Raw genomic sequence first — 57,671 nt, forward strand, 5'->3', positions numbered from 1 at the left:
ACGATGTTTGCTTTGCAGAATATGGACGACAAGGATCTGGAGCTCGCAGGGCTTCGCTTGAAGCCGTACCCGGCTGAATACAAGGTGGCGAAATTCGACCTGAGCCTGGACGTGGCGGAAGGCGTGGAAGGGATGGCGTGCAGTCTGGAATACGCCACCGCGTTATACCGACCGGAATCGATAGAAAGAATGGCGAAGCATTTCGGGCGGCTGCTTGAAGCCGTTGCGCACGAGCCAGAGGCGCGGCTGGCTTCGCTCGGCATGCTCACGGAGGAGGAAGAGGAGCAGATTCGGCATGTGTTCAACGATACGGAGGCAGGGCGTTCGCAGCAGAACACGGTGCCAGAACTGTTCGAGGAGCAGGGGGAGCGCACGCCGGATCGGATTGCGGTCGTGCATGAGGACAAGCAGCTGACGTACCGGGAGCTGAACGAACGGGCGAACCGGCTGGCGCGTACGCTGCGGGCCGAGGGCGTGAAGCCCGAACAGCTGGTCGGCATCATGGCCGATCGCTCGCTGGAGATGATCGTGGGCATTATGGCCATCTTGAAATCCGGCGGCGCCTATGTGCCGATTGACCCGCAATATCCGGAGGATCGGATTCACTATATGCTGGACAATTCGAACGCGCAAGTGCTGCTGGCCCAGCGTCATCTGCAAGCGCGGGCCGCATTCTCCGGCAGAAGGATCATGCTGGATGAAGAAGCGTTCTACGGCGCAGACGGTTCCAATCTGGAACGGGTGAATCAGCCGGAGCATCTGAGCTATGTCATCTATACCTCCGGAACGACGGGCAAGCCGAAAGGGGTCATGATCGAGCACAGACAGATGGCAGTCTTGTCGGCCGCGTGGGAGCGCGAATACGGCTTGCAGGAAGAGAGCATGCGCTGGATGCAATGGGCGAGCTTTTCATTCGACGTCTTCTCGGGAGACCTGATCCGCGCGCTGCTGCATGGGGGAGAACTTATTCTATGTCCGGAGGATGCAAGGGCGAACCCGGCTGAAATCTATGAGCTCATTCGCAAGCATCGGATTCAGATGTTCGATGTCACTCCGTCGCTCGTCATTCCGCTGATGGAATATGTATACGAGAACAAGCTGGACATCAGCAGCATGAAGCTGGCAGTCGTGGGGGCGGATCATTGCCCGAAGGAAGAATTCCAGAAGCTGCTGGAACGATTCGGTTCGCAAATGAGGATCGTCAACAGCTATGGGGTAACGGAGACGACCATCGATTCCTGCTACTTCGAGCAGGCGAGCACGGAAGGGCTGCGAACGGTGCCAATCGGCAAACCTCTGCCGGGTGTGACGATGTACATTCTGGATGATCAGCATTCTTTACTGCCGGTCGGGATAACGGGCGAGCTCTATATCGGCGGACCTTGCGTAGGCCGGGGGTATTGGAAGCGGCCGGACTTGACGGCCGGAGAAATTCGTCGACAATCCATTCGCTCCGGGCGAGCGAATGTACCGGACAGGCGACTTGGCCCGGTGGCTGCCGGACGGCAACGTCGAATATTTGGGGCGGATCGACCATCAAGTGAAAATCCGGGGCTACCGGATCGAGATCGGCGAGGTGGAGACCCAACTACTCAGAACGCCGTTCATCCGTGAAGCGGTTGTCGTCGCGCGGGAAGACGTTAGCGGACAGAAGTCATTGTGCGCGTACTTCGTCGCCGAACGCGAGCTGACGGTGAGCGAGCTGCGGAGAGCATTGGCCGCAGAACTTCCGGGGTATATGATCCCATCGTATTTCGTCCAAATGGAGCGGCTTCCGTTGACGCCGAACGGCAAAATCGACCGCAAAGCGCTGCCGGCTCCAGAAGGAAGCGCACATACTGGAGCAGAGTTCGTAGCTCCGCGCACGTCGCTGGAAGCGCAGCTGGCCCGAATCTGGCAAGAGGTGCTGGGTCTGCCGGACGTTAGCGTGAAGGATAATTTCTTCGATTTGGGCGGGCACTCCTTGCGCGCGACGACCTTGGCAAGCAAGGTGTTCAAGGAAATGCACATCAATCTGCCGCTGCGGGATGTGTTCAGGTACCCGACGATTGAGGAGCTGGCCGAACTGATAGCCGGGATGAAAAAGCAGGAATATGCCGTGATCCCGTTGGCTGAGGAAAGAGACGTCTACCCGTTGTCTTCGGCCCAGAAACGCCTGTATATCGTGAGCCAATTGGAAGGGGCCGAGCTGAGCTACAACATGCCGGGAGTCATCACCCTCGAAGGACCGCTGGATCGCACTAGATTCGACGGGGCTTTCCAGCAGCTGATTGCGCGGCACGAGGCGCTGCGCACCGGCTTCGAGATGGTGAACGGAGAACCGGTCCAGCGGATACATCGGGATGTGCGCTTGACAGTGGAGTACGTGCAGGCAGACGAAGAAGAAGCAGAGAAGCTCGTACAGCGCTTTGTCCGCAGCTTCGATCTGAAGCTGCGGCCTCTATTGCGGGTAGGACTTATCGCAATAGAGCGGGAGCGGCATATTCTGATGTTCGATATGCATCATATCATTTCAGATGGCGTTACGATGGGGATATTGGTGGATGAGTTCGCTAGGCTCTATGCGGGCGAGGATTTGCCGCCGCTCCGCATTCAGTATAAGGATTATGCGGTATGGCAGCAATCCGAAGATCGCAGCGTGGAGTTGCGGCGTCAGGAAGCGTATTGGCTGGAGCGATTACAAGGAGAATTGCCGGTACTAGAGCTGCCGACTGATTATGTGCGCCCCGCTGTTCAAAAATTTGATGGAGACGTCGCATTATTCACGATCGATCCGCATCTGAGCGAACAATTGCGCCGACTGGCGTCAGACACAGGTTCCACCTTGTACATGGTGCTGCTGGCAGCCTACACTACGCTGCTGCATAAGTATACGGGACAGGAAGACATCATCGTGGGGACACCGATTGCGGGCAGAAGCCATAGCGATCTCGAGCCGCTCATCGGGATGTTCGTCAACACATTGGCGGTTCGCAATTATCCCGCAAGCGAGAAGGCATTTCTGTCGTACCTGGCGGAAGTGAAAGAAACAACCTTGGGCGCCTTCGAGCACCAGGACTATCCATTCGAGGATCTGGTAGAAAAGGTGCGCGTATCGCGGGACTTAAGCCGGAATCCACTGTTCGACACGATGTTCAGTCTCGAGAATGCAGAGCAGGGGGGCATCGAAATCGAAGGCCTCCAATTAAAATCATATCCGAATGAACATATGACGGCCAAATTCGACCTGACTTTCCATGCGGAAGAAGGAGAAGAAGGCATCCTATGCGGCTTGGTGTATGCAACCGCTTTGTACAAGCGCGATACGGTGGAGCGGATGATGCTGCATTTCAAGCAGTTGCTTGCAGCAATTGCACATGACCCCCGCGCGCAACTTTCAACATTGAACATGATGACCGCTCAAGAAAGAGAAGAGATTATCGGGGTGTTCAATGACACGGGGACGAAATATCCGCGCGAGAAGACGATTCAGCATCTATTCGAGGAGCAGGTTGAACGGACTCCTGACGCAGCGGCTATTGTGTACGGAGACGAGCGAATGACGTACCGCGAATTGAACGGGCGGGCGAACCGATTGGCAAGGACATTACGAACCAAGGGAGTGCAAGCAGATCGCTTGGTAGGTCTTATGGCTGAACGTTCTCTGGAAATGATAGTTGGAATTCTGGCGATTCTAAAAGCCGGGGGAGCATACGTGCCGATCGACCCGGAATATCCGGAAGAGCGCGTCCGCTACATGCTGGAGGACTCCGGGACCCAAATCATACTGACGCAACATGAACTGCAGTCGAGAATCCCGGTGCAAGCCTCGTTCGTCCTGTTGGATGACGAACACTCTTACAGTGCGGACGATTCGAATCTGGAACAGAATAACGGTCCTGCCGATTTGGCCTACGTCATTTATACGTCGGGGACGACAGGCAAGCCAAAAGGGAATTTGGCGACGCATCGCAACATCGTGCGGGTCGTGCAAGGCACGAGCTACATTGATTTTAGCGAACGGGACAACGTGCTGCAGTTATCCAATTATGCTTTCGACGGATCGACCTTTGATATGTACGGTGCTTTGTTAAATGGAGCCAAGCTGGTCCTCATCCCGCAGGAGACGCTGTTGGAGGTAGGGAAGTTGGCAGGCTTGATCGAACGCGAGCGCATTTCGGTGATGTTCATCACAACGGCGTACTTCAACATCCTCATTGACATGAAAGCAGACTGCTTGCGCCATATCCGCACCATACTGTTCGGCGGGGAGCGCGTGTCCATCTCTCACGTCCGCAAAGCGCTCTATCAGCTAGGACCGGGCAAAATCAAGCATGTGTACGGGCCAACGGAGAGCACGGTATTTGCCACATGCCACGATGTGAATGAAGTGGCAGAGGATGCCGTGACCGTTCCGATCGGACGCCCGATCAGCAACACGACCATTTATATCGTCAATGCTCAGAACGATCTGCAGCCGATCGGAGTGGCTGGGGAGCTGTGCATAGCAGGAGACGGACTGGCCCGAGGCTACTTGAACCGTCCCGAATTGACGGCAGCGAAGTTCGTCGACAATCCATTCGCGCCGAGGGAGCGGATGTACCGGACGGGCGACCTGGCAAGATGGCTGCCGGATGGGACCATCGAGTACGTGGGGCGGATTGACGATCAGGTGAAAATACGCGGCTACCGGATTGAGCTTGGCGAGGTAGAAACACATCTATTGAGAGTGGAGCCCATTCAGGAGGCGACCGTGATCGCCCGGGAATCCGACAGCGGTGAGAAGCGCTTATGCGCCTACTACGTGGCGGATCGACCGCTGCCGGCCAACGAGCTGAGAGGCATCCTAGCGCAAGATCTTCCAGGGTACATGATTCCGCTGCACTTCGTTCAACTGGATCGGATGCCGCTGACACCTAACGGTAAGGTAGACCGCAAGGCGCTGCCTGCGCCTGAGGATCACTTGATGACAGGGACGGAATATGTGGCCCCGCGCACGACGCAGGAAGCTCAGTTGGCGCAGATCTGGCAGGAGGTGCTGGGCATCGAGAAAATCGGCGTGCAGGACAATTTCTTTGAGCTGGGCGGACACTCGATTAGCTTGATGCAGCTGATACACCGAATCTACATCGAATTGGGCGCGGAAATCGCTCTCCATAGCGTGTTTCAGCGACCGACAGTGGAAGCGATGGCCTATGAGATCGTAAAAGTCGAGTACGAGGAGAAAAGCAGCAGCCAGTTCACGAAATTAAATGAAAATGGTCTTGTAAACGTATTTTGCTTGCCTCCCGGCTTCGGGTATGGGTTAAGTTACTTGGAACTGGCGAAGCAAATGGAAAACAGCTGCATCCTATACGGAATTGATTTCATTGATGATGCCGAATCTTACGAGGACATGCTGGACCGGTATGTGGACGCGGTCGTTGCCATTCAGTCTCAGTCTCCTTATGTGCTGCTCGGATATTCGCTGGGAGGCAATCTGACGTTCGAAATTGCCAAAGCAATGGAAAAGAGAGGGTACCGCGTATCGGATATTATTATGCTCGACTCCACGCGGAAGCTGGCCGCTCAGACGGTGGACGAGTTCGAAAGCGATATCGATCAAATGCTTGAAGCGGTGGGTGAACAGGAGATGCAGCTGCTGAGCAATCCTCTGATTCGCGAACGGGTCAAGCATAAGATGCGCGCGTACTGGACGTATGGATCTCAGCTCGTGAATACGGGCGCGGTTGAGGCGAATATTTATGCATTGATTGCGGAGGATTCCGATGCAGTCAGACCGGATAATGTTACTTCTGCATTATGGGATGGGGCAACCCGGCAAGCCTATTGCGAGCATCGACTCATTGGTGTCCATGAGGATGTGCTGCTTCCTGGATTCATAGAGCATAACGTGAAAGTGATTCACGCGGTCGTCCATCAAATCATCGAGCAAACGCGCGGCGTCCACGAGGTGTTATCGCGATAGCAGCGATGTTGCTTGTACAACGTAACCTATAATACATGTCATCCTCATATACCGCCTGCACACATGCGCATGTTGATGATGCAGGCGGTTCGTAGGGGAGTTCCGTCACGACTATGGTTTAAAGGGGAGACAAATGAGTGGCACTGCGAAAACGAAAAGATGTGTTGACCCTATGGAAATCAGCCCGCTGGTTATCGTCATTCGTGAAACCCCATATGGGCTGGATGATCGTCGGAATCATCTCTGCTGTTGCGGCCGCGATTATTGAGATATGGACCGGCAGCTTAATCGAACAATTAACGACCAATGCCGGCAACGGGGACGGGCAGTTGGTCGCCCGCATTGTATATACCGTATTTATCGTCATTGCAATTGGAGTTCCCGCGAAATATTTCATGGTGTACGGCATCGAAAAAAGCAGCGCTCAAGCCATGAGGGACCTTCGCAACCAGATGATGAAGCACATCGGCAAATTGCCTGTTCATTATTTGGAAAAGAAACACTCGGGCGATATGGTGTCAAGGGTGACTAATGACCTCCAGATCATCAATCAATTTATGATTCGCGATGTGGCGGAATGGTTTTATCATCCCCTGCTTTTTATTGGCTGCTTTGGCTACTTGCTGTGGATCCGATGGGAGCTTGTGCTGCTCAGCTTGTTGCTTGTTCCCGTTTCCTTGTTCGTCTCGCAATGGGTAGGCAAGCAACTGCAGCGCCTCACGGAAGAAGCACAGGAAAACATGGGCCAGATGAATGTCATTTTACAGGATACATTGAGTGGCATGCCGCTGGTCAAAAGCTATTTGCTGCAGGGAATCCTGTTCCGATCGTATCAATCCCTGCTTCTGCTGACGCTGAAAAAGAGGTTGGCCGTAAATAAACGCGAGGCGATAGTCACTCCCGTGCTGTTCACGCTCATGATCAGTCCGATCGTGTTCGCTATTCTATACGGAAGTTATTTGATATCGAAAGGATTGTTCAGCACGGGAGAGCTGATTGCCTTTCTCTACTTGCTGAATTTGTGTTTGGAGCCATTGCAGAACATCCCGACGCTCATTACGAATACGTTTGAGATGACCGGAGCTTTAAAACGAGCGGCCCAAATCATGAATCAACCCATCGAGAATGAAGAGGGACATTGCATTGTGAGAACTGCTCAGCCTCCCATCGCGTTTCACAACGTCAATTTCGCATACGAGAATAGCGGTTCCCCTCTGCTGCGCAATTTGAGCTTCACGGTAGCGGAAGGGCAGACTGTAGCGTTGGTGGGAGCCAGCGGCGGGGGGAAGAGCACCGTGATAAAGCTGCTCTGCGGATTTTATCCACTGCAGGCTGATGGCGGGAAGATCGATGTATTTGGCCAATCGATCCGCGACTGCAATCCGAAGGAGCTGCGTTCCCATTTGTCGGTCGTTACCCAAGATTCCTATTTGTTCAGCGGGACGATTGCAGATAATATTGCTTACGGGCGGGAGAATGCCTCGATGGATGAAGTGATCGAATCTGCAAAATCAGCCAACGCGCACTCCTTTATTATGGAGCTGCCGGAAGGATATCAGACTGACGTGGGGGAACGGGGAGCGCTGCTATCCGGCGGGCAGCGTCAGCGTATCACCATTGCGCGCGCACTGCTCAAGGATGCCCCCATCCTGCTGTTGGACGAGCCCACTTCCGCATTGGACGCGGAGTCTGAATCACTGGTTCAGGAAGCGTTGAACGTTCTTATGAAGGAGAGAACGACCATCGTCATTGCGCATCGGCTGTCTACCATTCAGAATGCGGATGAGATCTGGGTCATGGAGGACGGGCGGATCGAAGAGGCAGGGAATCATGCTAAGCTGCTGGAGAAAAGGGGCTCTTATGCCCGGCTGTACCATCAGGAATTCGAAACGGATCGAATGGGAAGCAAGGAGGTGGCCTATACGTGAAAACCGCCGGGATGTTAGCTTATGTGAAGGAAATCAAGTATATGATGGACTTTATGAGCACACGACGCAAAGTTGAGTATTATGTTGGCATGATTGCAGGCGGGCTCGTTAACACCTTGTTTATCCTGTCATTCACCTTGGTTGTCCAGAGTTTAGTAGATTTTGCAGGGTCAAGAGATACTTCCCTTATGTTTCAGGCGCTATATATTTTGGGAGGCTCTATCTTGCTGTTGAACCTGACTTCACCCGGATTCACTTATTTGTTTCGTCGCAGCGTGGAACTGACGATCGTCGACATCAGGGAACGTCTCTATCATAAGCTGTGCAAGCTTCGGGCCGATCATTTGGAGCGGACGCATAATGGAGATTTCCTATCACGGATAAATAACGATGTATCCACCCTGGAAGTGACGTATTGCGGAATCTTTTTTGCTCTGCTGCTGGATATCATGATTAGCATTGGATCCATCATTATGATGTTTATCATTCATTGGCAGTTTGCTTGCGCTTCCCTTTTGATTTTGCTCGTTTCCTTTTATATAAGCACGCGTTTTGTGCGCTCCGTTCGCGCGATGTATGATCAATCTCTTCATTCTATAGCCAAGCTGACAGAGAAATTTTCAGACTTTATCGCGGGCATCCAGCTTGTGAAATTGTTCCACATTAGTCCGGTATATGCTCAGTATGGAGCCATGAACGAGAAGCTGACGCAGCTTTCCCGCCGCATCGCCCACAAAAAAGGCGTACTGGCAGCCGTCAATCATTTTGTAAGCTACATTACATTTTGCGGAATCATTGTCATTGGCAGCTTGCTGTATAGCTATGGCATCATTGGCATGGGGGCCGTTGCAGCCCTGGCCGTCTTGCAAATTCATTTGACGCATTCCTTCATGAACATTGGAACAACCATGTCTTTGATTCAAAATTCGTTGGCGGGAGCGCAGCGGATTCAAGAAATGCTGGAGGAGCAGGAGGAGCCGCAACGGATCGGCTCTGTGGCAAGCGACCGTGATTCGGAGGCAATGGTGGAATTTGATTGCGTTGAGTTTGCCTATCAATCCGACAGCCCGGTGCTGTGCAATTTGTCCCTGCAAGTGCTCCCCGGGCAAGTGGCGGCTGTTGTGGGTGCAAGCGGCAGCGGCAAAAGCACCTTGATTAAATTGTTGCTGGGCTTCTATCCCGTTGACAGCGGCGAGATCTTAATCCAAGGCAAGTCGTTCGGACATTATACCTTGGAAGAGATTCGTCAACGGATTGCTTATGTGCCGCAAGAAGCTTTCTTGTTCAGCGGAACGATTGAAGACAACATCCGTTATGGCAATCCGCAAGCTTCACAGGAGGAAGTGATTGCCGCGGCTCAGGCTGCTTATGCCCACAATTTTATTCAGGAATTGCCCGAGCAATACCAGACGCAAGTGGGTGAGCGCGGAGCGTCTTTGTCCGGCGGACAGCGTCAGCGGATTGCGATTGCCCGGGCATTGCTCAAAAATGCTCCGATATTGCTGCTCGATGAGGCAACATCGGCCTTGGATGCCGAATCAGAGTACTGGGTACAGCAAGCCTTGAATCAATTGATGAAAGGCCGCACGACCATTCTGATTGCCCACCGCTTGAGCACCGTTGAGAATGCCGATGTGATATTTGTCATCCAACAAGGATCAGTTGTGGAACAAGGCACCCATCAGAGCTTGCTTGCATGCAGATCCTACTATGCAGGTATGTATGGACAGTCTGGCCTGGCTCTTGCCGAACAAGCTTGACAGAAACTTGACAATGCGGATCATTTTTATATACGATCCCAGCCATCCATGGAAATACTTCAGGCCAAGTGGACGTATGGTTTCACACTCTGGGGAGCTCATCATGAGCTCCCTATTATTTTTGTGATTTGTGCTGACACCTCGACAAGTAAGAGAGGAACTATGCCGTATATCCAGATATTAAAGACTTGGATCTTTTTTATTGAAAAAATGGGGGTGGTGAACCGGTTCTATTTTTAGGGGATTAGATGCTATCTAGCGTTAAATCCACCATCTATGTTTAAAATGGAACCTGTGGTAAAAGATGCTTCATCCGAACACAACCAGATGATACCGTTGGCGATTTCTTGAGGATGCCCCATACGCATCATCGGATGCATACGATTAATCATATCTTCATCAAAGGTGCCGTGGTCAATGGATTTCGCGATGATATCCGTCTTAATGGCCCCTGGGGCTACCGCATTCACTCGAATATTATTGGTTGCGTATTCAAGAGCTGCAGTCTTAGTCAGACCGACGACTGCGTGTTTGGTTGCCGTATAGGGACCTGTGTAAGGCATACCATGCAGACCTGCAATAGAAGCCAGATTGACAATGGCCCCTCCTTGGTCTTGCTGTAACATTTGTTGAATTCCATATTTCATGCCATAGAAAACACCCATCACATTCGTCTGCAGCATCTGCTGAAAGTTATTTCCGTCTGCCTGGGCAAGCTGCACAGTTTCTAAGCTGATCCCGGCATTATTGACTAGAATATTCAATTGCCCGTACTGAGAAACCGTTGTCTCTATTAATTTCTGAACTTCTTCTTCCTTGTTGACATCGCAAAGGACAAACAAAGCATCTCCACCCTGAGCAACGATTTCCTCCATGACTTCATTCCCTGATTCAGCCCGACGACCGCTGATGACGACCTGCGCGCCCTTACGTGCCAGTGTCATAGCTGTCGCTTTCCCGATTCCTCCTGTTGCGCCTGTAATTAATGCTACTTTGTTTTTTATCGTGTCTGTCATGCTCTGTTTTCCCCTCTCAATATAATGAACAACTGTTGAATAATCAATTTATGTCTATTATTATAGATTCATGCATGACATATTCAATCGTCAAATCATTTACTTTTGTTCATTAGGGAACAATACGATGGAAATGTGTTTGTTACTTTTTCTAGGAAGTGTGGTGACCTCGCCATGTCCAAAGTAGATCGAAGAATCCTTAAAACTCGGGAAGCGGTTACGAGCGCATTTATTGAACTGATGTCAGAAAAAAAATTCGAGGACATTACGATCCAAAATATTTCGGACCGGGCGAATATGAACCGAGGAACGATCTATCTTCATTATGTCGATAAATATGATTTATTGGATAAATGTATCGAAGCTCAGCTTGAAGAACTCTTAGAAGTATGTTCAGCGTCAGATCAGGAGCAAGGAAGCATTGAGCTGATGGATTCTTTTCTGCCTGTGTTTCAATACTTCGAAAGGAATTATTTATTCTACTCGACTATGTTAGTGAATCAGGGAACTTCATATTTTCATGAACGATTCCTTCATGTTATCCTCCAAGGGCTGCATGAGGAAGTGAATATAGACGGTGCAATAAACAAGGGGTTAAACAAAGATATCGTCATTCCATTTGTTGGTTCAGCTTTCGTAGGTTTGGTGGAATGGTGGATTAAGGAAGGAATGCCTTTTCCGCCGCAACTAATGGCTGAGCATGTGAAGATTTTGCTAGGAAGGCATCTGTTATGAACATCCGAGTGGGGGCACATCAACATCCCAACATTTCATAGTGTTTGTTTCCTTTGCGCTTTACTGTAATAAGCAAAGAGTTTTCATTGAACTGTAAAACAACTGACGACAAGGAGCAGACGGAGTGAAAACGATGACGCGAAGCGAACTTGCCAAGCGCACCGGATTGAAAGCCGAAACAATCCGTTATTATGAGAACAAAGGAGTATTGCCGGTGCCCATTCGGGCTGCTAACGGGTACCGCACGTATACGGAAGATTATTTGGTGAAAATCAAGTTAATTAAGGATGCGAAATCACTCGGATATTCCTTGAAGGAAATTAAAGAAACCTTGCAAGTTTTAAGCTCGGAAATGGAAATAGACGCGCTCAAGGAAGTCGTTGGCAACAAAATACGCCAGCTGGAAGCAAGGATCGAATCACTGCAAAAAATGAAAAACCTGCTGGGCGGACTTCTGGAGACAGCAGAGGACGATATCGAAAATTATTTGAAATCTTTTCTTCCGCTGAAGTAAATAGGAGCTTGACCTTGTTCCATACAGAAAAGAGACAGTTGGACATACTCTCTAAAGAGTAGACTCACTCTGTCTCTTTGTCGTTCTTTCAACTATTCGGACTCAAGCTTCTCTTTCACTTTTGCAGGCAGATCGTCCTTCTGCACTTCTTCCCAGGAGGTTACGCCCTTCTTGCTAGAGTAGTACACACGCAAATATGCTTCTTTACGCAAGTTTTTTTGCGCCGTAAATTCCATTGTTTTTTCGGTTCCTTCTTCGTCAAAGGCAGGCAGAGAATATTTATAGGTTGTAAATGGATTGTCTTTATCGTCTGTAGTCTCTTCTTTTTGTCCATCCATTGTAATCTGAACATAATAAATATCTTTCCCCATGCGTTGAAAGTTGCAGCCGGCTAAAATGGATGCAAATACGACTAAAATAACTAGCATTGCGATACTTCGTTTCATGTCATCACCTTTTTGTGTTGTATTGTTTGATTCCATTATAGTGGGTTGTTGCTCAAGACAACATTCAATTAGGTGATAGAACTCTTACATCATTGTAAGGGTTCCGTGCAGTCATCTGTGACAACTATAAGTAGTTTGTTATATAATGGGTGTAAATAAACTGATTGGAGCGTGATTGGTATGCGGCAATGCAACATAACACGAGAGGAGCTTACTATGAACGGAGAAAAGAGGATTTTAATTCATGAAAACAATGAATATAGGAATTGTTGCGCACGTAGACGCAGGAAAGACGAGCCTGACTGAACGTTTACTCTATGTAACGAATGTCATAGATGAAGTTGGCCGAGTTGATAAAGGGAATACCCAAACCGATTCGATGGAGCTGGAGAGAAGAAGAGGGATCACGATCAAGGCGTCAGTCGTTTCGTTTTTCGTGAACGATTTGAAGGTCAATCTTATTGATACGCCTGGACATGCGGACTTCATCGCGGAAGTAGAGCGTTCCTTCAGCGTCCTTGATGGAGCGGTTCTGGTCATATCGGCTGTGGAAGGGATTCAAGCCCAGACCAAAATTTTAATGTCGGTGTTAATGAAGCTGCAAATTCCTGCGATACTGTTCGTGAACAAGATAGACCGGAGCGGTGCGCAATCCGACGGGATCATGAAGAGCATTCAAGAAAAACTGACAGTGAACGTGATCCCTTTATACAGAGCTGAAAACATCGGCACGAAGCAGGCGTTCATTGTTGAACACTGCTTTAACAACGATACGGATCCAGATTTTATGGAGCGATGCATCGAGCTGGCTGCTTGGAATGATGAAGCTTTGCTTGAGTCTTGCGTGAACGGGGAGCAAGTATCGGAAGAGCAAGTAAAACTAGCCTTGATGCGGCAAATTAGGGATGCGAAGCTTTATCCGGTCTTTTTCGGATCTGCCATGACGGGAATTGGCGTGTCCGAACTGTTGGCGGGGGTGGCAGAGCTGTTTCCGGTGAATGAAGCCAGAGAAGCTGCGCCCTTATCCGGGGTCGTCTTTAAAATGGAGAAGGAACCATCGGGAGAAAAGATCGCCTACGTCAGAATTTTTTCAGGAAGAATGAGCGCAAGAGAATATGTGAATATAAGCCGGAAAAACAAGGATGGCACGATCGAAACGCACGCAGACAAAATCAAAAAGCTGTACCTATTCAGTGAAGGGAAGTCCATTCCGTCACAAACCGTGGAAGCCGGCGATTTTTGCAAAGTATGGGGATTGAAAAATATTAAAATCGGGGATGTTGTGGGTGAGCGGTCTGACAAAATCAAAGATATCCATTTCGCCTCCCCGCAGCTGGAAACCCGCATCGAAGCCATGCAGAATGAACAAGAGCATCGATTATTTCAAGCTCTTGTAGAATTGTCAGAAGAAGATCCGTTAATCGAAGTGTTGAAAGACGACTTCCATCATGAGATCTATATCCGCCTGTTCGGGGAAGTGCAAAAAGAAGTGATTGAGACGACCCTTAAGGAAAAATATCGGGTGGACGTCTCGTTTTCAGAGACAAGAATCGTCTGTATCGAAAAGCCAAAAGGAACGGGACAGGCTGCAGAAGTGATGGGAGCGGCAGAAAATCCTTTTTATGCTACAGTAGGCTTCCAAGTGGAGCCCGGCGTAACTGGTAGCGGAGTGACCTATAGACTAGGCGTGGAACTTGGTTCGCTGCCCTTGGCGTTCCACAAAGCCATCGAAGATACCGTATGTGCAACGCTTGCACAAGGTTTATACGGGTGGGAGGTCACTGATATTGTCGTTACGCTGACACACTCGGGCTACTGCAGTCCGGTAACGGTAGCCGGAGACTTCAGGAAGTTAACGCCGCTTGTGTTAATGGAGGCACTGTCCCAAGCAGGCACTGACGTATATGAACCGATCAACGAGTTCGAACTGAGTGTTCCCGAACATGCGATCAGCAAGGCGATGCATAAATTGTCAGGTCTAAAGGCCATATTCAGGGAACCGCTCCATCATAAGGATACCTTTCTGTTGACAGGGACGCTTCCAGTGGCTGTGACGGAGGATTTCAAGCGAAGTCTTCATTCGTTCACGGAAGGCGAAGGCTTTTTTATGGCGAACCCGTACGGATTTGAAAAAATAGAGGGCGAATATCCAACGAGAAAGCGGGCGGACTACAATCCGTTGAACCGAAAAGAGTATATGCTCCATATCCTGCGTGCTTATTGATTATGAACCGGGCCCTGAGACAGGTATCTGTCCCAGGGCCCTTTGTTATGCGAAAAAGGGCGGAGATTACACCAAGAATAAATCAAATAAACGAAAAGCGAATGAAAATCCGTATAAAAATATCCAGTTGGACAGGGAACCGGAGGAAGGGTTGCCCAATCTAATCAGGGAATAGGCAATTGCCACAAGGAGGAAGAATCAAATGAAAACGTACAAAACGATGATTGCATCCACTGTTATTGCCGGACTGCTGCTGTCCGCTTTCCCGCTGCTTCCCGGACATGCGCCTGCATATGCGGCCAGTCAAGCAGAGATTGAAAAAGAAATGAAAGAGATGGAGGAGCGGTTCCAGCAGGCCTTCAAGAAGCTGGATTCGAAAATTATCGAGCAAGCGACTCAGGCGCTGCAGAAGTTCGACCCGGGACAAGAAGTGAAATTAGTCAGCATAACGGGAGAAAGTGGTGTTGGTGCAGATAAAGGCGAGTGGACGCTGACTTCCGGGCAAGGGCATCATGTAAAGGTTGACAAGCAAACTGGAGAAATTAAAGGTATGTCAGCAAACAGAACATATAAGTTCGAGGAGTCGGATAAAGCTTTACAGGCAGATATCCAAGAAAAGTGGGCGCTTCTGGAACTGAAGGGTGAATTCACGCCCCCTAACTTTATTTCTTACACGAAAGATGATCGGGGACTTGAAACGTTTAGCTTTTCCGGCGGAGAAACGGAGGACGACGATTACTATGGTAACATCGATCTAAAGACAAAAAAGGTCAGTTCTATGGGGAAACTGACAACGTCCGATCAAGTCGACCAAAAAATTGTCAAAGCGGCGGAAGAAGCGATGAAGAAGCTGCCGGGCGCATCCAAGCTGCGCAAGCAGGTACATGTCAGCCTCTACGATTACAACCAGTTCAACAAGACGATCGATTTTCAGGATCAGGCTGGTTCCCGAGTCGGGATCGACAGTTCGTCAGGGAAGCTGAGATCTGTCACCTATGATAAGCTGCTGAACAAATTTTATGCGCCGAAAGATGTCCAGAAAGCGTTCGCCAAACCATATTACACGAAGGAGAAGGCGATCAACGCCGCTAAACCGATGGCGAAAAAGCATTTCGATCTGGATCTGACCGGCTATGAAGTGAAAGTCAAGCATTGGGAATATACGTTTACGAAAAAGGGACGGCCGACGGTGACTGCTTATATTAATGAAAAGGGACAATTTTGGGAAATGAGAGTCATGCAATAGTAGCTGGCTGGGCACTCTGTCCGAGGGGAACCTCGGACATGGGTGTCTTTTTTTCACGAATAAAACAAGACCTCAAGTCTATATACATGAACACTACCCATATATTTGGAAGGTGATTGCCTTGCGCTGGCCGCATATCGAGCCGCATCTTATTACCCGGTCCTTGGTGCCGGAAAATCAGGAAAGTCCGATCCATTTCTTTTCGTTGGCAGCCGTTACGCCGGAAGGCTTCTTTTATATAAGAAATCATTTTCCTTATCCCGTGTTGTCGGAGGAATCGTTTGCGGTTACTGTTGATGGAGAAGTTCGGAGTCCGATGACGTACCATTATCAGGATTTGTCAAGCATGCCGTCTAAAGAAATAAGTATGGCGCTGGAGTGCAGCGGCAATAAACGGGCGCGCTTCAAGCCCAAGGTGTATGGAATCCAGTGGGAAGAGGGGGCTATTAGCCAGGGAGTATGGAAAGGAGTCCCATTAAGAGACTTGCTGAATTATGCTGGTTTGAAGCCGACGGCCAGGGAGGTTGTGTTCGCGGGACGAGATTGCGGGACCCGGACAGACATGGCAGGCACGTATCCATATGCCCGGAGCCTTCCGCTGGATAAGGCATTGCACCCTGATACGTTAGTCGCCTATGAACTTAACGGACAGCCGATTCCTTATAAGCACGGGTATCCGCTAAGGCTAATTGTTCCGCAATGGTACGGGATGGCCTCGGTCAAATGGCTGCGGAGCATTACCGTCCTTGATGCGCGCTTCACCGGGCCTTTTCAGGTTGTCGATTATGTCTATGAGCCTAGCACGGACAGCGATGATGGGAAGATTCCCGTTACGTTGGTCCATGTCAACTCCACCATCCAATTCCCTGTGGATCGGAGTCTGCTTGACACCGGAACCATCCAAATATGCGGAATCGCATGGACGGGAACGGGATTCATTACTGATGTCGAGCTTAGCCTTAATGGCGGGGAAAGCTGGGTCAGTGCGGACGTGCATCGATTGCCCAACCAGCCCTATGCCTGGATCCTGTGGACTTATAGATGGGACGTCTCTCAACAAGGAGAGTACGCGATTCTATGCAGGGCGAGAGATTCGTATGGAAACATCCAGCCTGCGGCAGCAAGCTGGAATAAAAAAGGATATGGCTACAATGCCATATCCAGCATTCATGTGAAGGTGGAATAAGAGTAATAAGTGGAGTGACTAGTCCATATTCACCCACACGGTCTTCACTTCGGTATAGTTGTCAAGCGCGTAGGAGCCCATTTCCCGGCCAAGGCCAGATTGCTTATAGCCGCCGAACGGAGCGGCCGCATCGAACACGTTGTAGCAGTTCACCCAGACCGTGCCCGCTTTCAACTTGCTTGCAAGATAGTGCGCCTGTTTCAGATTTTGCGTCCACACCCCCGCAGCCAAGCCGTAATCAGATTGGTTGGCCTGCTCAATCAGATCGTCGAGCGTATCGTACGGCAACGCAGCCACGACAGGGCCGAAGATTTCTTCACGAGCGATCGTCATCTTCGGATCGACGTGCGCGAATATCGTCGGTTCGACGAAATAACCTTGTTCGCTAGGGACTTTGCCGCCAGTGACCAATTCCGCGCCCGCCGCTTTTCCTGCTTCGATATAACGTTTCACAATGTCATGCTGCTCGGACGATACGAGCGGCCCCATCTCCGTATCCATATCGATGCCTGTGCCCACTCGGATGCGCTGCGCCTCTGACACCATATCGGCAATCACATTGTCGTACAATTTCTTCTGCACATACAGTCGCGAGCCTGCCGAACATACCTGCCCCTGGTTGAACGTAATGCCGCGCAGGGCGCCGGGCACCGCACGGGACAGATCGGCGTCCGGAAGGATGATGTTCGGCGATTTGCCGCCAAGCTCGAGCGTGACTTTTTTGACGGTATCCGCGGCTTGCCGCATGATTGATTTGCCGACAATAGTAGAACCGGTGAAGGCGATCTTGTCGACTTGCGGATGCCGCACGAGCGGAGCGCCCGCCGTCTCCCCGAAGCCGGGGATGACGTTGATGACGCCTTGCGGGAATCCCGCTTCCTGTGTCAATTGAGCTAGGTACAAGGCTGACAACGGCGTCTGCTCCGCCGGCTTCAGGACGACGGTGCAGCCGGTGGCAAGGGCGGCGCCCAGCTTCCAAGCCGCCATGAGAAGCGGGAAGTTCCACGGTATGATCTGACCGACGACCCCGACGGCCTCATGTCTTGTGTAGGTGAGGAAGTTGCCTGCAGTAGGAATGGTTTGTCCGACAATTTTGGTCGCCCAACCGGCATAATAACGGAAATGCTCGATTGTGAGCGGAAGATCGGCTGCCAACGTTTCCCGCAGCGGTTTGCCGTTGTCCAGCGTTTCAAGTTCGGCCAGCTCTTGCTTGTTGGCTTCGATCAAGTCGGCTAGCTTATAGATGAGGCGGCTGCGATCCGCGGCGCTCATCCGAGACCATTCGCCTTGATCGAATGCGTCGCGGGCGGCTTTGACCGCCCTGTCCACATCTTCCTCACGCGCTTCGGAGACAACCGCGAGCACTTCTCCCGTTGCCGGATTGATGGACGAGAATACGTTGCTCTGGACGGACTCGACCCACTCACCATTAATAAACAGCTTCTTGGTGCCTTGCAAAAACGCTTCTACTTTCGGACTGATTTGAACTCGTGACAAAGCGCAATCACTCCTTTGTTAGATTGTCATTTACATCGGCTAAATAGGCCTTAAAGAGATATGTATTCTTATAGGAAACGGATCATTCCCGTTAGGGGACAAGTTGTTGTGCAGAGTCCGACCGGGAAGATGTGCGTAAGGTAAATGGGACAGGTCGGACAAGGTTGAAAAGAAAGGGGCGGGCCGATCCGCCAATAATTCGAACCAGCCCGCCCCCAAGACAAGAGGATGCATCCGTTATGAGAGATGCGGATCATATATAATCGCACTTAAACGGCGAAGATGTGTTTGCCGATTTTTCCCGTCTGCTGACGGGTCCAGATCCACGCGGAAGTAGCGGTATCCGGGTTGAAATAGTAGAGCGCGCCGTTGGTCGGATCCCAGCCGCGCACGGCATCCCATGCCGCGGCATAGGCGGATTCATCAGGATTCAACCAGTATTGGGCATCGTCAACCGCCGTAAATGCCCGCGGCTGAAAAATGACGCCAGCCACCGAGTCAGGGAACAGGGGAGACTGCATGCGATTCAATACAACCGCCGCAACCGCCACTTTACCGGTATAAGGCTCGCCGCGCGCTTCGCCGTGCACGGCTCGGGCCAGCATGGTCAATTCATCGGCATTGACCGACACCTGTTTCAACATCCGCCACGTCTGCGGACCGGCGATGCCATCCGCTTTTAACCCGTAATCTCGTTGAAATTGGCGTACGGCTTGCGTTGTAGCGTTACCGAACCTGCCATCCAACGATTGGTTATAGTAACCTAGCATTTGTAAACGAAACTGGATATCCCATACGTCACCACTATTATTTCCGTATTGGATCGTAGGGGCAGGGGCTGCAACGGCCATCGACGCCGGCAGAACGGCTGTCAAGCCAATTGCGGCCAACAGAAAAGGCAGTAGAATTTTTTTCATTTGCGTTCTCCTCCTTTCCTTTGCCATTATAGAGACGCTTAACAGTGGTTTCAATACCATCATATTGGAAACAAAAATGGAAAACCTTGCTCGGCTTAGTCTGTTTTCTCCGCATGGCACGTCATAGCTTCAATTTATTTGCAACAAAGCACTCCGTTATCTGATTCCATGTTGGATTTTAAGCTTGCTAACATTTGTTCCCAAGCCTGAATGTGCCATTCTTTTGCGGCTAGCCATTCCTCTGAATCTTGCCAACCTGCGTGTTTGAGCGTAACCATCGTGCCATTACTGGCAGGCTCAAGTTCTACGTCGACCATTTCCTTTTTGGGTTCAATCTCACCGCCGGAGCAAACCATGCTGTTATTCTTTCTGATTCTGTCCACGCTTTCCATACTAAATCAGCCGCTGTTGAATAAAGTCTTCTTTTGTAATCGACATCTTTTTTATTTCCCCTCTCTAGCGACCAATGCACTATTATTCCAGTTGTTTCATAGCTCTTTCATGGCTAAATTCCAATAACTCAATAGCAGTCTCCTGGAGAAGGGCATATCAAGCTATTATGTCCGGGCAGAAAACAAGAAATTTCAAAGTCTGGTTCAATCATTTGACAGCTTGTCGCGCAATGGATCTCGCCAGACGCAGAGCTAAGCAGTTGAACCGAGCAGGAGAGTATGACGAGACGGAACTTCCCAATGAACAGGCATCTCCCATGGAAGCCGTATTGAAAAAAAAGGAGTCCGAGGTACTGGCGTCGGTGATGTCTCTGGACATCAATTATCGGTCGGTCATTATTCTTTAGCGGGTGTCTCCAACCTTCGCCGAGTTGGTGAAAACGCGAAATCACATGGCGTGAAGATTAACTCTGCACGGGATGTTTATATTTAACGATGTTTACGAAGTATGAAGGAATAACAAAGTTTATAACGAAATTTTATAGAGCTATATGTCAAACGGTGACGATTCCTTATTACGAGTACTAAGATTACTCCGTTCTTCCATGAAGCTGCGACAAGGGAGCTTTGTTTTAATGTCTACGGCAAAAACAAAGGAATCATTAACCATATTAATAGGTTAGGCTTTTCACCGGATTTGGCGGGATTTCATCTTACATACAACAAGGACAAAGAGGCTAGTCAGCCACAAACTATATTTGTGGAAAAGGGATTTACAGACGATATGCTCGAACAGTTTACTCATTTATTCGATAGCGCCTATTACGAGTTAAACAAAGAAAATGGTTGGAGAACTGACTAATATCACAGTCAGCCTGACGAGTTCAGGGGAGAACTTCGTCATTATGATGCGAAGGGAGGGGTGCGTTCATTTTGGCTTGATCAAAATTTAATTGGTGCTTATATTATAAGCGGAACGTACATACGTGATATGGTAGTGGATCCGGATTATCAAAATCGCGGCTATGGAAGCAATTCTGGACCATTGCATCAACCATTTATTGAAATTTCTTGTTTTGTTGAACATACGTATGTTCCAAAACAGAATCACCATTAAGCTAGGAGGATGAATATGCTGCATCCAGCGTTAATCGAGAATATGTTGACAGCCGCACTGGCAACAGGCGGGGATTTTGCAGAAGTATTTGTGGAGGATAAAACAGCCAACAGCTTGGGCATGATTGGGGGCATTGTGGAAAGCGCCCTATCAGGCCGTGATTATGGTGTAGGCATTCGAATTATTAACGGTTTATTCGCCGTATATGCTTATACGAACGATTGCAGCGAGGACAATCTGATTAAAGTCGCCACATCCGCGGCGCAAGCGATTCGTGGACAGGTGAAGGATATAACGATTGATTTGCGAAGAACGACGATTCCGAATCGGCACGTCATTCAATTCAATCCTAGCGACTTCGCCAAAGCCCGCAAAATAGAGTGGATGAGACGCGCGCATTCCGCAGCGAAGGATTATAGTCCAGTCATTTCGCAAACATCCATCACATTAACAGACTCAGTGCAAAACGTATGCATCGCTAATTCTGAAGGCTTGCTTGTCGAAGATTGCCGTACCTATACACGTATGGGATTCAATGCAATCGCGGAAGCTGGTGCAACGAAGCAATCCGGCTATCTGGGACCTGGCGCATACGCCGGCATGGAGTTTATCGAGACAATGGACATTGAGCGTTATGCTCGGGAAGCGGCCCGTATCGCGACGACCATGGTTAATGCCAAGTACGCGCCAAGCGGCAAGCTGCCGGTCATTATCGACAACGGCTTCGGCGGTGTCATTTTCCATGAGGCGTGTGGACATGGATTGGAAGCGACATCCGTGGCGAAGAAGGCTTCCGTGTTTGCAGATAAGCTGGGTGAGCAGGTGGCGTCGCCGCTCGTGACGGCGATTGATGATGGAACGATACCGAATGCTTGGGGGTCATTAAATATCGATGACGAGGGAGCTCCCACGCAGCGCAATGTGCTGATTGAGAACGGGATTTTGAAGAGCTACTTGATCGATAAATTGGGCGGCCTCAAAATGGGAATGGCATCCACGGGTTCCGGACGGCGCCAGTCCTATCAATTTGCGCCTACCTCTCGAATGAACAATACGTTTATTGCTGCGGGGGACTCCACAACCGAGGAGATTATCGCCAATACCGAATACGGGCTGTATGCGAAGCACATGGGCGGCGGATCTGTAAATACAGCGACCGGCGAATTCAACTTTGCTGTCAATGAAGGGTATATCGTTCGCAACGGGAAGATAGAAGAGCCAGTTAAAGGGGCGACGTTGATTGGAAAAGGAATGGAGACCCTGCAAAAAATCGATATGGTAGGCGATAATTTGGATCACGGACAAGGCATGTGCGGATCATTGAGCGGCAGCATTCCGGTGAATTGCGGTCAACCGATGATACGGGTGTCCGAAATGACCGTTGGCGGCAGAAAGGGGGAGTAGGACATGGACGTTACACAATTTCAACAGCATTTATTTGCAAAAGGAATCGAGTCCGGCTGTTCCAATATGGAAATCTATTATGAGCAAGTCCGTTCTACTACGGTACGGGTGTCAAAAGGGGAAATTGACGCATATACGATTAAAGAGAGCGGCGGTCTATCGTTTCGCGGCGAATTCGCGAGCAAGATCGGCTATGCTTATTCCGAACAGATCGATGAGAGAGTGATTGATTATTTAATAGAAGAAGCGCGCAACAATGCGGAAGTGATGGAGAGTGAAGAGAACGACGAATTGTTCGCAGGCTCCGCAAGCTATCCCGAATTAACCACGTACTCGGAACGTCTGACTCACGTTGCTCCGCAAGCGTTGATAGATGCCGCTCTTGAGATGGAGTCGGTCGCCGTGGAAGCGGATTCGCGCATTGTTATGGTGCGCAGCTCGTCTGTAACGATCTCCGAGAGCGAGGTCCTGATCGCCAATACGCGGGGGCTGGATTGCCGGGCCAAGTACAGCTCAGCAGTCGGCAGCATCTCTGTCGTAGCCAGAGACGCTGCCGACACGACGACGGGCGAGTGGTACGATTTTTCACTGCAAGACTTTGATGAAATCAATTTTGCGGATATCGCACGCAAGTCGGTACACGAAGCTGTGTCGAAGCTGAATGCCGATACGATTGCATCGGATAATTATCCGGTTATTTTCCGCAATGATGCAGCGAGTACGCTTTTGAACGCCTACACCACTATTTTTTCTGCGGAAGCGGTAGATAAGGATTTTTCTCGTTTAAAAGGAAAGCTGGGCGAGCAGGTAGCCGGCAGCAATATTACGATCGTGGACGATCCGCTCATGCCGCACGTTCCTGCCCAATGTGCCTTTGATGCGGAAGGACACGCGACGCGGCGCAATGAAATTATAAAAGAGGGCAAGCTGCTTACCTTTTTGCATAACGGGAAGACTGCGAAAAAGTCCGGAATCGATTCAACAGGACACGCTTCTAAAGGCGGCTACCACGGCAAAATCGGGATTGCACCACATAACTTATATGTAGAGCCTGGCACAGTCACCTTGGAGGAAATGATTGCAGACACCGGACGAGGATTAATGATTGTGCAGCTTCAGGGACTTCATGCGGGCACCAATGCGGTCTCGGGTGAGTTTTCGTTGTCTTGCATCGGCTTCTTGATTGAAGCCGGGAAAGTGAAGCGGCCGGTCAATCAGATTACCGTTTCCGGCAATTTATTTAATGTGTTAAATGAAATCGAAGAAGTCGGCAACGATTTGCGCTTCACAGGCAAGTGCAATTCACCATCGCTCAAAATAAAGTCGTTAACGATTTCTGGAGCGTAACAAGCTCTGAAGGAAACATTAAAAATTGTATTTGCTCAGATCCAGCAGTTCTAAGTAACTTGCTGGGTCTTTTTTTTGTTTTGAATTCACAGAAATCATAGATATCTAGATAATAAAATGTCTATTTTGTGAAAATAATGTGTCAAAATTGTTAATGCATATGGTATAATAAGGAACAAAGGTTCACATGTAGCAATTTGTAAATGAAACAGATTGGGGCGGATATGAAAATGAGGTATCGAATAAAATATCCTACGCGAACAAAAATGGTTATGGCGGTATCCGTATTATTTAGTGTTGCGATGCTTCAGGTGGCCATGATGGCCGAGCGGACATTTCCTGTTCTGTTCTTCATGCAGCTGGCTGTAATGGCGATACTGGTTGTTTCGCTCGTGATTGAAGCATACGTGAGATTAGGCAAGCGTACGTTGGAAATACGAGATGGGTCCGAAACATTAAACATTAACGGGTATCAATTGGATGCCAATCAAATTCAAATGATTAAAGTAAAGGGATATCAACACGCCGCCATCGGCTTGCAGCTCAAAGGAAAGAAAGCGGTTTCAGCAAAATGCTGTTTTAAGTTCGTGGACGCTAAGCACACTCAAGAACTACTCAGATGGGCCGAACGCAACCAAATTCAGGTCACAAATACTTATTTCATGACTTGGGTGTAACGAACAGCGAATGAGTATGCGTGTTCATTGCAAGCTTGCTCGGAATCATTGTGGAAGGCATCGCGGTCTGGAAGACGTGATGCCTATTTTTTGTTTTCTCCAATGAATCCCAATCCGTCCCATCGGTGTGAGTTTGAATAATGCAGGTTCCCTCTTCCGTGTGCTCCTTCTCAATACTAGCTGGTGTGATCCTCGCCCAATGACTCAGATTGAGCAAGGAAAGGTTCGTAGAAGTGCTCTTTTGTTCACTCTCCCACTAACTCAGATTGGCAAGGGAAGGTTCGTTGAAATGTTCTTTTGCTCACTCTCCCAATAATTCAGGTTGCGCAATGAAAGGCCCGGTACTGAATGATAGGATAGATGCAGATGTGAAGCGTCCTACTTGAAACCTCACTATTTGTTTGTTATAATTTGTATACAAGAACAAACGTTCTCTTTTTGAGGAGGCGGGAATATGACGGGGCAGCTGTCATTTGAGAGTTTGGAGGAATTATTTGCGTATTTTCATTCTGAGGATAGGTGCGTAGAGGAGATATTTCAGAGAAAGTGGCCCCATGGTTTCGTCTGTCCTCGCTGCAACCATGGGGAGGCGTATACGATACGTTCGCGCAGGCTGCCGCTATATGAATGTCGCTCCTGTCGTCATCAATGCTCTCTTATTGCCGGAACTGTGATGGAAGGAAGCCATACGGCTCTCTGGAAGTGGTTGGCTGCCATCTGGCTTATTTCAAGAACCGAAGGGGGGGATTAATGCGGTGAAGCTAAGTAGGATCATCCAAGTGACGTACAAGACGGCTTGGGCGATGCTGCATAAGCTTAGAGCGGTCATGGGCGCTGCAGATGCCGAGTGTCCGTTTGATCATGACGTTCGTGCCGCTTTGACATACTATGGGCCGGAGCACACTCCTTTATTTGAGCTGCACCCTAAGGAGCATCCTTATCTCATTGCTGCCTCCGTACACGCGGATAACAGCCCCACCTATGTGAAAATGAAGCAAGTATTGCGCAATCATTTGTCGTCCGACAAGAGCCTGTTGACTGCCGGGCGGACGGCCTTTGTCTCACAGCACGTATCTTCGATTACAAGCAAGATCGACATCATGAAGCACCATTTCCGTTTTCGCCGACCAGATGTGCTTCGCTATATCGCCGATCACGTTCAAGCCTGGATAAATAAGACGTTTCACGGCTTGGGCGGAACTTATTTGCAAGCTTATTTGAACGAGTATTGCTACCGCCGCAATCTCGAATCGCAACAGGTATCCATTTGGGAGCGGTTAACTGAACAATGCCTGTCAATGAACACCTTTACAGCATTAGCATGGAGACGCTGCAGAAGAACGTGTAGAAAGATAATGCCCCTTGCTGCCTGAGACCGTAGCTTCTTTTCTCTAAACTACCGTTTACGTGGAGACTGGTTATATTTGAACATGAAGCTGCTCTATCACACGGGTACTGTCTGCATTTTTATGATAGCGTTTACATCTTGCAGATAGGAGCAATTCGAAAGAAGACGAGCTATGGCCAAGTGCATGGTGAACAGAGTCAAGTTGATCGGTGTTGCATCGGATGATGCAACGTTGGATCCATACGAAATTCGAGCTCATCTTTATTCAGATGGTCTGCTTTTGCAAATGCATAAGCTATCGGATGCGTGCGTGCTGTGTAGTTCAGCAGATACTCGGTGATGACCAGATAGAGCTAGGGAACAAGGTGTGCAAAAAGAACGGTGTTACGGGTGGAGGGCCGATTCTGTAAACGTAAAGTAGGGGCTGAGTCCTCCAAATAAGAGCAATTGGACTCTGCCAAATGGTCGTTCGATAGGGTTCGCAATTTTCTGAATAATGGGGTTAGTGGGCAAAAGGGCTTTTTGACGAACCCTTCTTACATAAAGGTTGTTCAAAGAGCCCCTTTTGAGCACGCAGCTCCCCAAGATGTCATTCGACATCGAATCTTGCTGACACTCTTGCGAACGGAACATTTCGTTCATGACGAAGAGTCAATGTATGGCAACTGACAGATGGCCCCGGAACGCATTGCATTCCGGGTTATTGCTGTTCCAGCCTGCTCAGCATGAGCCGATAGCTGCCGTTGCCGTGATGCAGGCTTCGCTTGACTCGCGAAATGATGGCCGTGCTCGCGCCGGTTTCCGCTTCAATTTCCATATAGGTGCTTCCATTCAACAGCATCTTGGCGACTTCAAGCCGTTGGGACAACGTCTGCAGTTCTTTTGGAGTCGCCAAGTCCTCAAAGAAACCGTAACACTCATCCATATTTCGTAACTTCATAATAACCCCTAGCAATTGCTCGATCGTCGGATCGCCTGATCGTTTGGCATGCATAACTATCAACTCCAGAAATTAGAAATGAATACCGCGAATGAGTGTGCATCTATCTTTTTTGACATCGTCGGCCAATCTCCTGCTATTTTGTTCAAAAAACATTCACATTTAAGAAGTTTTCATTGCAGTAAAGCAACATTGTATTTATGCATGCCTACGATAGTGTTCTTATGCGTGTATGTACAAATACGTTTATGCACGCATGCGATTGAGCAGGTTCGCGTTCGAGCACGCTTTTGCTAGTTATTGGTATTCGTCATATACTTTCAATAGTAAGAAGCCAATGATGCCAAGTAGGAGGATGTTCCATGAAAAAACAAGCGATAACCGAACAAACGGCGCAAGAAGTTTTCCCGATTCAGGACATTGATTACATTGAATTTTATGTAGGAAATGCAAAACAAGCGATGCACTTCTTTGTCAAAGCATATGGATTTCGTCCCGTTGCCTATTCCGGGTTGGAAACAGGAAATCGGGAGCAGGTGTCGTATGTGCTGGAGCAAAACAAAATCCGTTTCGTCTTATCCGGCGCTCTCTCCGACAGCCATCCGATTGCCGAATTCACCAAATTGCACGGTGACGGCGTCAAAGATGTCGCATTGCGGGTAAATAATGTTGAAAAGGCTTACAAAGATGCGGTGTCGCGCGGAGGAATCGGCATTATGGAACCGGCCGAATATTCGGACGAACACGGCATGGTGAAAAAAGCAGTTATCGGCACTTATGGCGATACGATTCATACCTTAATAGAACGGGACAATTATAGCGGTTTGTTCCTGCCTGGTTATCAGACGGTGGAAGATGTCATTCCTTTCCAACCATCGGGACTCATTGGCATCGATCATGTTGTGGGTAACGTCGAGGAAATGGAAGAATGGGTGACTTACTACGAAAACGTCATGGGCTTCAAACAAATGATTCATTTTGATGATGAAGACATTAGTACGGAATACTCTGCTCTGATGTCCAAAGTGATGCACAACGGAGGAAGAATTAAATTCCCGATCAACGAGCCGGCAACGGCCAAACGAAAGTCGCAAATTCAAGAATATTTGGAGTACTTTAATGGGCCGGGCGTCCAGCACCTTGCCTTGCTCACCAATGATATCGTAACGACGGTAAAGGAATTGCGCGAGAACGGAGTAGAATTTCTCAGCACACCGGATTCCTATTATGAAATGTTGTCAGAGCGGGTAGGACGCATTGATGAAGACATCGAAAAACTGAAAGAATTGAAAATATTAGTTGATCGCGATGATGAAGGATATTTGCTCCAAATCTTCACGAAGCCGCTTGTTGATAGACCAACCTTATTTTTCGAGATTATTCAACGCAAGGGAGCCGTCGGTTTTGGCGAAGGCAATTTCAAAGCGCTGTTCGAGTCGATCGAACGGGAACAGGAGCGCCGCGGCAACTTGTAGCACGGCTGCGGGAAGGAGTAATTCCGAATGCAAATCGCACCGCACGAACTGCACTGGAAAGATGCTTACAAATTGTTAATCGGCTCCATCCTGCCGCGTCCGATTGCCTTCGTCTCTACAATAGACGGGGAGGGCACGGCTAATCTTGCCCCGTTCAGTTTTTTTACGGCCATTTGCGCGGAGCCGATGTTGGTCTGCTTCGCGCCGATGCGCAGAGGGACGGACGGCAGCAAGAAAGACACGCTTGCGAACATCGAAGCGACCGGTGAATTTGTCGTGAACATCGTCGGGGAACGCATCGTTGAGCCGATGAATGAGACTGCCGCCGAATACAGCCCCGACGTCGATGAATTTGAAGCGGCGGGGCTGACGAAGGTTCCTAGTGAGATCGTTCGTCCTTACCGGGTGAAGGAGAGCGACGTCCACATGGAATGCGTGCTCCACGATATCATCACCTTCGGCGAACAGCCGGGCGCGGGCAGTCTGGTCATCGGCCAAGTAGCGTTCATGCATATTAACGACGAGCTGTACGCCGACGGGAAGATCAACGCCGAGAAGCTGCTTCCCATTGGGCGCATGGCGGGCCACGTGTACACCCGGGCCGTGTCCGACACGTTCGTGCTGGAAAGAAAAAAGTAGACCTTGAGCGGGGGACGGAAGAGCCTATGAAGTTTGTGACCTTTGACAACGGCTCAGGGGAACCGCGTTCCGGCTGGCTGAAGGATCATGTCATTATTGATATGCACGCCATAAGCGGAGGCCGGCTTCCTAGAGATTTGCTGGATTTTGTGCGCCAGCAGGAGCATATGGCTGACGTTGTTCGGATTGATCAAGATCTTGGTCATGATGTAGAGGAATTGTCCACCCATGAAGCCGTTTATGCGTTGAAAGACGTTATATTGTGCGCGCCTATTCCGAAGCCGCCGAGTGTGCGAGACTTTTACGCGTTCGAAGCGCATGTGAGAACGGCAAGACAAAGACGGGGGCTGGATGTCGTTCCAGAGTGGTACCGGTTCCCGGTTTTTTATTTCACCAATCATCAGGCCATCGTCGGTCCGGGTGAGCAGGTGAGACGGCCTCTTGCATGCACCTCGTTGGATTATGAATTGGAAGTTGCCTGCGTAATTGGAAAAGAAGGCAAAAACATCTCAACTAGCGAAGCGGAATCCCATATTTTTGGCTATTGCATCATGAATGACTGGAGCGCGCGCGATATTCAAAGGGAAGAAGTGAAGGTGGGACTCGGTCCGGCAAAAGGCAAAGATTTCGCCACGTCGCTCGGCCCGTACCTCGTCACCGTAGACGAGTTGGAACAGCACCGAGCGGGTGAGCGGTACGATCTGACAATGACGGCCCGCGTCAATGGCGTGGAGCTGTCACGCGGCAACTTCCGCGACATCCATTATACCTTCGGGGACATGATAGCAAGGGCGTCGGCGGATGCAACGCTGTACCCTGGTGATGTCATCGGGTCGGGGACGGTCGGAACGGGGTGCATTCTGGAACTTGGGACGGAAGTGCATCGCTGGCTTGAACCCGGTGATGTCGTCGAACTTGAAGTGACGGGACTTGGCGTGCTGCGCAACATCATCGGAGAATCGTCGGTGTGCGGTTTGTCAGATCGGAATTGAATAGAAGAGAGGAGGGCGTGTTCGATGGCCTATTATCGTCAGATGGGAGAAATCCCAAAGAAAAGGCATACGATGTTCCGCAAGGAAGACGGCACCTTGTATCGCGAGCAAGTAATGGGTACGAAAGGATTCTCGGGCATCCAATCGATATTGTATCATCATCATCCGCCTACGGCTGTTAGCAAAGCGGAAGTACATGCGAAATTCAACATCGAATTCGAGGAACAAGGAGCACTGCGTCACCGGCATCTGCTGACTGGGGGATGCAAGGAAACGGGCGATGCCGTTGATGGAAGACGCTATATGCTGGGCAACGAAGACGTGCTCATCGCCGTTGCGAATGCGAACCAATCCATGGATTATTACTACCGCAATGGGGACGGGGACGAGCTCTTGTTCGTGCATGAAGGAACAGGGATCGTCGAAACCATGTTCGGAACGCTGCATTACCGTCCAGGGGATTATATTAACATCCCGATAGGAACTATTTACAGGATCATTCCAGATGCAGGAGAATCCAAGCTGCTGGTAGTGGAAACGAACAGTTGGATTACAACCCCCAAGCGCTACCGCAATCCGCATGGACAGCTGCTCGAACACAGTCCTTTCTGCGAACGGGATTTTCGCGGACCCGAGAAGCTCGAAACCCATGTGGAATGCGGAGAGTTCGAGGTAAGAACGAAATCTAGAGGCTTTATTCATGCACATACCTTCAACCATCATCCTTTCGATGTCGTAGGTTGGGACGGTTATTTATACCCATGGATTTTTAATATCGGGGATTTCGAGCCAATTACGGGGCGCATTCATATGCCGCCGCCAATCCATCAGACATTCGAAGGCAACAACTTTGTCATTTGCTCCTTCGTTCCCCGCTTATACGACTACCATCCGGAGGGGATTCCCGCTCCTTATTTTCACAGCAACGTAGACAGCGACGAAGTGCTGTATTATGTCAAAGGCAACTTCATGAGCCGGAAGGGAGTAACGGAGGGGTCCATCACTTTGCATCCATCGGGAATTCCCCATGGCCCGCATCCTGGCAAGGTTGAAGATAGCATCGGTAAAAAGGAAACGTTGGAGCTAGCGGTGATGATCGACACCTTCCGCCCGCTTCGTGTCGTGAAACAGGCGCTGCAGTATGAGGATCCCCAATATATGTACAGCTGGTGCGCAGTATCGCCGGAAACAACGCCTACCGTGTAAGCTGATGAAAGGGGCGCATGCAATGAACAAGGGGAAAGTGGTACATTCCGCCGCAGAGGCGATTCAAGACATCCGGGACGGCGCTACCTTGATTGTGGGGGGATTCGGCTTATGCGGAATCCCTGAACAAGCGATATTGACCTTGCGGGACAAGGGAGTGAAGGATTTAACCATCGTCAGCAACAACTGCGGAGTGGATGACTGGGGGCTCGGTCTCCTGCTAGCCAATAACCAAATCAAGAAGATGATCTCCTCCTATGTGGGGGAGAACAAAATCTTTGAACGGCAATTTCTTAGCGGCGAGCTCGAGGTAGAGCTCGTTCCGCAAGGCACGCTGGCCGAGCGGATAAGGGCAGGCGGAGCTGGCATTCCGGCCTTCTATACGGCAACGGGAGTCGGCACATCGGTTGCGGAAGGCAAGGAGCATAAACAATTCAATGGCCGCACATACATTATGGAAGAAGCGATTGTCGGCGATTTTGCGTTTGTAAAAGCGTGGAAGGCAGATACGCTCGGTAATCTAATCTATCGGAATACGGCCCGGAACTTTAACCCTTTGGCTGCGGCCGCAGCCAAAGTTACGATTGCCGAAGCGGAGGAGATAGTCGAGACAGGACAATTGGATCCGAATCACATCCATACGCCTGGCATTTACGTGCAACGGCTGCTGCTCGGAACCGGCTATGAAAAGCGGATCGAACGGCGCACCGTTCTTCGAACCGCCTCACAGGGAACGGAGGGAGTGAGATGAGCGACGCTCGTCTGGTCATCGTCAAGCGTGCCGTGCTGGAAATCGCGGACGGCATGAACGTGAATCTGGGAATCGGCATGCCGACGCTCGTCGCAGGTGAAATTCCGCCGGAGTTCAGCGTCATGCTTCATTCCGAGAACGGCTTGCTCGGAATCGGTCCTTATCCGTTGGAAGGAAGCGAAGATCCGGATCTGATCAATGCGGGCAAAGAAACGGTAACCGCCGTGCAAGGCGCTTCCTACTTCGACAGTGCCGAATCGTTCGCCATGATCCGGGGAGGTCATATCGATGTCGCTATCTTAGGTGGAATGGAAGTATCGGAACAAGGCGATCTCGCGAACTGGATGATACCCGGGAAAATGATTAAAGGCATGGGCGGAGCCATGGATCTGGTGAGCGGCGCCAAGAGAATCGTAGTCATTATGGAGCATGTGAACAAGCACGGCGAACCCAAGATTAAACGTCAATGCAGTCTGCCGTTAACGGGCAGGCGGGTCGTTAACCGATTAATCACCGATTTGGCCGTATTTGATTTCACGGAGGAAGGCATGGTATTGATTGAAACCCAGCAAGGAGCCAGCGTAGAAGTAATTCGGCAAAAGACCGAAGCTTCATTTACGGTCAGCCCCGATCTGAGGACGGCAAATACGTTGTGACGGTACTATTGTATAGGAGGATGTTCTCATGCATGTTTCGGTCAAAATTCCGACCCGGAAAGAGATTGAGCATCTGGGCGTTTACGTTCCAGGCAAACCGATTGAAGAGGTAAAAAGGGAGTTCGGCCTTACCGACATCGCCAAGCTTGCGTCGAACGAAAATCCATACGGCTGCTCGGATCTGGCGAAACGAGCCGTCATTCGTGAAATGGATAAATCGGCCTTGTACCCGGAAGGAACAGCCCCCGAATTAGCGGCGAAATTATCCGTTCACCTCGGGATCGAGCGGGAGCGAATTATTGTTGGCAACGGCTCTGACGAGATTATCCGATTGCTGACGCGGAGCTACATTTCAGCAGGCGATGAAGCGATTATGGGCGATGTCACCTTTTCGCGCTATGAGACCAACGTGCGCATCGAAGGAGGCGTACCGATAACTGTGCCGCTGATCGACGGCGTGCACGATCTTGCCGGAATGCTGCAGGCCGTCGGTACGAACACCAAAATGATATTCGTGTGCAATCCGAACAATCCCACGGGAACGATTGTCGGGCGCAGCGAGCTGCTTTCTTTTATCAAAGAGGTACCAAGCCACATTTTACTCGTTATCGACGAAGCCTATTGCGAATATGTGTCAGACCCCGCGTTTTTGCAAACCATTCCGCTGCTCGCGAGTCATCCGAACCTGGTCATTCTGCGCACGTTTTCTAAAATATACGGTCTAGCCGCGCTGCGCATAGGTTACGGCTTGATGCATCCGTCCGTTGTTCAAGAACTTATTAAAGTAAAAGAGCCGTTTAATTCGAACCGCTTGGCTCAGGCTGCCGCCATCGCATCACTGGACGACGCTCCATTTGCGGCGGACTGCGCACGACGCAACGAAGAGACTAGAAACGGTTTGCAGCACGAACTGGAACAAATGGGGCTGTCCTGTTTTCCTTCGCACGCCAATTTTTTGATGGTGAAGCTAGGAAAATCCGGGGATGATGTGTTTCAAGCTTTACTCGCGCAAGGCGTCATCGTGCGTTCAGGCAGTCTGCTCGGATATCCAGATACCATCCGTGTGTCGGTCGGAACGGACCAAGAGAACCACGCCTTTATTACAGCGCTCCAACGGGTCATCAACGATGGGGATGAACCACGGTGAACCGGGGATAAACGGGGATAGCAAGGATTAGCCCAAGCCCAGGAAAAGTGATTTACGCTAAAAAAGCGGGGGAGGTGATGGTCTGACTGACGTCGTTATTGCGAGCGCCGTGCGAACGCCGATTGGCTCGTTTATGGGAGGATTGAGTCAAGTGCCGGCCGTTGATCTGGGCGCATTGGTCATCAAAGAAACGCTGGAGCGAGCGGGAATCCCCCTTGATGCAGTACAAGAGGTCGTAATGGGGAATGTGCTGCAATCCGGTCTCGGTCAAGGTCCCGCCCGTCAGGCTGCAGTCCGATCAGGCCTATCCTACGAGGTGCCGGCGGTTACGGTTAATAAAATATGCGGTTCAGGCCTGAAAGCGGTCATCATGGCCGCGCAAGCCGTCAAGGCGGGGGACGCCGAACTGATCGTAGCAGGCGGGATGGAAAATATGTCGCTGGCTCCTTACTTATTGCAGCAAGGCAGATCCGGCTACCGCCTAGGAGATGGGACGATTGCGGATAGCATCATGAAAGACGGGCTTACATGCGCCATTTACGACATTCATATGGGGATGACAGCGGAAAACATAGCAGAGAAATATCAAATCACAAGAGAACAGCAAGATGCGTTTGCGTTAACAAGTCAGCAGCGTGCCCAACAGGCATGGAAACAGCAGCGATTTGCCGATGAGATTGTAAATGTGGCGTTGCGGGACAAGAAGGGCCATGTAACCATGATGGAATCGGATGAACACCCTCGACCAGATGTAACGGCGGATGCGTTGGCACGATTGAAGCCTGCGTTCAAGCGAGACGGCACCGTAACGGCCGGGAACGCTTCCGGCATCAATGACGGGGCGGCAGCGGTTGTGGTCTGCTCATCGCGCAAGGCGAAGGAGCTCGGGCTCACCATACTTGCACGCATTCGCTCTTACGCATCCACAGGCATTGATCCGTCGATTATGGGCATGGGGCCGGTCTCCGCTGCGCAGGCGGCTTTACAGAAGGCGGGAATGTCCATACAAGATATTGATCTGGCGGAATTAAACGAAGCCTTCGCCGCACAGTCGATTGCGGTAATGCGCGAACTAGGACTCGATCAGGCTATCGTAAACGTAAACGGTGGCGCCGTTGCGTTAGGACACCCGATTGGAGCAAGTGGAGCGCGCATTCTGGTTACGCTGCTGCATGAAATGAAGAGAAGGCAGGCGGCAGCGGGTCTCGCTGCCCTATGCGTAGGCGGTGGTCACGGAGTCGCTGTCATCGTTGAACAAATATAACGCAACAGATGTCAACTTTATGGCGCTGCAGAACGCGCTTGACGAACAATCCACTCCTGAATGGATTGCCCACATCTATCTGGGCCTTCGACAGGAAGGTCTATTTATTTTCACTTAGATATGGAAGGCATTGCGGTCTGGAAGCCGCAGTGTCTTCTTTGTTTGTCATACTGGCGTAACAAAGCCGGCTTATGATAAACGCGAGGTGAGAAGATGAATCACAACATCAGCGTTAAACACACGAAACGCACGCTTATTGGATTGTTGGCAAGCTTGCTGCTTACTGCAGGCACACTATTCTATAGCTATGACATGGAGCCTAAAACCTTAACGGTGACCAGACATCATATAACAAACTCTACTATTCCTCATGGCTTTGACGGAAAGACAATCCTTCAATTTTCAGATGTTCACTTAGGAAAAAACTATACGCATAACCAGCTCCGTACATTAGTGAATCGAATCAATCAGGAGCAGCCGGATATCGTGGTGTTTACAGGTGACTTAATAGACAACTTCAATCAATACGGCTCGCAAAGAAAAGACGCCCAGCCAATATTAGCTCAGATTCAAGCCCCATTGGGCAAGTATGCGGTGTTCGGCAATCATGACCGTGGAGGCGGGGGAAGCAGGCTGTACAAGCAGTATATGGAGGGGGCCGGATTTACGGTTCTCGTGAACGAAGCAAGAAAAATTACGGCTGATGACGGGGAGAGCATTACAATCAGCGGTCTGGATGACTTTTTATTGGGCAATCCTGATATTCCCCAAGCCCTTCAACCGCTGCAAATAGAGGATTTTAACCTCCTTCTGGTGCATGAACCGGATATTGCGGACCTTATTATGAGCTATCCAGTTGATCTCCAGCTCTCCGGCCATAGCCACGGCGGACAAGTCCAAATTCCGTGGTTCGGCACGATCTATACGCCGCCGTTGGCCAAAAAATATGTGGAAGGGTGGTATGCTGTAGACGATGCGAACACGCAAAATAAACCGCTACGGCTCTATGTCAATCGCGGTATCGGCACAACGGAATTGCCCTTCCGCTTTCTGAGCGCGCCGGAACTGACGGTAATCCAACTCCAGCACAGGAAGTCTTAATTGACTCCTCCATTCCCAATTCGTTACCGGCCATTCCGTCCTATTAATCGAGCATGATCCCTATGTATTGTCCTATTGCGATTATTTGATTGAATTAGGACCGGCCGGAGGTAATCAAGGCGGTGAGATTGTCGCTAGCGGTACGCCAGAGGAACTAAGAAAGGATGCTTGATCGGCGATTGGCTCGTTTTTAGATGAAGATAAGAACTCATAAAATAAGAATAGGCTGTCAAACTACTCTGCAAATTTTCCTTATGTCCATTCTCCCATACCGTCAGGAAGGATGACGACGGGGATGATATCCCTGCCAATTCGTATATACCAGGCCATACAGCGGTTCCTCATAATGACTGATAACGAGAGTCGCCCTTGGGCGCGTCGCCTCCTGAAGGATGGGGAGAATGAAGCAAAGGGGTGGATGAAGCGAATCACCGTCAGTCTGAACGCACTTGCACGAACGGAGCATTTCGTTGATGATGAAGAGTTAATGTATTGCTTATTGAGAGATGGTACGCCTTAAGGCGTGTCCGTCCCGGCCAGCTGCTCGACCTCGAACAGCAGCGGGGACGGATGTGGATGAGTGCTGAACTTCTAATCGCGGCCTGCTTCAACCAGCTTCTGCGCTACCATCGTCGGATTGGTATGGAAGGGAGTCATATGGTCGCCTTTTGCGGTAATCAAGCGGAACAGACCGAGGCGGCTCGACATGTGCGGATGCCACCCATACTGCTCGCCTTGCGGCACCGCCGTGTCTTCTGTGAGGTAGAAGTAGCTTTTAGGGATGTCGAGACGGTAGAACTTTGTTAAATCAAGTTTCTCGAACAACGGACCAGCTGGCTCGGGCGTAACCGTATTATAAACCTTTTGCGCCAGATCGAGGCTGGCCGTATTCATGAACGTTTCACGCCAGATTGGAAAGGGCAGCATAATCGTGTTGTCTTTCGATTTTTTCGCAAGATCAGCCCATAAAGCTTTGCCTTGCGGCGGAATCTCGTCCGCAGCGCTATTTCCGTCTGCAACGACAAACGCATCCATAAACACGAGACGCCTAATGCGACTAGGAATCCGTTCCGCCACTTTGGAAATGACCGTGCCCCCAAAGCTATGGCCTACAAGGACAATATTGTTCAAATTTCTTTCCGTTATAAAGTTTACGACGGCATCAACGTAATTGGTATGGGTCACTGCTTTGTTCGGATCTTTGCCGTGTCCCGGCAGGTTGGGGGTGTACACCTTGTTGCCTGTATTGCGCAGTCTCTCGGCGGTCATGTTCCAATAGCTGGAGTCGCCCCACGCACCGTGGACAAGGACAAAGGTAAGCGGCCTTTCTATTCTCACGGCTGGTTCTAGGGATTCTGCATATACGGGCTCGGTTGGGGACGTAACGGCCATGCTCCTCATCGCCAAGTGCGAGCAAGGATGCAGAACGGTTACGGGATAAGGGGAGTAAGTATATGGCCGAAAGTAAGGAGGTTGATACGGGTAATGATACATGTTTTATTCACCTTCTCATCATTTTTGTGCATCTGCCTATACCATATGCCGAAGACGGGAATATTGCGCCGATCTGACGCTGTTGACAGCATTAATGGCTATGATTATAATGGTCGTAGCAACTATGGTCACATCTATTAAAGTGAGGTCTAATCATATGACAACTATGGTTGCGATAAGTATAGGAGGTGACAAAAACAATAAACTCTAAAAAGATTGGGATTTTCGACGTTCAGTACAGGGCATTGACCATCGGTATTATTTTGACCCTTACTACCGTAGCATTTGAAGGATTGGCCATTACGACGATAGCGCCTAAACTGGCACAAAGTTTACATGGTATCCATTTATATGGATGGATATTTAGTGCCTTTCTGTTATCTCAAATCATAGGCACCATGGTCATGGGACAACAGATTGATAAGCACGGTGTTTTCAAATCGATCATCTCATCTTTTATTATCTTTGTTATAGGTATCATTATTGCGGCTGTTTCATTTCATATGTACATGCTTATTGCAGGAAGAGCCTTTCAAGGTTTTGGTGCAGGCGCCCTCATAACTTGTGTATACTACAGCGTTACATTAAGCTATCCTGACTCTCTCAGAACTAAAATTTTAGCTGCATTTTCAATCGCATTTGTTCTACCTGCATTAATTGGCCCCTATGTGGCAGGACTTATAGCTGCTTATGTGTCATGGAGATTCGTCTTCTGGATTGTTCTTCCTTTGATTGTCCTAGCGTTAAGCTTAACGCTTCCTTCCTTTCGCAACATACCAACTAAAAACACATCAGCTAAAAAAGGCAGTTATAAAGAAATATACGCCATATTACTAGCCATTGGAACGGGCTTGCTGCTATCCGGATTAGGATTTATATCCGATTGGAAAGGAATTGCGCTTTCTGTTGTTGGAGTTATCATCATGATTCAGCCTTTGCGAAAGCTGCTTCCAGCAGGCACCTTTTTAGTTAAAAGGGGTTTGCCGGCAACCATTGTTTCTAGAGGGTTATATGTTGCATGCTACTTTGCTACCGAAAGTTTCGTTGTCTTGGCTCTAACCGAAGTTAAAGGTTTATCGGAAGAACTTGCAGGTTTGATTGTAGCTGCAGGAGCATTAAGTTGGTCAGCCGCAGCGTGGCTGCAATCCCAGCTCGACGAACGAGATCATGGTCATGGCAGAAAAAAACGGGTGATTTTCGGTATAGGGATTATGATCGTTGGGGTAACACTCGTGATAACAGCCATCGGATTTCCAGGCGGCGGGATTGCAATCGCATTGATTTCACAAATCATTACAGGATTTGGTGTAGGATTAGCCAATCCAACTACGGGAGCGATTGCACTGCAGCATGCTCAGGCAGGGAAGGAAGGAGAGGTATCCGCAACGATTCAATTCATTGATTCGTTTAGTATTGGATTGAGCATTGGATTAAGCGGCGCTCTCATAGCCCTAAGCGAGACATTTCAATGGGGGATATTCACCGGAGTAATGATGGCTTTATCTCTCCAGTTATGTTTCGTGCTTTTAAGCTTGGTGACTTCTTTCCGCATTACAACTCAGATTCACGAAGTGTCTCATCCGCTTTGCGATGTGAAAGGTTCCGATGTAACGGCTTCATCGTAGTTGATGTTTAATTTATCGGAGGTAGAAAATTTTATTGTAAAGCCATATATTCCGCAACTCGAAGTGCTGCAGCGGGCATTGCCGTGGATAAAAACAAGTTGACGCCTGATGCTTTGAGATCTGCACTATTAGAGGTAATGTTATCTCATATCGTCAAGCGACGCGGTGAGCATATTCAGAAAATGATTGGCCGTTATGGATAAAGAAATATCTCGGCGCGTCGCGACCGCGATCGAACGCTCCGGGATCGGGTCTGTCAATTGAAGTTCATATAACTTTTCTTCCTTCAATTCTTGCTTAATGAAGGAGCGCGTCACGAATGCAGTTCCATAACCGCGCTGAGCCAATTCTATTAACATATCCATGCTGCTGAGCTCAATGTCCACTTCGGCAGTGACTCCAAGTGAGAAGAGCCATTCTTCGACGTAGCGTCTGGTGCTGCTTCCCTTAGAGAGCAAAAGCAGCGGTATTTTTATTAATTCCCGGGCAGTAACCGGATGTTCCAGCAGATGTCGATAGGAATGGCCTACAACGAAACAATCTTGAATGGTTGCGAGATGCTTCACATCGAGCTCATGGTCAGACATTGGGAGATGGACAAATCCCAAATCAATTTGACCGTTTTTTAGCTGTTCTCGAATCTCAGCGCTTCTGCCTTGCGAAAGACGAATCCGGACTCCTGGATATTGAGCATGAAACTTATCAAGGGGCGGTACTAAAAGGTGCTTGATGATGGGGCCGCTTGCGCCGATTCGAAGTTCTCCCGCGGAAAGGCGCTTGAGGGAATGCACTTTATCTTCTCCGGCTTGCAGCAACGAGAATGATTGTTCCACATATCCCAGCAATGCCGCACCTTCGGGTGTCAGCTTCACCCCTTTGGAGAGGCGATCGAACAATTTCACTCCCAAGGAGGCTTCCAATTGCTTAATTGCATAGCTAACCGAAGGTTGAGTAATATGAAGCTCTTGCGCTGCCTTTGTTAAATTCCCCGCTCTGGCCGTGTATAGGAATATGCGATACCATTCCATATGCATATGATATTAATCCTCTCTATGACAAGACTAGTATATTTGAATTTCATTTATTTCACTGCAGAAATTATAATGAAATCACATGATGGATGTCAACGTAACTATGGGAGGCTCATTGCTATGTCTGGAAATTCTTTTGGAAATATATTTAAAATCACTACTTTTGGCGAATCGCATGGAGAGGCTGTCGGGGTAGTCGTTGACGGTGTTACTCCTGGCGTGGAAATAGACGAGCATTACATTCAAGCACAAATGGATCGCAGAAAACCAGGGCAATCTTCCGTTACTACTCCAAGGAAGGAATATGATATTATCCAAATTCTATCTGGCGTATTCGAGGGAAAGACAACGGGAACCCCGCTTTTTATTATGCTTCACAATAAAGACATGAGACCCGAAGCCTATGATGATATCAAATATGCATTCCGTCCCGGACACGCTGATTTTACTTACTTAAAGAAGTACGGCATCCGGGATCACCGGGGCAGCGGGCGAGCTTCCGGCCGAGAGACGGCCGGAAGGGTAGCCGCGGGAGCTGTGGCGCGCAAATTGCTCGAACGTCGAGGGGTGTCTGTCGTGGCCTACACCAAGGAAATCGGCGGTATCAAATGCGATGCATTTATTGAACGTGAGATTGAACAAAACGCGGTCAGAGCATGCGATCCGGCGGCCGCTCGCAAAATGATCGAGAAAATTCATCATTTGGCCTCCGTTGGCGATAGCTGCGGCGGGATTGTGGAGTGTAGAATTAGAGGGGTGAATCCCGGTATAGGCGAGCCAGCGTTCGATAAATTAGACGCGGAGCTTGCTAAAGCAATGCTATCCATCGGAGCAGTTAAAGGCATAGAGTTCGGCGCCGGTTTTTCAGCCGCAGAAATGCTGGGGAGCGAGCATAACGACCAGATGGACTCCTCCGGTTTTTTGAGCAATCATTCGGGCGGGATTATTGGAGGAATAAGCACGGGCAATGAAATTATTTTTAGAGTCGCCGTGAAACCCACTTCTTCGATCTCTCTTCCCCAAAAAACGATGAATGTGCATGGCGAAGAACAATTGATCGTGACAGAGGGCAGACATGACCCCTGCATATGTCCAAGAATCGTACCTGTTGTGGAAGCAATGGCTTGTCTTGTCGTTGAAGATCAATATAAGCGTCAAGCTGCTTTGATTCATGCATGACAGGATTTATTCCGGAAACTGAACTTGTAATTGTGCAGCAGTAGTCCATACATGCCATCCAGTCAAATGCTGGGTGGCATTTTTGCCGTGACCTTATAAGGTTGATACAGCTCTCAGGCGATGCCACGTCATCCTGTGCATCAAGTCACTGTGAAGATGGAGGGAATGTTGCAAATTGTAAGGGGGATATAATATGGAATTGTACATAGACAATCACCCAATTCAATACACAGTGAATAAGATATCTTAGAGTATATTTAAATTGGAGGAATAAGTGATGACTATGTGCAGACATGTATACCCTTATTACGGCGTGAGTCCATCAACAGAACCATATTTATATCCGAGCACCGAACAGATAACTGAAACAGAATCCCGTGTTGCCAGCCTGCCTGTTTTATCATTTAGTGTCGTTGCTAATGGTTATAGAGGTCTTTTGCAAATTCTAAATATTGGAAATGACGGGACTGTTACCGGAACTATATTTGGAGAACCGCTTATTGGTTTTTGGGACGAAAATTCACTTAAGCTCACATTTCAAAGATTGACTACAAGCAGTCCGACTCCCCAAAACCCTTATCAAGTTCTCAATGCTACTGCAATCCAAATCTATACGGGTTACCTGTTTACGGATGTTACAAATCAATCGCTTTACACGCTGGCAGGGTCGTTTGAGGCTTTTCATGGTACTGGAGGCACGGCGTCAAAAACCGTGTTCGGATGGTTTGCTCAAGCCCTACGATCGTAACAGACTTCCAGCACATAGGCCAGAAGTCCCATCAAGCAGAAAGCTCCTCCACCGAGACCAGCTCGGGTGAGGAGCTTCCTATCGTTTCTTGGATCAGTCTTCCTGGTATACGCGATGGCGCACGATATCGCCGGGATGCAAAACAAGCAGAGGTCCCCACGATGGATTCTGATCATGCATCGATTTTAACAGAAGTATCATCCGCTGAAAAATCATGTCGATTTCCGCATGCTGCACCAAGGCGCCCGTCACGGCGGCCGCGACCACGTGAGCTGCGTAGAATCCAGACCGCATATGTTCAGGCAGCGGACCCGCGGTGCTCAACAAAGCTCGTAATTGTGCAGTAAGGGACTCGTCCCGATTTCTCCAATTCTGAATTTGGTCCAAACTGTGATTTTCCAGCGTATGCAGCTTCGTCGTCATGATGGCGGCGGCCACGATCTTTGCAGACAGCTTGGCTTCCTCAGCGCCGACAACTTTTCCTTCCAGACGGATGTGGGTCAGATCTTTGTCCGTTTCTGTCTCGATGAGCTGCTCCCAGATATTAGCCTGGTCGAATTGCAGGATACCTACGGCATAGGCGGCTAAATATCCTCTCAAAATGTCAGCTGGATGGACGTCAGTCTCCGAACCGATATTTTTGAGCGCGGGAATTCCCGAAGTGGCCGCCCGGATTCCACGGAAATAACCAATCAAACCGATCCCTGCCGCAGGTCCCAGATTGAGTACCCCTAGGACGTCTGATGCCGTCTCGTCTATACGATGAGCCCAATATTCAGCCAAATCATCTCCGAGATTGTTCGCAAGAAGAGCCGCTCGTACCGTATCCGCTAATTCTTCAAGCAGTCCCGTATCGGCATGCAAAATATCATGCCCGCCCGTTTCGTGGCCCAAGCTGGACCAGGCCAGCAGGCCCCGTTGGGCATGAGCGGGAGGAAGACTTACGATACCCGTTTTCAAGCCTATCTGGGCTGTTCCGTCAATCGGGATGGTATACGGACCGAATTCCGGCTTCCCCCACTTAACGAGCGGCGGTATCATGCTCAAGTCTGGACGTTTCACTCTCGCTCTGTCTTCAGCGCTTAAAAAACCGTCGTACAGATCGCTCACCATCTCCTGAAAAGCTTCAGTGGCATCCGCATTGTAGCCTTCACCGTTCTGCAGTATGGTTTGTGCGACATCGAACAGCAGAAAGGCTGGTCCTTCGCGACGGGGATCGTGAATTAAAATATCGGTGAACCCTTCTGGACCCAGTTGATCCAACGCTCTAAGGAATGGTTCGACGACTGCGTCCCGGTACAGAACAGGCAGCTTTCTGCGTACTGCTTCCAATCTGCCGCGCAGTTGGTGGTAATCCGTCGGGTCAGGCGGGCCGGGAATATTGGAAACGACGGCCTTTCTGACATCTTCAACACATTGCGGAAGGTTCCTTATATCGGGTTCGAACGTAACTTCTTCGTTCGTGAGCACATCGTTTCGTTCAAGCATCGTACATCCTCCGTTATATAAATTTATTTACATATGTAACTTATCCCACATAAATAAAGTTATCCCTAAAAATAGAATACCAGTACAAATATGTAACAGTGAACAAATAGAGTTGTGCAAATCTCATATCGTCTGCAATGAAACGAATAAAAGTTTTCAGCCGTTTTAGGTCCAAATATGCCGTATTTGTTGTACCTCTCCATCTGCAAATTCAATCAAGAAAACATCAGGATTCGTCAGTTCCATGCACGTCTCGAAACCGAATCGAGCATCGTAACGCTGCAGCAGCAGTGTCATTGTAATCTGGTGGGTAACCAATAGATGCGTTTGTTGTTCACCGCCCCGTAAAAGTTGATCTACCAGCTCGCTAACCCGCTGCTGCACCTCATGATTTGACTCTCCCTGGGGAAATTTCTTTTCCGGGTGTTCGAAATGCACACGTAATTCGGCCAGGATGGCCCCTATATCTTCATTACGGCTGACATTACCCAAATTCAGCTCCTTTAATTTGTCATTGATAGACACCGAAAGCTGTAATTTTTCAGCGATGATGTTCGCCGTTTCACACGCACGACGGTAGGGACTAGAGAGAAGGTTATCTGTACTTACTACACCTTGGCGCTGTAAAAACTCACCTAGCAGCTTCGCCTGTTGAACACCTTCTCGCGTAAGAGGCGTGTCGGGATCATTCAATGTCAGGCCCTGTTGGGCCCTACAATGGCGTATGACATATAGCTTGGTTGACATCAGGTATTTAGCCACTCCTCTATTTGAAATAAGTATCGTGCTAGACCTATTTTAGACTTGGAGCAGTTATTTATTCACGATATAGAGCACTCCGACAAATATCTTGAATGTCGGCTTCGCTGAAAATGTCAGACCAATGCCCATGTTCTTGGTACAAACCATTTTATTACATATAAGATTCTTTTATGGAATTGATAAGTATAACTTTTATATCAGTTGCACAGATTAACCTGAGGAAGAGATTTGAATTCATTAATTGTATGGAGGTGTCGATTTGCAAACGGGCTGATTTATTAGCTCTTTCATCTATCCCTCTCATCATGACGTTAGGCAACTCCATGTTAATTCCTGTCCTTCCTGAGATACGGAGGCAATTACATTCCCATCGTGCTGCCTCTGGTCGGTGATATGTTCGACAATGAGAAAGACGTCAGCAGCGGACTTGGCATGATTGAGACGGCCAATACTTCTGGCAAAGTATTAAGTCCTATATTGGGATCCGCGTTGGTTGCTATTGTCTGGTATCTTCCATTCTGGTCTATACCAGTGCTCTGCTTCATCTCCATTACATTGGTCCTCTTTTTTGTTAAGAAGCCGCAGAAGCCTGAGAAAAAGCCTGTTCCTATCCGTATATTTCTTCATACAATCCTTCAGTTGTTAAAGGATAATTTCAGATGGCTCATGGCGTTGTTTATGATCGGAGGCATCGGCATGTTTATGCTGTTTGGGCTGCTGTTCTTTTTGTCTGAAACATCATTTTCAAGAAAATAAAAAAGGGACTCTGCTTAGGGGCCAAACTGACGTGGAAAAAGAAACTTGCGTTAAAATAGCGAAAAAGTGATTTTGTTGCCGATGATATTGCGAATTCGAATCCGCGGTTGTTGCGGGTTCGTTTTTGTTATTTTCATTATTATGCATGCCACTTGATTTTGCTTTGCTTTGCGTGTACTATTTACTTACCGGTAGGTAAGTAAAGTTTGATTCATCAGAAAGGGGGATTACATGAGCGCACCTTCGTCAAGAATTGTTGGATTTGACATAGCAAGGGCATTCGCGATGCTTGGCATGATGATTGTGAATTTTAAGACAGTAATGAATGCAGGTGAAAATGGACCCGATTGGCTTATTGCCTTTGCAGGCTTGTTTGAAGGAAGGGCATCTGCTGTATTTGTCGTGTTAGCAGGGGTTGGAATTTCATTAATGACTAGGAAAGCAAGAACCTCTAATAATCCTTTACTCATTCAAGATTATAGACAAAGCATCTGGAAGCGTTCTTTGTTTTTATTCAGTGTAGGAATGCTGCTGTACCTCTTTGGTTGGAGCGGAGACATTTTACATTATTACGGCCTGTATATGCTGATTGCCTCCTTTTTCATCTTGTCCTCGAACAAGACGATCCTTACAGCTTTTCTGGGTTTTCTGTTCACCGCTCAACTTATGCAGATCGCGCTTAATTATTGGCAAGGCTGGAACCCGTTGCTGCCATTTATGGATTACTTAGATTTTTGGACAATCAAAGGATTCCTTCGCAATTTGCTGTACAACGGATATCATCCGCTGTTTCCATGGTTCTGCTTCTTCCTGCTTGGCATGTGGTTGGGGAGACAGAATGTAATGGACCGTGCTTATCGCAAAAAAATCGTATGTTACTCGATAATAACAGCTGTCGTCTTGGAGGCTCTTGCTTTTTATCTCATCAAGGTTTCCAGCTCGGCCATCGGACTCGATGCAGCACAATTTCTGTTTTCAACCAAGACTTATCCGCCTAATCTATTTTATATATTATCCAGTTCAAGCACAGCGGTGGCAGTGATTGTTGTCTGTATCTATTTCGCCGAAAAATTCACCGATCACTGGTTTACCATCACGATGGTCAGGACTGGTCAGCTGGCTCTGACGCATTATATAAGCCATGTATTTATAGGGATAGGTCTATTGGCACTCCTAGGAAAGTTAGAAAATCAGACGCTCGCGTTTTCGATCCTTTATTCGCTCGCATTCTTTTCCGCAAGCGCTTTGTTATCGTACATTTGGAGAAGCAGATTTACACGAGGGCCGCTTGAAGCCTTGATGAGAAAAATCTAACGAAACAAAAAGCGGGGGAGTCCCTTAAGTAGAAAAACTACTTTTGAGACCGCCCCTGCGCTTTGCAATTGACATTTTAAACTACGATCTGGCTATCGAGATTAATCTTCACTTTTGAACACATTATGGACGGCTTCAGCCCAAATCTCATTGTAATCGATATTGAATCCCATGAGCATATAATTGCCGATGTTATCAATAACCATCGAGAGTAATTGTGCCTTGGTTGTCAGCTTCTCATTCGTAACGACTCCGAATTGCGCACCTTTCGTTAATAAGTCAACGAACCCGTTCATGAACCCTTCTGTAATGCTGTAAAACGTTTGGCGATATTTTTCATTTCGGATGGAAACCAAGATATACTCGTTAATGACCCGAGAGAAAAAAGCATCATTCTCTTGATCCTGAATCATTTTAAAGCCATCGGACAACAACTTCGCTTGGAAATTATTTTTCGTATATGCTTCAATCGTAAAATACTTTGCAAAATCGATTTCTTTACATATTTCCTCGAACAGAAAATCCACTAGTTCTTCTTTAGAGCTAAAATAATAATAGACGGCCGGTTTGGTAATACCTACTTCCTTGGCAATCATGGCCATACTTGTCTTATCAATCCCATGCTCGGCAAAAAGGGCGTAGGTGGTGTCTACGATTCTTTTGTAAGTCTCCGTATTGTTCACAGACTGGGCTCCTTCTTCTTCTGTTAATACTTACCGGTAAGTAAAGAATACAAAAAATAAAAAACAAACGCAAGTTCAGAGCAGTCCGATGAAGCTGCATGCATTCGAAAATGCAGGCAGTCAGGAAGGGATTGCCGCATCAGGCGACATTCAAATATTCCCTGTGGGAGAGAGGCACTCTTGCCAATGGGGACAACTGTTATCTTTTCTAAAAATGGAAATCGTCCCTTCCTTTATGGAGAAGGTGGCGGATGAGTCCGGATTGGGGAAGCTTTTTATGAGAACGACAGGTCTGACTCCTCTGCAATATTCCAATCAGACAAGATGAAACTAAGGCCGCTTCTCGGAATTTAACCAGGGAACGGCTTTTTTGCAATCCATACATTTGTCGGGGAATTATAGAAACGCCGTTCGCTCTGCAAGCAACGAATGGTTGCTCAGCCTAAGCAAGTTCAACGTCCTTTCTCCAATCGTAAGTTTGTTCCATTATGGTATAATTGCTACATATAAACAGCACTATGAATATTGAAAAGAGGAGCTGGTTATCATGAATTTTCGCCGCCTTGGCAATAGCGGGTTGAAAGTGTCTGCATTAGGATTAGGGACGAACGCATTCGGGAAACGTTCCGACAAACAGACCTCGATCCGAATTATACATAAGGCTTTGGATCACGGGATCAATTTTATAGACACGGCCAATATTTATGCGAATTCCGAATCAGAGCGAATTATCGGACAGGCATTGGAAGGAAGACGTCATAACGTGGTGTTGGCGACAAAAGCCGGGTTAGTTCGCGGGGAAGGTCCGAATGATCGCGGGTCGTCGCGCTGCCACTTGCAGCAAGAGCTGGACAACAGTCTGATGCGGTTGAAGACGGATTATGTCGATCTCTATCAAATCCACACGTTCGATCCCCATACACCGCTGGAAGAAACGTTAAGAACATTGGACGACATGGTTCGTTCGGGAAAAATACGATACATCGGGGCGTCGAATTATGCCGCGTGGGAGTTGATGAAGGCTGTAGGTATTAGTGAGCACCTTGGATTGAACCGCTATGTGTCCATTCAGACAAGCTACTCTCTCGCCGATCGGACTTCAGAGCAAGAGCTCGTCCCTCTATGTCAGGATCAGGGGATTGGCATCATCCCGTATTTTCCGCTGGCCGGTGGTATTTTGAGCGGGAAATACAGTTCTACGGAAGCGGTACCGGAAGGTTCGCGGGCGGAAACCGATCCTAATTTTAGTAAGTTCCTTAATGATGACCGCATTGCTCTGAGCAGAAATATTAGCAGTGTTGCTCACGACTTAGGCTGCACTCCCGGTGCGCTTTCCCTGTCTTGGCTCATTCACAGACCTTCCGTGTCAACCGTTATCGTTGGTGCTACAAAGGTTGAACAACTAGAGGAGAATCTGCACAGCATCTCGATAAAGCTGGATGCGAATCAACTGGAAGAGCTGGATCAAATCAGTTATCCTTTCCGCTATGGAGAGCCGTTCGCTGTTTACCGATTGCCGGAGTGAAAGATTTAGCCTAATTCGATAAAATGAATAGCACCGCGGGTTCATCTCGTCTCTTCATGAGGCGAGATTTTTTATTCACCCTGGAGGCCCATCAATTATGCTCTATGGGTAGAAAAGGGAGAAATACGCATAATGTACATTTTTATTGCATATTCATTGCATATATTCATGAACGTGCATAAGTGAAGGCTAAAGAGAGCCTCGGGGGATATATTACCATTTAATCAGCCTTGCGAAATGATAGTCTGTTCTCTATAATGTAGTATAAAACTTTATAGCTGGATGAAGTTTACGGGAGACAGGCAGCAGTCTGGCCGAAGGGGTAAAGCTCTCAGGCGCTTGAATTATCGAATGAAGAATTCGAATGCAATGCAAGCAGGACCGTAGATGGACAGGACTCTGGAGAGACTCCGTCATGGAGCACCGAAGGGGCAATACGGGTGATTTCACACGTTAAAACTCTCAGGTAAAAGGACAGGGATTGCAGAAGTGCAGGCATCGTTTTGCGTTGGAATTGTGACTAATCTCACTTATTCTCGTATTTGCTATTCTGCAAAAATGTCCCCGGAGTCAAATCAACCGATTTGGCTCTTTTTCATGTCGTTCGGCAATAAATAAAGATCATGAGGGGAATTTCTATGCACATGATAGAACAATGGTTAGGCAGCGTGAATCGTTTTGTATGGGGGCCGCCGCTTCTTATTTTGTTGGTAGGAACGGGAATTATATTTACATTCCGCCTTGGATTGCTGCAGGTGATTCGTCTGCCTCTTGCCCTAAAGCTCGTGTTCAAAGCTAAAAATGAAGGCGAAGGTGACGTAACCAGCTTTGGTGCGCTGGCTACCGCTTTGGCGGCAACGATCGGTACGGGCAACATTGTCGGGGTAGCTACTGCGATTAAAATAGGTGGACCTGGTGCGTTATTTTGGATGTGGATGGCGGCGTTCTTTGGAATGGCAACCAAGTATGCAGAAGGACTATTGGCCGTAAAATTTCGGAAGATTGACGATAATGGACAGATATCGGGCGGCCCTATGTATTACATTGAAAAAGGTTTGGGCATTAAATTTAAACCGCTTGCCGTTTTCTTCGCCGTGAGCGGAGTATTGGTTGCACTGTTTGGAGTGGGCACCTTCCCGCAAATCAATGCAATCGTGTCTTCCGCGCAGTCAAGCTTGGGCATCCCCGTAGTTGTTACGGCGGGTGTTGTGACTCTTTTGACAGCATTGGTGACAATTGGGGGGCTCAAGAGCATCTCGCATGTAACGACCAAAGTCGTACCTGTGATGGCCATTATTTATTTGATAGCGAGCAGCATTGTCCTTATTGTTTTTGCGGATCAGATTCCTCATGCGCTGTCGCTCATATTACATGGCGCCTTTAACGCGACAGCAGCAGGGGGCGGATTCCTCGGCGCAACGGTCATGATGGCGATTCGGAATGGTATCGCAAGAGGTGTATTTTCCAATGAATCTGGTCTGGGCAGCGCTCCGATTGCGGCAGCTGCGGCAAAGGTGAAGTGGCCTGCGGAGCAAGGGCTTGTATCCATGACGGGCACATTTTTCGATACGATTATTATTTGTTCTCTGACGGGATTGACATTGATTATAACCGGGGTTTGGAACGGCTCGACTGATGGGGCAGAGATGACCCAAGCGGCGTTTGATGCAGCTATGCCGTATGGATCCATCATTTTGATGTTTTGCCTTATACTGTTCGCTTTTACCACGATTCTAGGCTGGAATTATTACGGCGAACGTTGCATGGAATATTTATTTGGAGTCAAATCCATTCTGCCTTACCGCATCGTGTTCATCGTCCTGATCGGTCTGGGCGCGTTCATCAAGCTTGAGCTGATTTGGCAGCTCTCGGACATTGTGAATGGCTTAATGGCTCTGCCGAACCTCGTCGCGCTGCTAGGTCTATCCGGTGTGGTTGTGACGGAAACTCGTCTTTATCTGAAGCATATGAAAACACATAAAAAGTGAGAGGATAAAAGGTTGGAGCTGCTTCTTTTGTTGTTCAATCTGTTATCAAGAGTGGTACCGTGAGTTCATCTCGTCTCTTAGGGAGACGAGATTTTTTTATGTAAATCAAGGCAACTTGTTAATTCTGTGCTGTGAACATTGGACAGATGGAACCAAGCATGAGAAAATAAGAACCTGACATTGAGAATCATTCTTACTCATATCGAAAAATCATTATGTTTAGATTTAGATGAAGCTGGAGGAAAGAGAAGTGGACGAAGGGAAACATCATATTTTTTTACATAAAGCATTGCTTCAAATCAAACAAATCGAATGCATAGCAGTCGATGCTACGTCGGGCTGGGAGAGACATGAGCTTGCTTCTCATACCTTATTGTTCGTGACGGAGGGTCACGGAAAATTATACATGAACGATGAACTTCAACCGATAGATCTATCACGGAAATCCGTTTATTTGTTGCCTGCTGGCTTCGCACTTGCAGCTGAGAGCGACCCGACTCAATGTCTGAGTCTGTGCAGAATTGCGTTTGACATGTTTCGCGTTACGGAATGGACCGAGCTGAGAAGAGTGTATGAGAAGGAGTCAACGCTTCCCGAACATGGGGAAATACGGGTCAAGCAGTACCAACGCGTTCGGCATCTGATTCAATTATTGACTAGGGGCAGAGCTTCTCTAAACGAAATGGAAGATTCACGCAAGCAATTGTACTTGCATGAGCTGCTGTGCGTACTATTGGATAACAAAGCGGCGCCTATTTCCGAGCGCACCGAAAAATCGCTAGAAGGCACGATTCAGTACATGCAGCAGACTTATCATACGGATATCACCCTAGGGAAGCTGGCGGACATGGCGGGTATGCACCCCTCGTACTATTCCCAGCTTTTTAAACAAAAACTGAAGAAAAGCCCAATCGAGTATTTGACCGATTTGCGTATGAACCAGGCAAAGGTGCACTTGCTGGTATCGCGTGAGAAAATTCGTGACATCGCCCGTGATGTTGGATATAAAGATGAGTTTTATTTCAGCAGGAGGTTCAAAGTGTACAATGGCATAGCGCCAACCGTGTACATTAAGAAACATCATAGCAATATCGTATCTCTTTCGCATCCTTATACAGATCATTTATTAACGCTAGGCGTAAAGCCATTCGCAACACACATCGATAAGGAATCGCCATCCATGACCAAGCCGGTCTATGATCGGGTATGGGAAGACTTCAGGCAAACTTTATTGAAGCAAAAGCCTGATTTGATTTTATGCAAGGACCACATTTCGCTGCAAATGAGAAAGTATATAGGTGACATTGCACCGGTTGTGACGATTCCCTGGACGCGATTGGACTTGTTCGGACATTTGCATGAAATAGCCCGGCTTGTGGGCAAAGAACAGGCAGCTCGAGAGTGGATTGAACGCCACGAACAGAGAGCGGAACGCGAGCAAAAAAAAGTAAAAGCGGTTATCGGCGATGGAACGGTCGGGCTGCTCACGCTTGTCGATAACGAAGTGAAGCTTTACGGCGCACGCAACATCGGGCATGTGTTTTATCGTTCCTTGCAATTAACACCTCCAGAGCGGATACGAAAAGAAATGGATAAGCATACGCCTGGTACGGTCTTCAATTGGACGTCTGCAACCACAAAAAATCTATCTGATTACGAAACCGATCATCTTTTCATCGTGGTCAAGACGGAAGGAGAGGCAAAAAGCAGATTAAAAGAATGGCAAGCGAGCGAGGGCTGGAGCCAGCATCCGGCGGTCAAGCATAATCGGGTATATGTGTTGGATTGGGACAAATGGATGGTATATGCTCCACGTTCTATCGATCAGCAGTTGGACGAAGCGGTGACGCTGCTCACGGCATTAAGGTGAAGATAATCCAAATTCAAATCTAAAGATATGACATGGATTTTTCAGAGGAATGTTGTCATAATAATGATTATCATTATCATCATACATAATAATTCAACTCAAAGGGGTTTTTTCGAAATGTTTACACGCCATCGGACCATGATGTTTACTTTCATATGTTGTTTGCTAGTAATGGTTGTTACGGCTTGCAGCGGGGCAGCGTCGACGAATACACAAGGCGGAACGGAGCAAGCAACACTGTCTCAAGCTGATGCCATCGATAATAAGCAGGATGCCAAAGCAGCAGGATCAGACAAACGGATTGCGGTGCTATCCATTCCTTTTACGAGCGATTTGCTTGCTTTGGGAATTACTCCTGTAGGTGCTGTCACCCAAAAAGGAAAAGAGTTTCTCCCTCATGTAGCTGATCTCTTGAACAACACACAAAATTTAGGCAATTCTCAAGATCCCAACCTTGAAGCGATCGTGAGCATTGAACCAGACCTTATTATTGCACAGGAGGAGCTTATACAGGGGAAAAAGGAGGAACTTGAGAAAATTGCTCCAACGATTGTGCTTAATTTTAGAAATTCGACCTGGCAAGATCAATTGTCGCAGCTCGGCAAGGCGACAGGACGGGAAAAAGAAGCTGACGCGTTTATTTCCAACTATAATCAAGAAGCCGCCAGTGCGAAAGAAAAGGTTAAGCAAGCTCTTGGAGATGAAACCGTAATGGTTCTGCGCGTGCTCAAAAAAGAATTCAGAGTATACGGGCTAGACCGTAATTACGGCTCGTTGCTTTACGAAGACTTGGGGATTAAACCTGCCAAAGGATTGGAAAACATGGGACAAGGAAAGGAAGGACCGCAAGCCATATCCAGAGAACTGCTGCCGGATTTCGATCCTGATCATATCTTGCTTGAGGTTTCCGCTGACGCTGCCGCACAGCAGCTGTTCAAAGAGTTGGAGGAGAGTGCTATCTGGAAAAATATGAAGGCCGTCAAAAATGGCAATGTGCATGCGATTGAACAACAGCCATGGTTGGATTATTCGGCGATAGGCCAGCTTAAATCTTTGGAAGAAGCGGTAAAGCTATTTACCCAAAAATAAGAGACGGGAATCTCAGTAAAACAAGCGCCATCCATATGCGGATGGCGCTTGTTGATTGTAATACACTTCTGTTACACTCCCTGATAATGTATCCAGTGTCCTAGCCGAAAAGGCATACCCGTAATTTGTATCGTAGATTGTTTTGCGTTTTGCAAATGTGCTTCAGCGTAATCCTGCCACAGTATAATGTTTTCGATTACGGGTTTGAAAGAAGCAGGGGCGGCATCCCTCATGACAAATAAACCGGAATGCACGTTGCGATCCAACTGTTCGGCATTTTGAATGCAGGCAACCAATGTTTCAACAATGGAAGGTGCACTTTCACCATTCAGCAATCTTTGGGCGGAACCGGTTGCCGTCACCCGATGATAAGATGCCGGGACGAGACTTGCATGCATTTCTGCATTTCCTTGTAAATCTGTCGTCTCGGGGATATGAAATAACTCCGAGCTAATGGAACAAACCATCTGTTCACTATACAGACTATTGTATAATTCGGTTACAACAGGCTGCCACATTTCGTTTTGCCTCAATAACAACACCTACTTGACATTTTTGGGCTGATCTCCTGCTTCATCTTATGTCGTATCTAACGATTTGCTACATTAATCACTTGAAATTGATTGAAACGCAAGTATGGTTGCACAACGGCACAAACATCGTACATTCCCTACACTTAATATAGTTTTTTGTATAGAATAACAAATTTGGGTTTACTCTATATCTCGTATTGTTCGACTGCAAGAGTGAATGAAAGGACGGTTAGCCGTTATGTCTATAATTGGCGATGTAAAACAAATATGCGACCGATTAGAAAATGGTGGATGGAAGGATTTGTTTCTCAAGCACGGTATGGATATCTCCTCGCCCGATCTAAGAGGGGAGCTGCTAAGAGAACTGCCGAATATCGATAGAACTATTCCCGGGTTCGAAGATTTTGCATTCGAAGGCATAAGAGGTATCGAACCAGGAATACCCGCAAGAAGTCTTTTCTATCATGCACTCGCTTCATCTAATGTCGTGGACGGTTTGACTATCTTCCCTACATTAGCGGATCTTGAAACAGTGGAAAATCTGGTGTTTGGCATACAGCCCCCTTCATTGAACGAGATACGGCTTCGAGGGCAGAATCATTCGTTGGCGCTGGTCGTTTTTGCTGCTGAATATCGTCCTGCCTCGGAAACTGTTCATGAGAAACACGCGGATATGTGCTTTTCTCGTACAGGAGTGGCTCGAATCGGAACGTTGAAAGCAAAATATGATGATTCAATCCGGGGATTTCTTCCATTCGTCGATGAAGAACCGCACTCTATTCGAGTATTGCCGGCACGATACTCCTTGTATATCGCTGCCGAACGCAAAGGCGAGGCAAGCACGTTCGGACCGATGCGGTTTCAGCCAGAAGACAGCGAGCATACATTCTGGGTTCCTATTCATAAATTGTTCGACGGAACAGAATGCATTCGTGATTACGATCTCAATGTGGACTTTAAGGCGCACCATGTCAATGAAAAGCTGCGGCGCATCCATCTCGAGTTGGGGAAAAGATACAATACAGGGTGGTCCGCTCCAGAAATAAACGAGCCGCCATTTATTTTTCACGAAGATATAGCCGATTGGTCACATGAGCCAGCGCATGGTAAAGGAATGCTTGTTCCTGCCGTTCATGCCGCATTGGTCGAAGAGGCAAAGTATAAGGGCAATACACTCACTTTCATAGTACCGCAAGGCCATGAAAAGTTCTCCACCAGTCTTGAAATTTCTCCAGAAAACGGACGATGGCGACAAGCTCCGGAATATGTTCACATTCGCCATCGATTAGAGCAGGACGGTACAATTACTAACCTCAATGATAAACATGATCTTGCCCAAATCATAGACGAGGGTGGATACAGAGCGGTGCATTATATTGATTATACAGCGGACGGATGTATCGAAGCTGCATGTCCCGAACTGGCTTTCGAATTTCCTAGATCGGAGGCGGCTTACTCTTTGGTTACGGCGCCTGATTTCTTCCCAAGCTGCGAGCAGGGTGAACTGACAAAATGGTGGATACAGTCCGTGCCGAATGAGCTTCAAGACGAACTGTGGGAAACGCCTCCATATCCGTTGTCCGATCAACGAATAGCTGCCAACCTTGAATTCAAGACTCCTGACAGGCAAGGTGGAAGAACCATATTTTCGAAAGACGACAAGACGATGACGGCCATCGTCTCGCTTTTTTATAACTCTCCCGTGCAGCGTTCGACTCATCTTAGTGATTCGAAAACAACTCGTCACTCTTACTTACCTGATGCAGCATCAGGTATCATCGCTCCGGGCTGGGATGTAAGTCGCGATCGTGCAAATGATGGAACAGAGTTTCTGTCCTCTTATGGACTTGGAAGTCCGTTTCCCGAAGATTCCAAGTTATGCGCAGCGTTGAGTACGTTCTGGCCCGCAGTTTCACCCGACGCAGCACGCACATTTGAACCATCTTGGCCGACTGTCAGTCCATTGACGGATGAGGAAATCGGACAAAAAGGAAACCTGCCGTGGGACGGCGTTCCAGGGCCAAAGCAAATACCCGAGAGTAAATTGGTCGATTACCATTCGCTGGCTTATTCGGACTATGTCGATCATGCGTTGGATAATAAATTTACGATGGCGCTCACTGGACGGATAGATGCGTCGGAATATAAGGCAAGAGTTCTATCGATGGCTTATGCATACCGAGCACTTGATATAACGAATACGGAAAAACGATTATGGAGCGTGCTTTCTTTCCAGAAAGTCGCGTCAAACGATGAAGAGCTGCAAACTGCCATCGAGCAATCCCGACATCATCTAGGAGGTACCATTTATCGCTTCGTTATATATCGAAGAGGGAGTGACAATATTGCTCATCCTGATGATTTTCGTAAAATTCGAATCGAGATGCAGGAAGAAGCAACATTATTCGTAAACGGTATCGATGTTCTGCTAAAGCGAAACAATGGCAATTGGACGCACGTTAGGCCACATGAATAGAGTCGATGTCGCTATTATTGGCGGCGGCCCGGCGGGGGCGGCGACGGCAATCTTTTGCGCCGAATCGGGATTAAGCGTCGCGATAATCGAGAGTGCTTCGTTTCCGCGTGATCGGCCTGGAGAATCTCTTCATCCCGGGATTGAACCACTTTTGAAACGGCTTGGTGTAGACGGAAAAATTCGTGAAGCGAATTTTGTCCGGCATGAAGGGCATTGGACAAAATGGGATGCGGATTGGTGTTTCGTCCCATTCGGAGCGGACGATACCGGGCCATGGCGCGGCTTCCAAGCTTGGCGAGCCGACTTCGATGCTATTATGATTCAAAGGGCCGCTGAATTGGGAGTTCAAATGTATCAACCTTGCCGTGCCATTCGTCCTATCGTAGAACGGAAACGTGTGTCTGGACTCGTGACTTCTGAAGGAGAATTAAGGTCGTCCTGGGTTGTTGATGCTGCCGGGGGTCATCATTGGCTTGCACGGAAATTGGGACTGCCAATTAAGAAATATTCACCTCGGCTAATCGTCAGGTACGGGTATGTAACAGGGCAATGCCCTACTCGCGATCACGCACCAGTCATGGAGTCAGACAGTAGAGGGTGGACTTGGACCGCCAAGGTGCGTCCGAATGTATACCAATGGACACGGCTTGACTTGGTTCAAGACTGTGCAAGCGAACAAGTCGCTATCCCTAAGGAATATGAAGGCATGAGTGTCTTGGGACGGATTAAAGGAGTGGATGTAACATGGAGAAAGGTGAAAAAGCCTGCCGGGCCCGGGTATTGGCTCGTCGGTGATGCAGCTTTCATACTTGATCCTGCCTCTTCGCACGGTGTCTTGAAGGCCATCATGTCCGGCATGATGACTGCTCATCATATTACAGGGATTGCTACAGGCTCTTTTGATGAAAAAACGGCCTTTCGTGCATACCAGCACTGGTTGGGGGATTGGTTTCATCACGACAGAGATCGACTGGAGGAGTTCTATCGGTTGCTGCCATGCTATTCTAATTGAAAAGAACTGAATGATAGCGATAGGACTAGGGAATTTGGAAAGAGAAAACGAACCATCGCTAAATCATGGAAAATCAGTTGCTTCTATACATATTCCAACTATGTATTGGTGATCCTAAGAATAAATTCAAAATAAGAAAGGAAGCAGGATCTAATGATTCGAGAAGTTGACAAAAGGAACTACAGTTATAACAACAACGATAACGAACGAGTTCGTCTAATTAACG

Annotated in this window: 48 protein-coding genes, 1 pseudogene and 1 riboswitch (1 of these 50 running past the window's edge); of the genes and pseudogenes, 37 read left to right on the plus strand and 12 right to left on the minus strand. The window is 48.5% G+C overall.

What is annotated here, in order from left to right:
- From A372_RS38570 to A372_RS0111840, 4 genes are all read left to right on the plus strand, one after another.
- Nucleotides 1-1,614 (plus strand): amino acid adenylation domain-containing protein (locus A372_RS38570; RefSeq protein WP_157259525.1); only part of this gene is annotated, 1,614 nt, incomplete at its 5' end.
- The gene (locus tag A372_RS33785) at nt 1,577-5,947 is read left to right on the plus strand and encodes an amino acid adenylation domain-containing protein (RefSeq protein ID WP_337483673.1); all 4,371 of its coding nucleotides are present in this window, start codon (nt 1,577-1,579) and stop codon (nt 5,945-5,947) included. The genes A372_RS38570 and A372_RS33785, both read left to right, overlap by 38 nt.
- A gap of 137 nt (nt 5,948-6,084) precedes the next feature.
- On the plus strand, nt 6,085-7,875 hold the full coding sequence (locus A372_RS0111835) for an ABC transporter ATP-binding protein (protein WP_019421061.1): 1,791 nt from the start codon (nt 6,085-6,087) through the stop codon (nt 7,873-7,875).
- Nucleotides 7,872-9,635, plus strand: a complete 1,764-nt coding sequence (locus tag A372_RS0111840; protein ID WP_019421062.1) for an ABC transporter ATP-binding protein — start codon at nt 7,872-7,874, stop codon at nt 9,633-9,635. The genes A372_RS0111835 and A372_RS0111840 overlap by 4 nt, the downstream gene beginning before the upstream one ends.
- A 251-nt stretch (nt 9,636-9,886) precedes the next feature.
- On the opposite strand, the gene A372_RS0111845 is transcribed toward A372_RS0111840, so the two are convergent.
- Entirely contained in the window at nt 9,887-10,651 is a 765-nt protein-coding gene (locus A372_RS0111845; protein WP_019421063.1) for an SDR family NAD(P)-dependent oxidoreductase, read from the minus strand.
- Between the two features lie 174 nt (nt 10,652-10,825).
- Here A372_RS0111845 and A372_RS0111850 point away from each other — a divergent pair, with 174 nt between their 5' ends.
- Nucleotides 10,826-11,386: a TetR/AcrR family transcriptional regulator C-terminal domain-containing protein gene (locus A372_RS0111850; RefSeq protein ID WP_019421064.1), complete on the plus strand. Its 561-nt coding sequence runs from the start codon at nt 10,826-10,828 to the stop codon at nt 11,384-11,386.
- A 133-nt stretch (nt 11,387-11,519) separates the two neighbouring features.
- Entirely contained in the window at nt 11,520-11,900 is a 381-nt protein-coding gene (locus tag A372_RS0111855; protein ID WP_237728524.1) for a MerR family transcriptional regulator, read from the plus strand.
- A 92-nt stretch (nt 11,901-11,992) separates the two neighbouring features.
- Here A372_RS0111855 and A372_RS0111860 read toward each other — a convergent pair whose 3' ends face one another.
- Nucleotides 11,993-12,346, minus strand: coding sequence for a YxeA family protein (locus A372_RS0111860; protein WP_019421066.1), 354 nt, complete (start codon nt 12,344-12,346; stop codon nt 11,993-11,995).
- A gap of 244 nt (nt 12,347-12,590) precedes the next feature.
- On the opposite strand from A372_RS0111860, the gene tet reads away from it, so the two are divergent.
- The 3 genes from tet (at nt 12,591) to A372_RS0111875 (ending at nt 17,002) form a co-directional block, all read left to right on the plus strand.
- On the plus strand, nt 12,591-14,570 hold the full coding sequence (gene tet / locus A372_RS0111865) for a tetracycline resistance ribosomal protection protein (RefSeq protein WP_019421067.1): 1,980 nt from the start codon (nt 12,591-12,593) through the stop codon (nt 14,568-14,570).
- A gap of 202 nt (nt 14,571-14,772) precedes the next feature.
- Nucleotides 14,773-15,816 (plus strand): hypothetical protein, encoded by a 1,044-nt coding sequence (locus tag A372_RS35430; protein WP_019421068.1) that lies wholly within the window; start codon nt 14,773-14,775, stop codon nt 15,814-15,816.
- 112 nt (nt 15,817-15,928) lie between these two features.
- A complete protein-coding gene (locus tag A372_RS0111875; RefSeq protein ID WP_337483672.1) occupies nt 15,929-17,002 on the plus strand; it encodes a sulfite oxidase in 1,074 nt (357 codons plus the stop codon).
- Between the two features lie 18 nt (nt 17,003-17,020).
- On the opposite strand, the gene A372_RS0111880 is transcribed toward A372_RS0111875, so the two are convergent.
- The 3 genes from A372_RS0111880 to A372_RS33795 form a co-directional block, all read right to left on the minus strand.
- A complete protein-coding gene (locus A372_RS0111880) occupies nt 17,021-18,499 on the minus strand; it encodes an aldehyde dehydrogenase family protein (protein ID WP_019421070.1) in 1,479 nt (492 codons plus the stop codon).
- Nucleotides 18,500-18,768: 269 nt separating this feature from the next.
- On the minus strand, nt 18,769-19,416 hold the full coding sequence (sleB, locus tag A372_RS0111885; protein WP_019421071.1) for a spore cortex-lytic enzyme: 648 nt from the start codon (nt 19,414-19,416) through the stop codon (nt 18,769-18,771).
- 134 nt (nt 19,417-19,550) lie between these two features.
- Nucleotides 19,551-19,808, minus strand: a complete 258-nt coding sequence (locus A372_RS33795; RefSeq protein WP_026011026.1) for an SRPBCC family protein — start codon at nt 19,806-19,808, stop codon at nt 19,551-19,553.
- Nucleotides 19,809-19,975: 167 nt separating this feature from the next.
- Here A372_RS33795 and A372_RS0111895 point away from each other — a divergent pair, with 167 nt between their 5' ends.
- From A372_RS0111895 to A372_RS33805, 5 genes and pseudogenes are all read left to right on the plus strand, one after another.
- A complete protein-coding gene (locus tag A372_RS0111895) occupies nt 19,976-20,215 on the plus strand; it encodes a hypothetical protein (protein WP_019421072.1) in 240 nt (79 codons plus the stop codon).
- A 725-nt stretch (nt 20,216-20,940) separates the two neighbouring features.
- Entirely contained in the window at nt 20,941-22,329 is a 1,389-nt protein-coding gene (locus A372_RS0111905; protein ID WP_019421074.1) for a TldD/PmbA family protein, read from the plus strand.
- A 3-nt stretch (nt 22,330-22,332) separates the two neighbouring features.
- On the plus strand, nt 22,333-23,676 hold the full coding sequence (locus A372_RS0111910) for a TldD/PmbA family protein (protein ID WP_019421075.1): 1,344 nt from the start codon (nt 22,333-22,335) through the stop codon (nt 23,674-23,676).
- A gap of 230 nt (nt 23,677-23,906) precedes the next feature.
- Nucleotides 23,907-24,353, plus strand: a complete 447-nt coding sequence (locus tag A372_RS0111915) for a hypothetical protein (RefSeq protein ID WP_036704029.1) — start codon at nt 23,907-23,909, stop codon at nt 24,351-24,353.
- 454 nt (nt 24,354-24,807) lie between these two features.
- Nucleotides 24,808-25,726 (plus strand): annotated as a pseudogene (locus tag A372_RS33805) (transposase).
- 675 nt (nt 25,727-26,401) lie between these two features.
- Here the strand turns inward: A372_RS33805 and A372_RS0111930 are convergent.
- On the minus strand, nt 26,402-26,695 hold the full coding sequence (locus A372_RS0111930; protein ID WP_019421078.1) for a YerC/YecD family TrpR-related protein: 294 nt from the start codon (nt 26,693-26,695) through the stop codon (nt 26,402-26,404).
- A gap of 308 nt (nt 26,696-27,003) precedes the next feature.
- Between A372_RS0111930 and hppD the strand changes: the two genes are divergently transcribed.
- The 10 genes from hppD to A372_RS0111975 all read left to right on the plus strand — a co-directional run bounded on the left by hppD (nt 27,004) and on the right by A372_RS0111975 (nt 35,872).
- Nucleotides 27,004-28,116 carry a 4-hydroxyphenylpyruvate dioxygenase gene (gene hppD / locus A372_RS0111935; RefSeq protein ID WP_019421079.1) on the plus strand — a complete coding sequence of 371 codons (1,113 nt, stop codon included), beginning with the start codon at nt 27,004-27,006 and terminating at the stop codon, nt 28,114-28,116.
- 27 nt (nt 28,117-28,143) lie between these two features.
- Complete coding sequence (locus A372_RS0111940) at nt 28,144-28,755, plus strand: flavin reductase family protein (RefSeq protein ID WP_019421080.1); 612 nt, start codon at nt 28,144-28,146, stop codon at nt 28,753-28,755.
- A gap of 26 nt (nt 28,756-28,781) precedes the next feature.
- Nucleotides 28,782-29,747: a fumarylacetoacetate hydrolase family protein gene (locus A372_RS0111945; protein ID WP_019421081.1), complete on the plus strand. Its 966-nt coding sequence runs from the start codon at nt 28,782-28,784 to the stop codon at nt 29,745-29,747.
- A 24-nt stretch (nt 29,748-29,771) separates the two neighbouring features.
- Nucleotides 29,772-30,953 (plus strand): homogentisate 1,2-dioxygenase, encoded by a 1,182-nt coding sequence (locus A372_RS0111950; protein ID WP_019421082.1) that lies wholly within the window; start codon nt 29,772-29,774, stop codon nt 30,951-30,953.
- A 22-nt stretch (nt 30,954-30,975) separates the two neighbouring features.
- Nucleotides 30,976-31,704 carry a CoA transferase subunit A gene (locus A372_RS0111955; RefSeq protein WP_019421083.1) on the plus strand — a complete coding sequence of 243 codons (729 nt, stop codon included), beginning with the start codon at nt 30,976-30,978 and terminating at the stop codon, nt 31,702-31,704.
- The gene (locus tag A372_RS0111960) at nt 31,701-32,360 is read left to right on the plus strand and encodes a 3-oxoacid CoA-transferase subunit B (RefSeq protein ID WP_019421084.1); all 660 of its coding nucleotides are present in this window, start codon (nt 31,701-31,703) and stop codon (nt 32,358-32,360) included. The genes A372_RS0111955 and A372_RS0111960 overlap by 4 nt, the downstream gene beginning before the upstream one ends.
- 28 nt (nt 32,361-32,388) lie before the next feature.
- Nucleotides 32,389-33,507, plus strand: coding sequence for a histidinol-phosphate transaminase (gene hisC, locus A372_RS0111965; RefSeq protein WP_019421085.1), 1,119 nt, complete (start codon nt 32,389-32,391; stop codon nt 33,505-33,507).
- Nucleotides 33,508-33,589: 82 nt separating this feature from the next.
- On the plus strand, nt 33,590-34,771 hold the full coding sequence (locus A372_RS0111970) for an acetyl-CoA C-acetyltransferase (RefSeq protein WP_026011027.1): 1,182 nt from the start codon (nt 33,590-33,592) through the stop codon (nt 34,769-34,771).
- Nucleotides 34,758-34,889, plus strand: coding sequence for a hypothetical protein (locus A372_RS39060; RefSeq protein ID WP_272943467.1), 132 nt, complete (start codon nt 34,758-34,760; stop codon nt 34,887-34,889). The genes A372_RS0111970 and A372_RS39060 overlap by 14 nt, the downstream gene beginning before the upstream one ends.
- 95 nt (nt 34,890-34,984) lie before the next feature.
- Nucleotides 34,985-35,872 carry a metallophosphoesterase gene (locus A372_RS0111975; RefSeq protein ID WP_019421087.1) on the plus strand — a complete coding sequence of 296 codons (888 nt, stop codon included), beginning with the start codon at nt 34,985-34,987 and terminating at the stop codon, nt 35,870-35,872.
- A 591-nt stretch (nt 35,873-36,463) separates the two neighbouring features.
- Here A372_RS0111975 and A372_RS0111985 read toward each other — a convergent pair.
- A complete protein-coding gene (locus A372_RS0111985; protein ID WP_019421089.1) occupies nt 36,464-37,264 on the minus strand; it encodes an alpha/beta hydrolase in 801 nt (266 codons plus the stop codon).
- Between the two features lie 290 nt (nt 37,265-37,554).
- Between A372_RS0111985 and A372_RS0111990 the strand changes: the two genes are divergently transcribed.
- Entirely contained in the window at nt 37,555-38,991 is a 1,437-nt protein-coding gene (locus A372_RS0111990; RefSeq protein WP_019421091.1) for an MFS transporter, read from the plus strand.
- A gap of 140 nt (nt 38,992-39,131) precedes the next feature.
- On the opposite strand, the gene A372_RS0111995 is transcribed toward A372_RS0111990, so the two are convergent.
- On the minus strand, nt 39,132-40,025 hold the full coding sequence (locus tag A372_RS0111995) for a LysR family transcriptional regulator (RefSeq protein WP_019421092.1): 894 nt from the start codon (nt 40,023-40,025) through the stop codon (nt 39,132-39,134).
- A gap of 117 nt (nt 40,026-40,142) precedes the next feature.
- Here A372_RS0111995 and aroC point away from each other — a divergent pair, with 117 nt between their 5' ends.
- Both aroC and A372_RS0112005 read left to right on the plus strand, forming a co-directional pair.
- A complete protein-coding gene (gene aroC, locus A372_RS0112000) occupies nt 40,143-41,201 on the plus strand; it encodes a chorismate synthase (protein WP_019421093.1) in 1,059 nt (352 codons plus the stop codon).
- Between the two features lie 277 nt (nt 41,202-41,478).
- Nucleotides 41,479-41,949, plus strand: a complete 471-nt coding sequence (locus tag A372_RS0112005; protein WP_019421094.1) for a hypothetical protein — start codon at nt 41,479-41,481, stop codon at nt 41,947-41,949.
- A gap of 93 nt (nt 41,950-42,042) precedes the next feature.
- Here A372_RS0112005 and A372_RS0112010 read toward each other — a convergent pair whose 3' ends face one another.
- Nucleotides 42,043-43,437, minus strand: a complete 1,395-nt coding sequence (locus A372_RS0112010) for a hypothetical protein (protein ID WP_019421095.1) — start codon at nt 43,435-43,437, stop codon at nt 42,043-42,045.
- 165 nt (nt 43,438-43,602) lie between these two features.
- The gene (locus A372_RS0112015; protein WP_019421096.1) at nt 43,603-44,184 is read right to left on the minus strand and encodes a histidine phosphatase family protein; all 582 of its coding nucleotides are present in this window, start codon (nt 44,182-44,184) and stop codon (nt 43,603-43,605) included.
- Nucleotides 44,185-44,592: 408 nt separating this feature from the next.
- Here A372_RS0112015 and A372_RS38585 point away from each other — a divergent pair, with 408 nt between their 5' ends.
- Nucleotides 44,593-44,955, plus strand: a complete 363-nt coding sequence (locus tag A372_RS38585; RefSeq protein ID WP_237728519.1) for an MFS transporter — start codon at nt 44,593-44,595, stop codon at nt 44,953-44,955.
- A gap of 231 nt (nt 44,956-45,186) precedes the next feature.
- Nucleotides 45,187-46,269 (plus strand): DUF418 domain-containing protein, encoded by a 1,083-nt coding sequence (locus A372_RS0112030; RefSeq protein ID WP_019421099.1) that lies wholly within the window; start codon nt 45,187-45,189, stop codon nt 46,267-46,269.
- Nucleotides 46,270-46,370: 101 nt separating this feature from the next.
- Here A372_RS0112030 and A372_RS0112035 read toward each other — a convergent pair whose 3' ends face one another.
- Nucleotides 46,371-46,952 (minus strand): TetR/AcrR family transcriptional regulator, encoded by a 582-nt coding sequence (locus tag A372_RS0112035; protein WP_019421100.1) that lies wholly within the window; start codon nt 46,950-46,952, stop codon nt 46,371-46,373.
- An 88-nt stretch (nt 46,953-47,040) separates the two neighbouring features.
- On the opposite strand from A372_RS0112035, the gene A372_RS0112040 reads away from it, so the two are divergent.
- From A372_RS0112040 to A372_RS0112060, 5 genes are all read left to right on the plus strand, one after another.
- On the plus strand, nt 47,041-47,280 hold the full coding sequence (locus A372_RS0112040) for a hypothetical protein (protein WP_019421101.1): 240 nt from the start codon (nt 47,041-47,043) through the stop codon (nt 47,278-47,280).
- Between the two features lie 219 nt (nt 47,281-47,499).
- Nucleotides 47,500-48,477 (plus strand): aldo/keto reductase, encoded by a 978-nt coding sequence (locus A372_RS0112045; protein WP_019421102.1) that lies wholly within the window; start codon nt 47,500-47,502, stop codon nt 48,475-48,477.
- Nucleotides 48,478-48,866: 389 nt separating this feature from the next.
- A riboswitch (glycine riboswitch) is annotated at nt 48,867-48,965 on the plus strand.
- Nucleotides 48,966-49,115: 150 nt separating this feature from the next.
- Nucleotides 49,116-50,465 carry an amino acid carrier protein gene (locus A372_RS0112050; protein ID WP_019421103.1) on the plus strand — a complete coding sequence of 450 codons (1,350 nt, stop codon included), beginning with the start codon at nt 49,116-49,118 and terminating at the stop codon, nt 50,463-50,465.
- 250 nt (nt 50,466-50,715) lie between these two features.
- Nucleotides 50,716-52,335 (plus strand): AraC family transcriptional regulator, encoded by a 1,620-nt coding sequence (locus A372_RS0112055; RefSeq protein ID WP_019421104.1) that lies wholly within the window; start codon nt 50,716-50,718, stop codon nt 52,333-52,335.
- Nucleotides 52,336-52,452: 117 nt separating this feature from the next.
- Nucleotides 52,453-53,424, plus strand: coding sequence for an ABC transporter substrate-binding protein (locus A372_RS0112060; RefSeq protein WP_019421105.1), 972 nt, complete (start codon nt 52,453-52,455; stop codon nt 53,422-53,424).
- Nucleotides 53,425-53,495: 71 nt separating this feature from the next.
- On the opposite strand, the gene A372_RS0112065 is transcribed toward A372_RS0112060, so the two are convergent.
- A complete protein-coding gene (locus A372_RS0112065) occupies nt 53,496-53,957 on the minus strand; it encodes a hypothetical protein (RefSeq protein WP_157259526.1) in 462 nt (153 codons plus the stop codon).
- A 238-nt stretch (nt 53,958-54,195) separates the two neighbouring features.
- On the opposite strand from A372_RS0112065, the gene A372_RS0112070 reads away from it, so the two are divergent.
- The 3 genes from A372_RS0112070 to A372_RS0112080 all read left to right on the plus strand — a co-directional run.
- On the plus strand, nt 54,196-56,433 hold the full coding sequence (locus tag A372_RS0112070) for a hypothetical protein (RefSeq protein WP_019421107.1): 2,238 nt from the start codon (nt 54,196-54,198) through the stop codon (nt 56,431-56,433).
- Entirely contained in the window at nt 56,426-57,445 is a 1,020-nt protein-coding gene (locus A372_RS0112075) for an NAD(P)/FAD-dependent oxidoreductase (RefSeq protein ID WP_019421108.1), read from the plus strand. Before A372_RS0112070 ends, A372_RS0112075 begins: the two co-directional genes overlap by 8 nt.
- A 153-nt stretch (nt 57,446-57,598) precedes the next feature.
- A protein-coding gene (locus A372_RS0112080; protein ID WP_019421109.1) for a M36 family metallopeptidase crosses the window boundary here: on the plus strand, nt 57,599-57,671 show its 5' portion. Its footprint extends 1,937 nt past the window's final position; 73 of the gene's 2,010 nt are visible here — the first part of the coding sequence; its start codon is at nt 57,599-57,601; its stop codon lies off the right edge, out of view.

It is taken from the genome of Paenibacillus sp. OSY-SE, from assembly GCF_000283315.1.
Lineage (GTDB): Bacteria > Bacillota > Bacilli > Paenibacillales > Paenibacillaceae > Paenibacillus_B > Paenibacillus_B profundus.

What these genes read in the sequence shown, in the direction of transcription:
- A372_RS0111845 (WP_019421063.1), bottom strand. Translation starts at nt 10,651, where the DNA reads ATGACAGACACGATAAAAAACAAAGTAGCATTAATTACAGGCGCAACA.
- A372_RS0111850 (WP_019421064.1), top strand. Translation starts at nt 10,826, where the DNA reads ATGTCCAAAGTAGATCGAAGAATCCTTAAAACTCGGGAAGCGGTTACG.
- A372_RS0111855 (WP_237728524.1), top strand. Translation starts at nt 11,520, where the DNA reads ATGACGCGAAGCGAACTTGCCAAGCGCACCGGATTGAAAGCCGAAACA.
- A372_RS0111860 (WP_019421066.1), bottom strand. Translation starts at nt 12,346, where the DNA reads ATGAAACGAAGTATCGCAATGCTAGTTATTTTAGTCGTATTTGCATCC.
- tet (WP_019421067.1), top strand. Translation starts at nt 12,591, where the DNA reads ATGAAAACAATGAATATAGGAATTGTTGCGCACGTAGACGCAGGAAAG.
- A372_RS35430 (WP_019421068.1), top strand. Translation starts at nt 14,773, where the DNA reads ATGAAAACGTACAAAACGATGATTGCATCCACTGTTATTGCCGGACTG.
- sleB (WP_019421071.1), bottom strand. Translation starts at nt 19,416, where the DNA reads ATGAAAAAAATTCTACTGCCTTTTCTGTTGGCCGCAATTGGCTTGACA.
- A372_RS33795 (WP_026011026.1), bottom strand. Translation starts at nt 19,808, where the DNA reads ATGGAAAGCGTGGACAGAATCAGAAAGAATAACAGCATGGTTTGCTCC.
- A372_RS0111895 (WP_019421072.1), top strand. Translation starts at nt 19,976, where the DNA reads ATGTCCGGGCAGAAAACAAGAAATTTCAAAGTCTGGTTCAATCATTTG.
- A372_RS0111905 (WP_019421074.1), top strand. Translation starts at nt 20,941, where the DNA reads ATGCTGCATCCAGCGTTAATCGAGAATATGTTGACAGCCGCACTGGCA.
- A372_RS0111910 (WP_019421075.1), top strand. Translation starts at nt 22,333, where the DNA reads ATGGACGTTACACAATTTCAACAGCATTTATTTGCAAAAGGAATCGAG.
- A372_RS0111915 (WP_036704029.1), top strand. Translation starts at nt 23,907, where the DNA reads ATGAGGTATCGAATAAAATATCCTACGCGAACAAAAATGGTTATGGCG.
- A372_RS0111930 (WP_019421078.1), bottom strand. Translation starts at nt 26,695, where the DNA reads ATGCATGCCAAACGATCAGGCGATCCGACGATCGAGCAATTGCTAGGG.
- hppD (WP_019421079.1), top strand. Translation starts at nt 27,004, where the DNA reads ATGAAAAAACAAGCGATAACCGAACAAACGGCGCAAGAAGTTTTCCCG.
- A372_RS0111940 (WP_019421080.1), top strand. Translation starts at nt 28,144, where the DNA reads ATGCAAATCGCACCGCACGAACTGCACTGGAAAGATGCTTACAAATTG.
- A372_RS0111945 (WP_019421081.1), top strand. Translation starts at nt 28,782, where the DNA reads ATGAAGTTTGTGACCTTTGACAACGGCTCAGGGGAACCGCGTTCCGGC.
- A372_RS0111950 (WP_019421082.1), top strand. Translation starts at nt 29,772, where the DNA reads ATGGCCTATTATCGTCAGATGGGAGAAATCCCAAAGAAAAGGCATACG.
- A372_RS0111955 (WP_019421083.1), top strand. Translation starts at nt 30,976, where the DNA reads ATGAACAAGGGGAAAGTGGTACATTCCGCCGCAGAGGCGATTCAAGAC.
- A372_RS0111960 (WP_019421084.1), top strand. Translation starts at nt 31,701, where the DNA reads ATGAGCGACGCTCGTCTGGTCATCGTCAAGCGTGCCGTGCTGGAAATC.
- hisC (WP_019421085.1), top strand. Translation starts at nt 32,389, where the DNA reads ATGCATGTTTCGGTCAAAATTCCGACCCGGAAAGAGATTGAGCATCTG.
- A372_RS0111975 (WP_019421087.1), top strand. Translation starts at nt 34,985, where the DNA reads ATGAATCACAACATCAGCGTTAAACACACGAAACGCACGCTTATTGGA.
- A372_RS0111985 (WP_019421089.1), bottom strand. Translation starts at nt 37,264, where the DNA reads ATGGCCGTTACGTCCCCAACCGAGCCCGTATATGCAGAATCCCTAGAA.
- A372_RS0111995 (WP_019421092.1), bottom strand. Translation starts at nt 40,025, where the DNA reads ATGCATATGGAATGGTATCGCATATTCCTATACACGGCCAGAGCGGGG.
- aroC (WP_019421093.1), top strand. Translation starts at nt 40,143, where the DNA reads ATGTCTGGAAATTCTTTTGGAAATATATTTAAAATCACTACTTTTGGC.
- A372_RS0112005 (WP_019421094.1), top strand. Translation starts at nt 41,479, where the DNA reads ATGACTATGTGCAGACATGTATACCCTTATTACGGCGTGAGTCCATCA.
- A372_RS0112010 (WP_019421095.1), bottom strand. Translation starts at nt 43,437, where the DNA reads ATGCTTGAACGAAACGATGTGCTCACGAACGAAGAAGTTACGTTCGAA.
- A372_RS0112015 (WP_019421096.1), bottom strand. Translation starts at nt 44,184, where the DNA reads ATGTCAACCAAGCTATATGTCATACGCCATTGTAGGGCCCAACAGGGC.
- A372_RS38585 (WP_237728519.1), top strand. Translation starts at nt 44,593, where the DNA reads ATGTTCGACAATGAGAAAGACGTCAGCAGCGGACTTGGCATGATTGAG.
- A372_RS0112030 (WP_019421099.1), top strand. Translation starts at nt 45,187, where the DNA reads ATGAGCGCACCTTCGTCAAGAATTGTTGGATTTGACATAGCAAGGGCA.
- A372_RS0112040 (WP_019421101.1), top strand. Translation starts at nt 47,041, where the DNA reads ATGAAGCTGCATGCATTCGAAAATGCAGGCAGTCAGGAAGGGATTGCC.
- A372_RS0112045 (WP_019421102.1), top strand. Translation starts at nt 47,500, where the DNA reads ATGAATTTTCGCCGCCTTGGCAATAGCGGGTTGAAAGTGTCTGCATTA.
- A372_RS0112050 (WP_019421103.1), top strand. Translation starts at nt 49,116, where the DNA reads ATGCACATGATAGAACAATGGTTAGGCAGCGTGAATCGTTTTGTATGG.
- A372_RS0112060 (WP_019421105.1), top strand. Translation starts at nt 52,453, where the DNA reads ATGTTTACACGCCATCGGACCATGATGTTTACTTTCATATGTTGTTTG.
- A372_RS0112070 (WP_019421107.1), top strand. Translation starts at nt 54,196, where the DNA reads ATGTCTATAATTGGCGATGTAAAACAAATATGCGACCGATTAGAAAAT.
- A372_RS0112075 (WP_019421108.1), top strand. Translation starts at nt 56,426, where the DNA reads ATGAATAGAGTCGATGTCGCTATTATTGGCGGCGGCCCGGCGGGGGCG.